The sequence below is a fragment of the Campylobacter concisus genome, from assembly GCF_003048875.2.
Taxonomy (GTDB): Bacteria; Campylobacterota; Campylobacteria; order Campylobacterales; family Campylobacteraceae; genus Campylobacter_A; species Campylobacter_A concisus_AU.
This window is the reverse complement of the sequence record NZ_CP049264.1, coordinates 802,898-860,568: the sequence shown is the minus strand read 5'-3', so window position 1 is coordinate 860,568 and position 57,671 is coordinate 802,898. Positions and strand designations below refer to the sequence as shown.

At 39.7% G+C, this 57,671-nt stretch carries 56 protein-coding genes and 2 pseudogenes (2 of these 58 running past the window's edge); 25 read left to right on the top strand and 33 right to left on the bottom strand.

What is annotated here, in order from left to right; all coding sequences use genetic code 11:
• The 6 genes from mgtE to CVT07_RS04325 form a co-directional block, all read left to right on the top strand.
• Positions 1-1,147 carry the 3' portion of a magnesium transporter gene (gene mgtE, locus CVT07_RS04350; protein ID WP_103617429.1) on the top strand. 221 nt of this gene lie to the left of the window's left edge, so the window shows 1,147 of its 1,368 coding nt (coding positions 222-1,368); its start codon lies off the left edge, out of view; the stop codon is at positions 1,145-1,147.
• A complete protein-coding gene (locus tag CVT07_RS04345; protein WP_107936773.1) occupies positions 1,132-1,716 on the top strand; it encodes an NUDIX domain-containing protein in 585 nt (194 codons plus the stop codon). Before mgtE ends, CVT07_RS04345 begins: the two co-directional genes overlap by 16 nt.
• A 163-nt stretch (positions 1,717-1,879) precedes the next feature.
• Entirely contained in the window at positions 1,880-3,997 is a 2,118-nt protein-coding gene (locus tag CVT07_RS04340) for an RNA degradosome polyphosphate kinase (RefSeq protein WP_430748113.1), read from the top strand.
• Between the two features lie 257 nt (positions 3,998-4,254).
• A complete protein-coding gene (locus CVT07_RS04335) occupies positions 4,255-4,887 on the top strand; it encodes a nucleoside recognition domain-containing protein (RefSeq protein WP_107936777.1) in 633 nt (210 codons plus the stop codon).
• A gap of 3 nt (positions 4,888-4,890) precedes the next feature.
• On the top strand, positions 4,891-5,346 hold the full coding sequence (locus CVT07_RS04330; protein ID WP_107936779.1) for a YjiG family protein: 456 nt from the start codon (positions 4,891-4,893) through the stop codon (positions 5,344-5,346).
• Between the two features lie 9 nt (positions 5,347-5,355).
• Positions 5,356-6,474 (top strand): M20/M25/M40 family metallo-hydrolase, encoded by a 1,119-nt coding sequence (locus CVT07_RS04325; protein WP_107936781.1) that lies wholly within the window; start codon positions 5,356-5,358, stop codon positions 6,472-6,474.
• A gap of 59 nt (positions 6,475-6,533) precedes the next feature.
• On the opposite strand, the pseudogene CVT07_RS10100 reads toward CVT07_RS04325, so the two are convergent.
• The 5 genes and pseudogenes from CVT07_RS10100 to CVT07_RS04300 form a co-directional block, all read right to left on the bottom strand.
• Positions 6,534-6,808, bottom strand: a pseudogene (locus CVT07_RS10100) (menaquinone biosynthesis decarboxylase); the annotation flags it as partial.
• A 350-nt stretch (positions 6,809-7,158) separates the two neighbouring features.
• The gene (locus CVT07_RS04315) at positions 7,159-7,962 is read right to left on the bottom strand and encodes a 3'-5' exonuclease (RefSeq protein WP_107936785.1); all 804 of its coding nucleotides are present in this window, start codon (positions 7,960-7,962) and stop codon (positions 7,159-7,161) included.
• Positions 7,959-8,606, bottom strand: coding sequence for a ribulose-phosphate 3-epimerase (gene rpe, locus CVT07_RS04310; protein WP_103572326.1), 648 nt, complete (start codon positions 8,604-8,606; stop codon positions 7,959-7,961). The genes CVT07_RS04315 and rpe overlap by 4 nt, the downstream gene beginning before the upstream one ends.
• A 9-nt stretch (positions 8,607-8,615) precedes the next feature.
• A complete protein-coding gene (locus CVT07_RS04305; protein WP_107936787.1) occupies positions 8,616-9,989 on the bottom strand; it encodes a prephenate dehydrogenase in 1,374 nt (457 codons plus the stop codon).
• Positions 9,986-10,732: a hypothetical protein gene (locus CVT07_RS04300; protein ID WP_103620358.1), complete on the bottom strand. Its 747-nt coding sequence runs from the start codon at positions 10,730-10,732 to the stop codon at positions 9,986-9,988. Before CVT07_RS04300 ends, CVT07_RS04305 begins: the two co-directional genes overlap by 4 nt.
• Before the next feature lie 151 nt (positions 10,733-10,883).
• Here CVT07_RS04300 and rpmB point away from each other — a divergent pair, with 151 nt between their 5' ends.
• The 3 genes from rpmB (at position 10,884) to CVT07_RS04285 (ending at position 12,552) form a co-directional block, all read left to right on the top strand.
• Entirely contained in the window at positions 10,884-11,075 is a 192-nt protein-coding gene (gene rpmB / locus CVT07_RS04295) for a 50S ribosomal protein L28 (protein WP_002942221.1), read from the top strand.
• 22 nt (positions 11,076-11,097) lie between these two features.
• Positions 11,098-12,228, top strand: coding sequence for a potassium channel family protein (locus CVT07_RS04290; RefSeq protein WP_012001697.1), 1,131 nt, complete (start codon positions 11,098-11,100; stop codon positions 12,226-12,228).
• Between the two features lie 117 nt (positions 12,229-12,345).
• Positions 12,346-12,552 carry a DUF465 domain-containing protein gene (locus CVT07_RS04285; protein ID WP_107936789.1) on the top strand — a complete coding sequence of 69 codons (207 nt, stop codon included), beginning with the start codon at positions 12,346-12,348 and terminating at the stop codon, positions 12,550-12,552.
• A gap of 105 nt (positions 12,553-12,657) precedes the next feature.
• On the opposite strand, the gene htpG is transcribed toward CVT07_RS04285, so the two are convergent.
• On the bottom strand, positions 12,658-14,514 hold the full coding sequence (gene htpG / locus CVT07_RS04280) for a molecular chaperone HtpG (RefSeq protein ID WP_107936791.1): 1,857 nt from the start codon (positions 14,512-14,514) through the stop codon (positions 12,658-12,660).
• 703 nt (positions 14,515-15,217) lie between these two features.
• Between htpG and CVT07_RS04275 the strand changes: the two genes are divergently transcribed.
• Positions 15,218-15,388 carry a hypothetical protein gene (locus tag CVT07_RS04275; RefSeq protein ID WP_230855748.1) on the top strand — a complete coding sequence of 57 codons (171 nt, stop codon included), beginning with the start codon at positions 15,218-15,220 and terminating at the stop codon, positions 15,386-15,388.
• Between the two features lie 36 nt (positions 15,389-15,424).
• Here CVT07_RS04275 and CVT07_RS04270 read toward each other — a convergent pair whose 3' ends face one another.
• The 11 genes from CVT07_RS04270 to CVT07_RS04220 form a co-directional block, all read right to left on the bottom strand.
• A complete protein-coding gene (locus CVT07_RS04270; protein ID WP_107936793.1) occupies positions 15,425-15,994 on the bottom strand; it encodes a nitrogen fixation protein NifR in 570 nt (189 codons plus the stop codon).
• Complete coding sequence (gene mog, locus CVT07_RS04265; RefSeq protein WP_009293784.1) at positions 15,995-16,534, bottom strand: molybdopterin adenylyltransferase; 540 nt, start codon at positions 16,532-16,534, stop codon at positions 15,995-15,997.
• Between the two features lie 13 nt (positions 16,535-16,547).
• Positions 16,548-18,200, bottom strand: coding sequence for an ATP-dependent metallopeptidase FtsH/Yme1/Tma family protein (locus CVT07_RS04260; RefSeq protein WP_107936813.1), 1,653 nt, complete (start codon positions 18,198-18,200; stop codon positions 16,548-16,550).
• Positions 18,187-19,425: a tRNA (N(6)-L-threonylcarbamoyladenosine(37)-C(2))-methylthiotransferase MtaB gene (gene mtaB, locus CVT07_RS04255; protein WP_107936795.1), complete on the bottom strand. Its 1,239-nt coding sequence runs from the start codon at positions 19,423-19,425 to the stop codon at positions 18,187-18,189. Before mtaB ends, CVT07_RS04260 begins: the two co-directional genes overlap by 14 nt.
• On the bottom strand, positions 19,425-21,014 hold the full coding sequence (locus CVT07_RS04250; RefSeq protein ID WP_107936797.1) for a mechanosensitive ion channel domain-containing protein: 1,590 nt from the start codon (positions 21,012-21,014) through the stop codon (positions 19,425-19,427). Before CVT07_RS04250 ends, mtaB begins: the two co-directional genes overlap by 1 nt.
• Positions 21,011-22,048 (bottom strand): 3-dehydroquinate synthase, encoded by a 1,038-nt coding sequence (gene aroB, locus CVT07_RS04245; protein ID WP_107936799.1) that lies wholly within the window; start codon positions 22,046-22,048, stop codon positions 21,011-21,013. Before aroB ends, CVT07_RS04250 begins: the two co-directional genes overlap by 4 nt.
• A 3-nt stretch (positions 22,049-22,051) precedes the next feature.
• Positions 22,052-23,470, bottom strand: coding sequence for a COG3400 family protein (locus tag CVT07_RS04240; RefSeq protein ID WP_103641618.1), 1,419 nt, complete (start codon positions 23,468-23,470; stop codon positions 22,052-22,054).
• A 103-nt stretch (positions 23,471-23,573) separates the two neighbouring features.
• Positions 23,574-24,134, bottom strand: coding sequence for an ABC-type transport auxiliary lipoprotein family protein (locus CVT07_RS04235; protein ID WP_002940902.1), 561 nt, complete (start codon positions 24,132-24,134; stop codon positions 23,574-23,576).
• On the bottom strand, positions 24,131-25,063 hold the full coding sequence (locus CVT07_RS04230; RefSeq protein ID WP_002940905.1) for an MlaD family protein: 933 nt from the start codon (positions 25,061-25,063) through the stop codon (positions 24,131-24,133). Before CVT07_RS04230 ends, CVT07_RS04235 begins: the two co-directional genes overlap by 4 nt.
• Entirely contained in the window at positions 25,064-25,804 is a 741-nt protein-coding gene (locus CVT07_RS04225) for an ABC transporter ATP-binding protein (RefSeq protein WP_021089143.1), read from the bottom strand.
• On the bottom strand, positions 25,801-26,907 hold the full coding sequence (locus CVT07_RS04220) for an MlaE family ABC transporter permease (RefSeq protein ID WP_021086221.1): 1,107 nt from the start codon (positions 26,905-26,907) through the stop codon (positions 25,801-25,803). Before CVT07_RS04220 ends, CVT07_RS04225 begins: the two co-directional genes overlap by 4 nt.
• 79 nt (positions 26,908-26,986) lie before the next feature.
• Here CVT07_RS04220 and tgt point away from each other — a divergent pair, with 79 nt between their 5' ends.
• The gene (gene tgt, locus CVT07_RS04215; RefSeq protein ID WP_103613023.1) at positions 26,987-28,117 is read left to right on the top strand and encodes a tRNA guanosine(34) transglycosylase Tgt; all 1,131 of its coding nucleotides are present in this window, start codon (positions 26,987-26,989) and stop codon (positions 28,115-28,117) included.
• Entirely contained in the window at positions 28,107-28,805 is a 699-nt protein-coding gene (locus tag CVT07_RS04210) for a CorA family divalent cation transporter (protein WP_107936801.1), read from the top strand. Before tgt ends, CVT07_RS04210 begins: the two co-directional genes overlap by 11 nt.
• Before the next feature lie 50 nt (positions 28,806-28,855).
• Here the strand turns inward: CVT07_RS04210 and CVT07_RS04205 are convergent, their stop codons facing one another.
• Positions 28,856-31,429 carry an ATP-dependent Clp protease ATP-binding subunit gene (locus CVT07_RS04205; RefSeq protein WP_087583177.1) on the bottom strand — a complete coding sequence of 858 codons (2,574 nt, stop codon included), beginning with the start codon at positions 31,427-31,429 and terminating at the stop codon, positions 28,856-28,858.
• A 309-nt stretch (positions 31,430-31,738) separates the two neighbouring features.
• On the opposite strand from CVT07_RS04205, the pseudogene CVT07_RS04200 reads away from it, so the two are divergent.
• The 6 genes and pseudogenes from CVT07_RS04200 to CVT07_RS04175 all read left to right on the top strand — a co-directional run.
• Positions 31,739-32,956 (top strand): annotated as a pseudogene (locus CVT07_RS04200) (S41 family peptidase); the annotation flags it as partial.
• Between the two features lie 16 nt (positions 32,957-32,972).
• Positions 32,973-33,683, top strand: a complete 711-nt coding sequence (gene purC, locus CVT07_RS04195) for a phosphoribosylaminoimidazolesuccinocarboxamide synthase (protein ID WP_009293856.1) — start codon at positions 32,973-32,975, stop codon at positions 33,681-33,683.
• Between the two features lie 8 nt (positions 33,684-33,691).
• Positions 33,692-33,928 (top strand): phosphoribosylformylglycinamidine synthase subunit PurS, encoded by a 237-nt coding sequence (gene purS, locus CVT07_RS04190; RefSeq protein ID WP_009293857.1) that lies wholly within the window; start codon positions 33,692-33,694, stop codon positions 33,926-33,928.
• Entirely contained in the window at positions 33,925-34,590 is a 666-nt protein-coding gene (purQ, locus tag CVT07_RS04185; protein WP_107936805.1) for a phosphoribosylformylglycinamidine synthase I, read from the top strand. Before purS ends, purQ begins: the two co-directional genes overlap by 4 nt.
• Complete coding sequence (locus CVT07_RS04180; RefSeq protein WP_107936807.1) at positions 34,584-35,891, top strand: SH3 domain-containing protein; 1,308 nt, start codon at positions 34,584-34,586, stop codon at positions 35,889-35,891. Before purQ ends, CVT07_RS04180 begins: the two co-directional genes overlap by 7 nt.
• Positions 35,878-36,546 (top strand): lysophospholipid acyltransferase family protein, encoded by a 669-nt coding sequence (locus tag CVT07_RS04175; RefSeq protein WP_107936809.1) that lies wholly within the window; start codon positions 35,878-35,880, stop codon positions 36,544-36,546. The genes CVT07_RS04180 and CVT07_RS04175 overlap by 14 nt, the downstream gene beginning before the upstream one ends.
• A 480-nt stretch (positions 36,547-37,026) precedes the next feature.
• Here the strand turns inward: CVT07_RS04175 and lpxD are convergent, their stop codons facing one another.
• The 3 genes from lpxD to CVT07_RS04160 are packed head-to-tail and all read right to left on the bottom strand — an operon-like array spanning position 37,027 to position 40,138.
• Positions 37,027-37,980 carry a UDP-3-O-(3-hydroxymyristoyl)glucosamine N-acyltransferase gene (gene lpxD / locus CVT07_RS04170; RefSeq protein ID WP_087583174.1) on the bottom strand — a complete coding sequence of 318 codons (954 nt, stop codon included), beginning with the start codon at positions 37,978-37,980 and terminating at the stop codon, positions 37,027-37,029.
• Positions 37,980-38,441 (bottom strand): acetolactate synthase small subunit, encoded by a 462-nt coding sequence (gene ilvN / locus CVT07_RS04165; RefSeq protein ID WP_223227413.1) that lies wholly within the window; start codon positions 38,439-38,441, stop codon positions 37,980-37,982. The genes lpxD and ilvN overlap by 1 nt, the downstream gene beginning before the upstream one ends.
• A 2-nt stretch (positions 38,442-38,443) precedes the next feature.
• Positions 38,444-40,138 carry an acetolactate synthase large subunit gene (locus CVT07_RS04160; RefSeq protein WP_230855747.1) on the bottom strand — a complete coding sequence of 565 codons (1,695 nt, stop codon included), beginning with the start codon at positions 40,136-40,138 and terminating at the stop codon, positions 38,444-38,446.
• Positions 40,139-40,324: 186 nt separating this feature from the next.
• Between CVT07_RS04160 and CVT07_RS04155 the strand changes: the two genes are divergently transcribed.
• Positions 40,325-40,489 carry a hypothetical protein gene (locus tag CVT07_RS04155; protein WP_196375756.1) on the top strand — a complete coding sequence of 55 codons (165 nt, stop codon included), beginning with the start codon at positions 40,325-40,327 and terminating at the stop codon, positions 40,487-40,489.
• 138 nt (positions 40,490-40,627) lie between these two features.
• On the opposite strand, the gene mnmH is transcribed toward CVT07_RS04155, so the two are convergent.
• Genes mnmH through CVT07_RS04110 form a run of 9 tightly spaced genes read right to left on the bottom strand, consistent with a single transcriptional unit; the run spans position 40,628 to position 49,772 of the window.
• Positions 40,628-41,635 carry a tRNA 2-selenouridine(34) synthase MnmH gene (gene mnmH / locus CVT07_RS04150; RefSeq protein WP_107937656.1) on the bottom strand — a complete coding sequence of 336 codons (1,008 nt, stop codon included), beginning with the start codon at positions 41,633-41,635 and terminating at the stop codon, positions 40,628-40,630.
• Entirely contained in the window at positions 41,622-42,107 is a 486-nt protein-coding gene (locus CVT07_RS04145) for an HIT family protein (RefSeq protein WP_107937690.1), read from the bottom strand. The genes mnmH and CVT07_RS04145 overlap by 14 nt, the downstream gene beginning before the upstream one ends.
• Positions 42,107-42,892: an indole-3-glycerol phosphate synthase TrpC gene (trpC, locus tag CVT07_RS04140; RefSeq protein WP_107937658.1), complete on the bottom strand. Its 786-nt coding sequence runs from the start codon at positions 42,890-42,892 to the stop codon at positions 42,107-42,109. The genes CVT07_RS04145 and trpC overlap by 1 nt, the downstream gene beginning before the upstream one ends.
• On the bottom strand, positions 42,889-44,151 hold the full coding sequence (locus tag CVT07_RS04135; protein ID WP_107937660.1) for a tetratricopeptide repeat protein: 1,263 nt from the start codon (positions 44,149-44,151) through the stop codon (positions 42,889-42,891). The genes trpC and CVT07_RS04135 overlap by 4 nt, the downstream gene beginning before the upstream one ends.
• A complete protein-coding gene (locus CVT07_RS04130; RefSeq protein ID WP_107937663.1) occupies positions 44,130-44,495 on the bottom strand; it encodes a YkgJ family cysteine cluster protein in 366 nt (121 codons plus the stop codon). Before CVT07_RS04130 ends, CVT07_RS04135 begins: the two co-directional genes overlap by 22 nt.
• Positions 44,492-45,199, bottom strand: a complete 708-nt coding sequence (locus tag CVT07_RS04125; protein WP_103643361.1) for a tRNA1(Val) (adenine(37)-N6)-methyltransferase — start codon at positions 45,197-45,199, stop codon at positions 44,492-44,494. The genes CVT07_RS04130 and CVT07_RS04125 overlap by 4 nt, the downstream gene beginning before the upstream one ends.
• On the bottom strand, positions 45,196-47,448 hold the full coding sequence (locus CVT07_RS04120) for a vesicular transport factor Uso1p (protein WP_107937665.1): 2,253 nt from the start codon (positions 47,446-47,448) through the stop codon (positions 45,196-45,198). Before CVT07_RS04120 ends, CVT07_RS04125 begins: the two co-directional genes overlap by 4 nt.
• The gene (locus CVT07_RS04115) at positions 47,445-48,407 is read right to left on the bottom strand and encodes an NAD(P)/FAD-dependent oxidoreductase (RefSeq protein ID WP_103581023.1); all 963 of its coding nucleotides are present in this window, start codon (positions 48,405-48,407) and stop codon (positions 47,445-47,447) included. Before CVT07_RS04115 ends, CVT07_RS04120 begins: the two co-directional genes overlap by 4 nt.
• Before the next feature lie 24 nt (positions 48,408-48,431).
• Positions 48,432-49,772 carry a class II 3-deoxy-7-phosphoheptulonate synthase gene (locus CVT07_RS04110; protein WP_103643363.1) on the bottom strand — a complete coding sequence of 447 codons (1,341 nt, stop codon included), beginning with the start codon at positions 49,770-49,772 and terminating at the stop codon, positions 48,432-48,434.
• A gap of 142 nt (positions 49,773-49,914) precedes the next feature.
• Between CVT07_RS04110 and rarD (CVT07_RS04105) the strand changes: the two genes are divergently transcribed.
• The 6 genes from rarD (CVT07_RS04105) to CVT07_RS04080 are packed head-to-tail and all read left to right on the top strand — an operon-like array spanning position 49,915 to position 55,473.
• Positions 49,915-50,802: an EamA family transporter RarD gene (rarD, locus tag CVT07_RS04105; protein ID WP_009293763.1), complete on the top strand. Its 888-nt coding sequence runs from the start codon at positions 49,915-49,917 to the stop codon at positions 50,800-50,802.
• The gene (rarD, locus tag CVT07_RS04100) at positions 50,786-51,673 is read left to right on the top strand and encodes an EamA family transporter RarD (RefSeq protein ID WP_107937667.1); all 888 of its coding nucleotides are present in this window, start codon (positions 50,786-50,788) and stop codon (positions 51,671-51,673) included. Before rarD (CVT07_RS04105) ends, rarD (CVT07_RS04100) begins: the two co-directional genes overlap by 17 nt.
• Entirely contained in the window at positions 51,666-52,118 is a 453-nt protein-coding gene (locus CVT07_RS04095; RefSeq protein WP_103643366.1) for an aryl-sulfate sulfotransferase, read from the top strand. The genes rarD (CVT07_RS04100) and CVT07_RS04095 overlap by 8 nt, the downstream gene beginning before the upstream one ends.
• Before the next feature lie 54 nt (positions 52,119-52,172).
• A complete protein-coding gene (locus CVT07_RS10355) occupies positions 52,173-53,468 on the top strand; it encodes a hypothetical protein (protein ID WP_107937669.1) in 1,296 nt (431 codons plus the stop codon).
• 24 nt (positions 53,469-53,492) lie between these two features.
• A complete protein-coding gene (locus tag CVT07_RS10350; RefSeq protein WP_230855739.1) occupies positions 53,493-54,311 on the top strand; it encodes an McrB family protein in 819 nt (272 codons plus the stop codon).
• Positions 54,283-55,473 carry an McrC family protein gene (locus CVT07_RS04080; RefSeq protein ID WP_107937671.1) on the top strand — a complete coding sequence of 397 codons (1,191 nt, stop codon included), beginning with the start codon at positions 54,283-54,285 and terminating at the stop codon, positions 55,471-55,473. The genes CVT07_RS10350 and CVT07_RS04080 overlap by 29 nt, the downstream gene beginning before the upstream one ends.
• Positions 55,474-55,490: 17 nt before the next feature.
• Here CVT07_RS04080 and CVT07_RS04075 read toward each other — a convergent pair whose 3' ends face one another.
• The 3 genes in view from CVT07_RS04075 to gatB are tightly spaced (at most 12 nt apart) and all read right to left on the bottom strand, a layout consistent with a single transcriptional unit that may run on beyond the window.
• Positions 55,491-56,546 carry a glycoside hydrolase family 3 N-terminal domain-containing protein gene (locus tag CVT07_RS04075; protein WP_107937673.1) on the bottom strand — a complete coding sequence of 352 codons (1,056 nt, stop codon included), beginning with the start codon at positions 56,544-56,546 and terminating at the stop codon, positions 55,491-55,493.
• Entirely contained in the window at positions 56,543-57,433 is an 891-nt protein-coding gene (locus CVT07_RS04070) for an NAD(P)H-dependent glycerol-3-phosphate dehydrogenase (RefSeq protein WP_103605387.1), read from the bottom strand. Before CVT07_RS04070 ends, CVT07_RS04075 begins: the two co-directional genes overlap by 4 nt.
• A gap of 12 nt (positions 57,434-57,445) precedes the next feature.
• Positions 57,446-57,671, bottom strand: partial view of an Asp-tRNA(Asn)/Glu-tRNA(Gln) amidotransferase subunit GatB gene (gene gatB / locus CVT07_RS04065; RefSeq protein WP_087582157.1) — the final stretch only. It continues 1,196 nt past the right edge of the window; only the last 226 of its 1,422 coding nucleotides appear in the window; the start codon falls outside the window, past its right edge; it ends in the stop codon at positions 57,446-57,448.

Sequence of the window (57,671 nt, the reverse complement as noted above, 5' to 3'; positions counted from 1 at the left end):
CACGCTCCCAGCTGAAAAGATCGTAGAAGCGCTTGAAGAGCTAGAGAGTGACGATGCGACAGACCTACTTCAATACATCGAAGATATCGACGAAGACAAGGCTAGAGAGCTTTTTAACGAGCTAGACAAAGAAAATCAAAACGAAATTTTAAGACTTAGAAGCTACGACGAAGATAGAGCTGGTGCGCACATGCAAACAGAGCTATTTTCAGCTCATCTTGAAGAGAAGCTTGGCAGCGCAGTTGCAAGACTAAGACAAGAGAAGCAAGAAGGCAAACTAGAAAATGTCTCACAGCTTTTCATCATCGATAAAAATAGCGTCTTGCAATACGCCATCCCGCTTGAAGATCTCATCCTTTTTGACTTTACAAAGACGCTAAAACAAAATATCGAATCAACCCAGATCGACCACTACAAGCCTCACATGGCAAACGATATGGATCTCATGCAAGATGTCGCCGATATGTTTCAAGAGTACGATCTAAACGTTATCGCAGTTACAAGTAGCACTGGAATTTTGCTAGGTCGTATCACATATGATGATATCCACGACTACATCCAAGAGAGCGCAACAGAGCAAATTTATAACTTAGCTGGTGTTGATGACGAGTCAGAAGAGGATGATACGCTATTTAAAGCGGGTCGTGGCCGTGCGGTTTGGCTTGGTGTAAATTTACTAACAGCACTTTTTAGCTCATCTATCATCGGACTTTTTGATGAGACGATCGCAGCTTACGTCGCACTTGCCGTGCTTATGCCAATAGTTGCTTCAATGGGTGGCAACACTGGCACGCAAGCACTTGCCGTTACGGTTCGTCGTTTGGCACTTGGCGAGATAGAATTTAAAGATGCAAAGAGCGTTTTAAAGCGTGAGGTGACGATCTCACTCGTAAATGGCCTCATCTTTGGCGCTATCATGGGCGTCATCGCCGCTGTTTGGTTTGATAAGGGCATGCTTGGCGTGGTTATTGGCCTTAGTATGGTTACAAATTTATTCTTTGCTGGCTTTTTTGGCACGATCATACCTTTGACACTAAGGCGCTTTAACATCGATCCTGCCGTTGGCTCAGCGGTCATTCTTACTACATTTACCGATGCGATAGGATTTTTTAGCTTTTTAGGACTTGCAAAATGGATACTACTATAACAAATTTAGAAATTTTACCTCTTGGTGAGTCAAAATACCTAAAGCCATTTAAGATGAAATTTAAACAAAATGGCCTGCAAAGGGACTGGGACTGCGTCAAAGTGATGAATAGCGTCAGTATATTTTTATATCACGAGCAAAAAGATGCATTTTTGTTTGTCAAGCAGTTTCGCCCAGCTGTTTGGTACTCGCAAGAAAAAGAAGGCATCAAAACAAGCGAGCAAGGCTTTACTTATGAGCTTTGCGCAGGGCTTATGGATAAGGGGCTAAGCGAAGAGCAAACCGCTAGAGAAGAGGCAGTCGAAGAGGTCGGATACGAACTAAAAGAGATGGAGCGCATAACGATGACGTATGGCGCTTTTGGCTTTGGCGGCAACATGCAAACGATGTTTTACGCAAAGATCGATGAGAGCATGAAGGTAAATGCAGGCGGCGGCGTCGATGGCGAGGATATAGAGCTAGTTTTTATAAAACGAGAAGATATGATGAAATTTACCTTTGACGAGAGCAAGGTCAAGGGCTTTGGGCTCATCTTTGCCTACTTGTGGTGGGAGAAATTTAAAGGCTAAAATGAGACCTTTTTGATAAGCGCAAAGACAACAACCGCTACAACAAAAATGCCAACTAATATAATATAATCCGACATAAGAAACCTTTACGTTTAAAATTTGCACTATTGTAACTAAATTTTTAACAAAATAAGAACTTTATAACCGCACATATCGTAAAATAATCAAAAATTATAAGGAGAAAATGATGAGCGAAAATGAAACTCTTTTTATCAACCGCGAATTAAGCTGGCTACGCTTTAACTCAAGGGTGCTCGCTCAGTGTGAAAAGGATATACCTTTACTTGAAAAGCTAAAATTTATAGCCATTTATATGACAAACCTTGATGAATTTTATATGATAAGAGTGGCTGGTCTAAAGCAGCTTTTTGCAGCTGGAGTGACGACAAGCAGCAGCGATGGCATGAGTCCGCTTGATCAGCTAAGAGAGATCAGAAAGTATCTTCAAGATGAGCAAAATTTAGTCGAAGCTCACTACAAAAGCACCGTTGATGCACTTAGTAAAGAGGGTCTTTTTATCAAAAACTATGACGAGCTTGACGATAGTTTAAAGCAAAAATGCGACGAATACTTTTTCTCAAACATCCTGCCAGTCATCGTGCCAATCGCTGTTGATGCGACCCATCCATTTCCGCACCTAAACAACCTTAGCTTCTCGCTCGCCGTTAAGCTTGCTGATATCGAGCATCCTGAAATTTTAAAATACGGCATGATAAGAATTTCAAGGGTATTGCCAAGATTTACCCAGCCAAGTAGCAACGTTTTTGTGCCGATTGAAACGATCGTGCACCGCCATGCAGAAGAAATTTTCCCAGGGTATAAGCTTATTAGCTCGGCTGCCTTTAGAGTGACAAGAAACGCTGATATCGTCATCGAAGAAGAAGAGGCGGATGACTTTATGATGATACTTGAGCAAGGGCTAAAACTTCGTAGAAAAGGGGCTTTTGTGCGTATGCAGATAGACAAAGACGCAGACGCTGATATCTTAGAGTTTTTAAATTTTCACATGAAAATTTTTCATAAAGATATCTACTTTTCAAGCATCCCGCTCACACTTAGCTCTCTTTGGGAGATAGCTGGGAGCAAGAACTTCAGCCACCTAGCAAACCCGCCCTACGCCCCAAAAACCCTGCCTCCATTTGGCAACGGCATCTCAGTTTTTGACGCCATAGATAAAGAGGACGTGCTGCTAGTTCATCCATTTGAGAGCTTTGATCCAGTCGTTAGCTTTATAAGAGAAGCTAGCAAAGATCCAAAGGTGATCTCGATACGCATGACGCTTTACAGGGTCGATAAAAACTCGCCGATCATTCAAAGCCTGATAGACGCTGCAAGCGACGGCAAGCAAGTAACTGTGATGGTCGAACTAAAAGCGAGGTTTGATGAAGAAAATAACCTCCACTGGGCAAAGGCGCTTGAAGATGCTGGCGCACACGTGATATATGGCATCACAGGCTTTAAAGTCCATGCAAAAGTTAGCCAAGTGATCCGCCAGATCGGCGACAAACTCAAATTTTACATGCACTTTGGCACTGGCAACTACAACGGCAGCTCGGCAAAAATCTACACCGACGTGAGTCTATTTACGAGCAAAGAGGAATTTAGCCAAGACACGACCTCATTTTTTCACATCCTATCAGGATATAACAAAAACCGCCGTCTAAACGCCCTTAGCATGTCGCCCTTTCAGATAAAAGAGCGCATCATCGAAAAGATAAGAGTGGAGGCTAGCAAAGGCAGCGAGGGCAGGATCATCGCTAAGATGAACGCGCTAATAGACGAAGACGTGATAAACGAGCTTAGCCGCGCCTCAAACGCAGGCGTAAAGATCGACTTAATCGTCCGAGGTGTTTGCGGGCTAAGGCCTGGCGTAAAAGGCAAAAGCGAAAACATAAGAGTTCGCTCGATCATCGGTAAATACTTAGAGCACGCTAGAATTTTATATTTCAAACACGCCAATCCAAAAATTTACATCTCAAGCGCTGACTGGATGCCACGAAATTTAGAGCGCCGCTTGGAGCTTATGACGCCTATCTTTGAGCCAAGACTCCAAGAGAGACTGCTTGAAATTTTAGAGCTTCAGCTAAGCGATAACGACCTAGCATTTGAGCTACAAAATAACGGCGAATACACAAAAGTAGCTAGACGCGAGGGCGAAAAAGTGATCTCTTGCCACGAAGTTTTAGAAAACTACATCTCTAAAATTTACAAATCCGTCAAAAAAGACACCGACAAAGCAAAAGCAGATATGCTTGCAAGCAAGCTTTTAAAAGAGAGCTAAAAGATAAATGGCTTTTAAATTTAAGTTTAGAAGCCATTTTTACCATAAATCCTAAATCTTAAATCCAAATTTCTAAATTTTCATATACTTTAAATTTACATTGTAAGCCTCTATAATGCTAACTTTTATCGCATAATAATTTTTATATATAAATTACTCATAAAATTTTATAATTAATTATCAAATTTTATATTTTAAATATTACATAAGCATAGGCGTTATAATATTTAAACAAATCCCAAATCAAAGGAGGCTTTATGAAAGAGAGTAGTGATACTAAAAAACTCGTCATCGGTACGATCACTCTTGCAATTGCGATCGTTTTCTTTGGAGGTTTTTTACAAAACACCTATGGTGGCATCTTTGACTTTAGCAAACTAGCAGGTCAATTTCCAGAATGGTTTAAAACAGGAAGTGGCACTAGCGCAAAAGGTGGCTTTTTATTTGCCCTTAGCCTTGCCCCTGCCGTTATGCTCGCACTTGGTTTTGTCGCTATTTTTGAGAAATACCATGCACTTTACGCAGCTTCAAGACTGCTAACGCCTGTTTTAAAGCCACTTATTGGCATACCAGGATGTTGCTCTATCTCTTTGATAGCAAGCACACAAAGCACCGACGCAGGTAGCTCAACGGCTAAATTTTTGCGTCAAGATGGTCTCATCTCACACAAAGAGCTTCTTATCTTTGCAGCGTTTCAGTTTAGCGCAGGTGCGATGATCACAAATTTCTTATCTTCATTTGCGCCTGTTTTATTAGTGACCGACAAAGCTGGCAACACAGCCACTGCTACCATAGCCATGGTGCTTGGCATAGTCTTTGTCTTTAAAATTATTGGAGCAAATTTGATGAGACTTTATGTCAAAAAATTTGTCAAAGATGATGAGGAGTAAGAGATGACTGAAAATAAACTAATAACCGACGTATTTGTAGAGGGCGCTAGAAAAGGCTGGGACATCGCCGTAAAAAACACTATCCCAAACGTGCTTATGGCCTTTGTCATCATCCACATCTTAAAAGTATCTGGCGCGCTTAGCGTGATAGGCAAATTTCTGGGATTTATCATGCTTCCACTTGGTCTTCCAGGTGAATCGATAGCCGTTTTCATGGCTGCATTTTTGAGCTGGGGCGGCTCGGCAGGTGTGCTAGTCGCACTTGTGGGAGATGGCACGCTAAATGCAAACGATATCGCTGTCTTGCTTCCTGGCATGGCGCTAGTTGGCTCGACTGTGCAGTACATGGGGCGAGTTTTAGGCGTGCTTGAAGTACCAGGCAGACACTATCTCGTGCTTTTTGGGATTTGCATCATAAATGCCTATTTAGCGATGTTTGTGATGAGCTTGCTCGTATAAGGATAAAAGATGAAAGATAGTGAAATAGACAAATATTTGGCTGATTTAAAGGAGATAACCGACATCGAAAGCCCAACTTCAAGTATCGACGGCGTAAACGAAGTTGCGGCTTGGTTTAAAAAAAGAGCCGAAATTTTAGGCTTAAAAAGCAGGAGCATAGAGCTTGGCACCGACAAGGTCGCTCCTTGCCTTTTCATCTCAAACGATCTTGAGGCAAAAAGTTACGACTTTTTATTTATAGGTCACATGGACACCGTTTTTCCTGTGGGTACAAAGGCTGATGTGCCATTTAGCAAGATAGATGAGCGCATAAACGCACTTGGCGCGATCGACGATAAGGGTGGCAGCCTGCTATCGCTTTACGTCATCAAAGAGCTTGATCTTAGCAAGCTAAAGATCGGCCTCTTTTTAAACTCTCACGAGGAGACTGGCTCAAATTTCGCCAAAGACGCCATAAGAGAGCTAGCCAAGAAGTCTCGCTATGCCCTAGTCGTCGAGCCTGCAAGAGAAGATGGCTCGATGGTAGCCACTAGAAAAGGCGTGATCTCTTATGTGCTAAATTTCCGTGGTGTTAGCGCGCACGCTGGCAACCACCCAGAACGCGGCCGTTCAGCTGTCGTGGAGGCTGCAAATTTCATCGTTGAGCTCTCAAAACTCACTGATTTTAAGGCAGGCCATACATTTAATAGCATAATGACAAAAGGTGGCGACGCCCAAAACGTCGTGCCAGACTTTGCCAGCGTGACATTTGAGATGAGATATCGCCACGCTAGCTCGGTGGAGTTTTTACATAAGAAGATGGACGAAATTTTATCTCATCCGATAGTGCCAGAAGTGAGCTGTGAGCGCATCCTCATAAACGAAGAAGGGCCGATGATAGACGAGGTAGATTTACCAAATATCAAAAAAGTCTTTGATGAGGCTGCGAAGGCCACTGACACAAAGGTCACTTGGGTCGATGCTGGCGGACTAAGTGATGGCAATATCAGCGCATCGGCTGGTTGCCCTACGATAGACGGACTTGGTCCAACTGGTGGCAACATGCACACAAAAAACGAGTATCTAGAGATAAACTCAGTCGTCAAAAAGTGCAACCTCATAGTTGAAGCTATCAAAAAACTTTTGTAGTTTAGGCAAGCTATATGCTTGCCTAATTTTTAAATTTATAACATTACAGCGATCAAAACCTACCCAAATATCTCAAATTTATGAAACAGCTCTGGCTCATCTTTTACTACGCCACGCCTAATAAGCTTAGCCACCACTTCGCGCTTGCAGTCAGTTTGCATAGGCCAGCCACGCGTGTAGCCCTCCAGCTCGTCCTTGCTCGTCGCATCCACGCAGAAATTTTTGATTTTACCACGCAAATAGGCGTTTTGCTCTGCTTTTTAAACTGCCTAAGCTCCTTGACATTTGACGCAATGCTTTGAAATTTAGCCAAAAGCTCGTCATCGCTTAAAAGGCTAAATTTAACTCCGAATTTAGTCTGCACTTTTAGCAAAAGTAAATTTTCACATTGGTACAAGCTCTAAATTTGCTACAAAAGCAACCCACCTAGCAAACTGCGTCATCAGTAGCGACGGCTTGGCTATTTTACGCATACAAAAAACAGTAATTCACGAGAAATTTATCACAACGGCAACGTTGTTTTATGGATTTTGCAAAGATCGGCGCTTGCAGGGCGATAGATCGTGACGCTATTGAAAACACAATGATCGCAAACCGCAAAAAGATAGGCGATCTCGTTTAAATAGGTCATAGCTAAATCAAATTTCTAAATTCCCAGCCAAGTGGCTTAAATTTATACGAGCCCTACTCCAAAGCTTTTAAAACTGGTTCTGGTTTTAGCTTTACGCTTGGGGCATTTTTGCTAAAGCTTATAAGATCCTCTGTAGTTTGGATGCTAAAAGGCAGGCGTGTGAGGCAGACTTTAAAGATTTCAGCTGCTGCTATCGCGTCATTTAGGGCTCTGTGGTGGGTGTTGTTTATACCAAGAAGTTCTTTTAGCGAGCCAAGGCCGTATTTTTGCGAAGCGATCGTGCGGCGGCTAAGATCGATAGTGCAAAGCTTTCTGTTTAGCAGTATGCCAAGGCCGATCTCATTTAGGCTATGAGAGATAAATCCGTAGTCAAAATTTACGTTGTGCGCGATAAAGACGCTAGTCCCCAGAAAAATTTTAAACCGCTCCAGCACGTTTAGCAAATTTGGCGCACCGACTAGATCGCTCGCTCTTATACCAGTTAGCTCAGTGATATTTTCAGGCACCACACTAGCTGCCACAAAGCTTTCAAAGCGCTCTATTTCAGTGCCATTTTTCATTTTTATGGCGCCTATTTCGATGATCTGACCATTTGTCGTGCCACCAGTCGTTTCGATATCAACCACGCAAAATTCCTGCTCGCTTATATCTCTAAATCTCGTGCCAAGCTCGATCTCGTTGCTTTCATTTCTAGTGATGTCAAGCCCGAGAGTTCGCCACATATCAAGGTCGCGCACGTCAATGAGCGATGAAATTTCCTCGATATCGCTAAATTTCAAGATAAACTCGTGATAGCCCAAATTTTGCCTAGCTAAAATTTCAATGCTGTTTTCTAAACGCTGTTTTTTTGGTTTCAAAACTCAAGCTTTATGGCGCGAATGGCTTGTTCGTAAGAATTTGATGAAAAGATATAGCTGCCAGCCACCAAGATATCAGCTCCAGCCTCTTCAAGATCAGGCGCATTTAGTCCGTTTACGCCACCATCTACTTCGATGAGACACTTGGCGTTTTTGCGCTCTATTAGCTCCCTTAGCGCCCTTGTTTTCTCAAGCACGACTGGCATAAATTTCTGACCGCCAAAGCCGGGATTTACGCTCATTAAAAGCACCATATCGACTTCATCTATGATATGCTCGATCGCGCTAACTGGCGTGTGCGGATTTAGCACGATGCCAGGACTTACGCCGTTTTTTCTGATGTGATCGATGAGCCTCATTGGATGCTTCTCTTCTTCTATGTGAAAGGTTAGAAATTTTGGTTTTAGTGGCAAGAAAAGGTCAGCAAAAAATGAGTTATTTTCAACCATTAAATGAATATCAAGTGGCTTTGTAGCAGCCTTTGCAACGGCACTTACCACGACTGGCCCGATGGTTAAATTTGGCACAAAATGCCCATCCATAACATCAACATGCACCAGATCGCACCCAGCCTCACAAATGGCTCTTATCTCAGCTGCTAAATTTCCGAAATCAGCCGACAAAATACTAGGTGCAACGTACATTTTAAATCCTTATTTACTTATAAAAATCACGCCAGTTTGGCTCTCTTTTGCATTTAATGTGGCAAAAATTCCACTGCTTGCTCTGTCGAAAAACATCTCATTTTCGAAAAATTTAAAGTTGCTAAGTTTTACCTTTAAATTTCTCTCGATGAAAATGTCTAAAATTTTGCTTGCAATGATACTAAAAATTTGAGAAAATCCGCTTAAACAGCCACACTCCAGATCGCCATTATCTGAAAAAATAGAGCAAATTTTACCAAGCTTGTCCTTTTTAACACCAAGCAAAATTCTCATCTGTACGTCGCCATAAAAGAGCACGCAAGCCCGCAAATAGTCATTTTCGCCCTCTACATTAAAGTTGCTGATCTTCGCATCAAGGCATAAAATTTCACTCTCTATCAAAGGCGAGAGCACGTCTGTGACACTTGAGATCACAAGTGGCAAAAACTCAACCAAGTTTTTATTCATCTTTGTGGGCTCAACGTCGATAAGGCGCTTTTTAAAATAAAGCGTCGAGTCATCTTTGAAAAAGTCATCCATCTTTTTATATAAAAGTATCTTTGCCGCTTTTAAATTTGACGCAAGTGTCTCTGAGATGTTGCCCTCATTTAAGCCACAAATTGCCACTATAGCGCCACTTTTTTGGCTCAGCTCAGATAGCTTTATCAAAAAGCTAGCACCTATGGTATTTAAAGCGCCAACCGAATCAGACCAAAAAACAAAAAATTTAAAGCCTACCTTTTGCAACCTTTCGTGAAATTTATAGTCAAATTTCTGCACAAAAGAGCTATCTATAAGACCTGCTGCCTTGTAAATGACAACGTCGCCTCTTACAAAGGTGCTAAACTCTTTTTTGCCTAAAACGATGTGATTTAGGGTGCTAATGGTGTATTTGTAAGCTTGTTTGGCGGCGTTAAATTCTTCTACGCTTTTTACAAATTTACACTTGTAACACTTTTGCTCCAAAAGCGAGTTGATGTAGTCTTTATACTGCTCGTTTTTGTTATAAATCACGATGGCTTCGCTGCTATCTGCTAAAGTATCATTTAAAAATAGCGTCGCAACTTTTTCATTTTCAAAGAGTGAAAATCTCAAAATATTTTTTGAAGTCTTTGCGACAAGCTCGTAAAAAGTATCATCATAGTCGCAGACTGCAAACTCAGCACCTATCTGCTTAGCGATACTTGAGAGGTGCTCGCATGTGCTATTTAGCCAAAGTGGGCTAAAAAATGTGACATTTTTTAATGAAAGCAAAATGGCGCTTATCTGCCTTGCGCAAATTTGCTCTACTTCGGCCTTTTTGATGCTTGAAGGGGTGATATTAACCTCTAAAAATCCAAATGGCCTAACAATGGCTAAAGAGCCCTCAAAAGTTACTTTCATTTTCTAAGAGCCTTTTTTAAATTTATAACCATATCAGCCGAAGCATGGACGCTAACATCGGTGATCCTATCTATGCCAAAGTCAAAAAATTTAGCAGTGCTTGCCTCATAAGAGAGCAAAATTTTAAAGTATTTTAAAACTAAAACCTCTTCTCTATTGAGCCTGTCGCTATCCCATCCTGCAAGCTTTAAAAGTACTCCAAATAGCGAAATATCAAACCTTCGCTGCAAGATCCTATCAAAGCTCATATCAGAAAAGCCAACGATATGTTTAAGCGAGTGTGGATACTTCAAAAAGATAAGCTCGCAAAATATAAGCAAAATTAGCGCGTAGGCAGCTAGAAACAAATTTTTTTGATTTTTTAGCCCAAGATAGTTTAGAAGTTTGCTCCAGTCAGATAGAAATTTGGCATTAAACTCCATCATCGAGTGTAAATTTACACCAAAATTTTTATATCTTTTTGGAGATTTGATAAAAACAAAATAAGAGCAAATTATCATTTTTAGGTTGTCTATGCCTAGCGGATAAGCCATCGCATAGATATCTCTAGTGTGGTTTTGAACGCCAAAATCGCCTAAATTTACTATCGTAGCAAAGTACGCTTTAAAAGTCTCACTACCCCTAAAAAGCTCCATAGCAGCAGTGATGTCGCCCTCATCCAAGTGCTTTTGGCACTCATAAAAAGCATCGGGCATTTTATAGATAAAATTTGAAATTTCATCTATTTGATTTTTAGTTAGCATTTTTGTTTTACCGATTTTTTATTTTGGGGCTATTTTAGCCTTAATTAAATAAAAAATCAACAAAACTTATAAATATAAATCTTCATTTTAAGCAATACTTTGGTTTTGTTTAGATAAAATCAGCAGAAATTTTTGTTTATAAGGAAAAAAAATGTCAAAAAGATGTGCGATAACTGGCAAAGGACCAATGGTAGGCAACAACGTGAGCCACGCCAACAATAAAACTAAAAGAAGATTTTTACCAAATCTTAGAACTATCCGTGTTACTCTAGAAGACGGCACAACAAGAAGAATAAAAGTTGCTGCTTCTACTCTAAGAACTATGAAAAAGCAGTCAAACTAAGAGATAAAATGAAGAGGAATTTATGTCTTTTCTCTCAAGACTTTTAAAATTCCTCAACTGGTCAAACTCTGCAAAACCAGAAATAAGCCTAGATACTGAGCTTTACGAACAACTAAAACCTTTTAGATTTCCACTAATTTCAGTGGTACTACTGTTACTTTTTGGAACACTAGGTTATATCTTTATAGATAACTTCTCTCTCATAGATGCCTTTTACCAAGCAGGTATGACCTTCACGACGGTCGGTTTTACCGAAGTTGCGCCCATAACTCCAAAGGGGCGAATTTTTACTATAACATTTATCCTTGTTGGCTTCATCATTTTTACGCTATCGATCGGTATCGTTGTAGAAGTTCTAAAAAGAGGCACATTAATTAGCATTTTAAAGGAAAGGCGCATGCTTTACAAGATCGCAAGACTAAAAAATCACTTCGTTATTTGTTATCACAACCTCTACACGATCGAGCTTAGCGCTCAGTTTCGTGAAAATCACATACCATTTGTAGTGGTTGATGATAGAGAAGATATCGCAGAAATAGCTCAAATTTACAAGTATCCATACTTCATAAAAGCTCAGCCTCACACTCAAATCGCCTTTTTAAAAACCCATCTATCAAGCGCAAAAGGACTAATCACTCTTAGCCCAAATATTGCTGATAATATCGCACTTATCGCATCTGTTAGACTTTATGAAAAAGAGATAGGCCGCAAAAAACCTTACCATATCATCACAAACTCCGACAGTGAAGATGACACACAAAGGCTTAAAAAACTTGGTGCTGATAACGTAGTCAGCCCATCTCGCCTAGTCGCACAGCGTCTAAGTGCCATGAGCGTAAGACCTGATATGGAAAATTTACTCGAGCAATTTTTATACACAAAAAGCTCGCCTATCGACATAGAAGAAATTCTTGTGCCTGACTACTCTTGGATCAGGTTTAAAAGACTAAAAGAGACGCACCTAAGAAATATCACAAATGCTGACGTGGTAGGCATTAGAGACATAAATAACAAATTTATCCCGATGCCAAATGGTGACACTCTAATTGGCACAGGCACAAAGCTTTTAGTCATCGGCACAGTTGATGGCATACGACTAACCAAACGCCTAGTAAAGAGCAAGCATAAGCCAGAAGAGCTAAAATACGTTTAGTTTTTGCATTTTGTGATAAATTTGGCTTAAACACTAAGCTTTTATAGATCTAAATTTAGATAGCCAAACATTTACAAAGCCTTGTTAAAATTTATAAATTTTTTACAGGAGCTACGTATGTTACACGAATACACTGATCTCATAAATGAGTTGAAAAAAGCTGATGTTCATTTTGCCGCACTTTGCAAAAAGCATGACGAGCTAAATGAAAAGATAGATAGCAAAGCAGCGCAAGCCTCTGAGCTTGATGCCTTGAAAAAAGAAAAATTAAAACTAAAAGATGAAATTTACGCTCAAATTTTAAAATACAAAGAGCAAAAATAAGAAAAAGCCAAACTAACAATGGAGCCAAATTTAATTTAGCTCGTATTTTAGGCTTTTACTAGACTACAAATTTAAAAAGCCCAAATTTCTTTGGGCTTACAAATTTTATATAGCTTTTATCATCACTTTTGTTAGAAGCTCTGAAAATTTAGCTGGATTTTCTAGGCTCATGCCCTCATTTAGCCTTGCCATATCAAGAAGCAAAGGCGCTATGTCATAAACCATCGCCTCATTTTTCTCAAGTTTTGCAAAAATTTCATGATCAGCATTTATCTCCAAGATCGGCTTAACTTTTGGAGCATTTGCGCCTTGTCCCATCTGTTTTAGCATCTCTTGCATAGCGTAATCAGGGTCGTTTTTATCATATATTAGCACCGCAGCCGAGCTTGAGAGCCTTGAGCTTAGTCTAACATCTTTTACCTCGTCTTTTAAGATCTCTTTCATCTTAACAAGCGTGTTTGCAACCTTGCTCTCATCGACCTTCTCATCGTTTTTGATCTCGTCGTTTATATCAGCGTGTGAGACTGATTTTAGAGGTATTTTGTCAAATTCATTTACCATTGGCATGACGATCGTGTCGATCTCTTCATCCATTATTAACACTTCGATGTCGTTTTTCTTAAAGCTCTCAAGAAGCGGCGAATTTCTTAGCATATTTTCGTTGTTGCCGCTGATGTAGTAGATCGACTTTTGATCCTCTTTCATCGCCTCTTTGTACTCTTTTAGGCTGATAAGTCCGTCTCTTTTTGAACTTTTAAATAGGCAAAGATCCAAAATTTGCTCTTTTTCAGCGTTAAAACCGTAAAGTCCCTCTTTTAAAACCTTGCCAAATAGTTTGTAAAATTTTATGTATTTTTCGCGGTCATTATCTTTTACTTTTGCAAGTTCGCTTAAAATTTTCTTCACGCTCTGCTCTTTAACGGTTCGCATGATCGCATTTTCTTGTAAAATTTCGCGGCTAACGTTTAGCGGCAGATCCTCAACGTCGATCACACCTTTGATAAATCTTAAATATGGCGGCAAAAGCTCTTTTGCATCATCAGTTATAAAAACCCTCTTCACATAGAGCTTCACGCCACTTTGATAATCAACCCTAAAGAGATCAAACGGCTCAGTGCTTGGCACATAAAATAGTGTCGAGTACTCGATCTTACCCTCAGCCTTTGTGTGGATATAAAGTAGCGGATCGCTGCTGTCGTGTGAAATTTGCTTATAAAAGTCGTTGTAGTCTTGATCTTTTAAGCTGGCTTTATTTAGCCTCCAAAGTGCATTTGCCTTGTTTATCTGCTCGTTTTTAGTCTCATAAGTGCCCTCTTTTTCGCCTTCTTTTGGTGCGACATAGCTCTCTTTATCCATAAATATAGGATAAGGGATGTGGTTTGAGTATTTTTTGACTATCTCTTCGATGCGCCAAGAATTTGCAAATTCATCGTCGTTTAAATGCAGGATAATATCCGTACCAAAGCCATCTTTTTTAGCATCTTCGATCTCGTAGCTTTTTGCATCAGATGTCCATTTATAGGCCTTCTCACTTAGTGCTCGTTTGCTTATGACTTCGATCTTGCTTGCCACCATAAATGCTGAGTAAAAGCCCACGCCAAACTGGCCGATCAGCGAGCTATCTTTTTTGGCATCGCCACTTAAGCTTTGCATAAAGCCTTTTGTGCCACTTCTTGCTATCGTGCCTAAATTTGCGATGAGCTCGTCTTTATCCATGCCGATACCGTTGTCGCTGATAGTTAAAGTTTTAGCTTTTTCATCTACTTTGATGTCGATCCTTGGAGTGTAGCTTAAGCTTTTATACTTTTCATCGGTCAAGCATAGGTAGTTTAGCTTGTCAAGCGCGTCGTTTGAGTTTGATATGAGCTCTCTTAAAAATATCTCTTTGTTTGAGTAAAGAGAGTGGATCATCAAATTTAAAAGGTCATTGACCTCGGTTTGAAATTCAAATTTATCTGCCATTTTCTTTTCCTTGTTTTAAAATTTTTGGCAGATTATAGCACAAAGTGATAAAAATATACTTAACCTTGATAGCATTACTATCAAGTTTTTTAACAAATTTTTAGGCATATATGGTAATTTATAAATAAAATAAAAATGTATATTTAATTTTTATTATTTAAAATGCTATTTTGTATAGTATTTATTTAAAATAATGCAAATTTAGCTATAAATCTTTTACAAAATGTTGCTAGTCTGTCTTTCAAAATAAGAAACAAATACCAATATAAATAGATAACAAAAATCAAAAACCAATAAATTTAAACGCTTGGCTTGAAGTTTTAAACGTTTTATCTATCTTTTAACGCTGCATGAGGTGGCAAATTTGAGTTTGAAAACTAAAAAAGTTCTGTGATGTTTGACTTGAAAGGCATGCAAATAATAGCCGCTTTAAAAAATTTAATTTACCAATAATCACTATGCAAGCAATCTTTGATACCATGCTTTGCAAATTTTCGCCACTCTGACTTAATAACATAAACGCTGTGTATTTCATCAAATTTAGCAACAGTAAAAAACCTAAAAACTAGTCAAAAAAGATACATACGAAAGCAAACATCAAAATAGCAGCTAAAAAGCATCAAATTTAAAGAGGTAGCAGTGGATAAAATAAAAATTTGCCACCTCTTGCAAGGCTGATTTAGAGCCAAAAGGGCTAAATTTTATAAGCGAGCTAAAAAGTTTAGACAAAGAAATTTACGCACTTGGCGGACTAGACAGCGGGAACTACAAAGAAACCATAAAAGCTGGCGCAAACGGAGTTTGTTTTATGAGTTTAGCAATGAACGGCGATATAGAGCTTATAAAAAAGATAGTAGAGAGCAAAAACGGCTAAATTTAGCATAAATTACATAAAATAATACGTAAAATTTTACTCATTTTTGCTAGCGATATATGTTTTTATATCAAATATAAGTAGCGTAACAAGCGATGGCAGCATATAGGAGTTTAGCACTAAAAGCAGCGACTTTGTCAAATTTGACTTTATTAAAGTCTCTATGTCAAAGCTGCTGTTGTAGTTAAAAAAATATAGCAAGGCAAACTCGCTAACAAGAACTATGCGAGTGATCTTTAGCAAGATGTCATTTCCCAGTCTTGCAAATTTATCAACGACCATAAGCGACAAAGTGATCCAGCCAAGCAACCAAACTGCGCAGGATAAAGCATAAACAGTAATGCTTTCATCAAATTTTTCAAGTAGTAAAAATACCAAAGGTTGCAAAAATACAAGGCTAGCGATAAACCAAAGAAATGAGCTAAAGGCTAGCAGGCAAACACAGCCAAAGATAGAAATGGCAGAGATAAAGCCAAAAACCTCTAACCCAAGATAGTAGGCCAGCGCATAGGATAAAAAAGAAAAAACAAGCCAAATTTTAATAACAAGTCGCCACCTATTTGCAAAGGCAGCGGCTTTTAAATTTAGGCTATCTGTCAAACCCATTTACGAGATTTTCTTTTGTTTTGGGCGGAAAACTTTCATCACGTTTTCATCAGTCTCGATAAATGCACCCTCTATAAGATCAATGCAGTATGGCACCGCTGGAAATACCGGTTCCAAGCACTCTTTTATTGCCTTTGGCTGTCCTGGTAAATTTATGATTAGCGCATGGCCTCTTATGCCTGCTGTTTGGCGTGATAGGATCGCTGTTGGGACGTATTTTAAGCTTGCAGCTCTCATTAGCTCGCCAAAGCCTGGCATCATCTTCTCGCAAACTGCTTCAGTAGCCTCTGGAGTGACGTCTCTTACTGCTGGTCCAGTGCCACCAGTCGTTAGCACAAGGTCGCATCCTAGCACGTCTATCATGTGCACGAGCCTCTCTTTTATGAGATCAAGCTCATCTGGGATCACCTCGTAAAAATACTCTCTTTCGCTTACTATCCAGCCATCAAGCACCTCTTTGATCGCTGGGCCTGATTTGTCCTCGTATGTGCCCTCACTTGCGCGATCGGACATAGTTAGAATTCCTATTTTTGCTTTCATTTTTTCTCCTTTATTAGTAGTTTTCGTTTAAAATTTTAGCAAGCGTCTCTTTATCTACGCTCTCATAAGCAAGCAGATATGAGCTTATCCTTGCGATCTGCTCATTTGTGCCCTTTAAAAAGGACATTATCTCATCTTTTGCTTGTTTTAAAATTTCTTCCACATCGTTTGGATTTGGCACGAAAGAATTTCCCATGCCATACTCATAAACCATCTTTGAGGCGATCTCTTTTGCTAAATTTAGATCGTTGCTTGAGTTTGAAAAGATGTCGTTCTCATCTATCTCGAGCTTGCACATGCCAGCGATTAAAACCTTTATGCGTGAGAGCATCTGCGACTTTGACTCGATCTCTTGCTCAGTCGCCATAAAGCGGTCTTCAATGAGCGAAATTTTTTCAAATTTCACATCAAACCAGTAAGCACTTAGCGCCTTTGCACCTTGATAGATGGCTTGAATTTTCTTCTCGCTCTCGCTGTAACTTAGCACCTTTTTCTTGCCGAGCAAGACCTTGTTTAAAACAGCCTCAAAGTCCCTCATCCTAAGCACGCTTTCGCCGTTTCTTAGGGCATTTATCGCTGCTTCATTTACAAGCGTGCTAAGTGCCGCACCAGAAAAGCCAACGCTCATTCTAGCGATATCCTCGGCTGACACTTCGCAGTTTTTATCTCTTAGATATGTGTTTAGGATCGCCACCCTGTCGTTATAATCAGGCATTGATAAAAATATACGCCTATCAAAGCGCCCTGATCTAAGTAGCGCCTCGTCGATCATCTCGATCCTGTTTGTTGCAGCTATGACGATGACGCCGGAGTTGTCCTCAAAGCCATCCATCTCGGTTAGTAGCTGATTTAGCGTGGCTTCTCGCTCGTCGTTTCTAGTGCCACCCCTGCTCTTGCCAACGGCGTCTATCTCGTCGATAAAGATGATTGATGGTGCGTAAGACTTTGCCCTACTAAAGAGCTCTCTAACTCTTTTAGCTCCCATACCGACGTAAATTTGCACGAAGCTTGCACCATTTTGGTAAAAAAACGGCACATTTGCCTCGCCAGCGACTGCCTTTGCCACAAGAGTCTTGCCAACGCCTGGAGGGCCGATCATCAGCACACCTTTTGGCATTTTGATACCAAAATTTCTATATTTTTGCGGATTTTTAAGAAAATCAACTATCTCGCTAAGCTCGCTTTTGACCTCGCTAATGCCCGCCACATCACTAAATCTCACGTTTGAGATGACTGGCATCGCATTTTGATTCAGCACGCTTTCTATCTCAAAAGCGCCGTCTTTTTTGCTTAAAAGGCTCTCCTCTTTTTTCTTGATAGCCCTAAAAATATATGAATACCAAAGCACAAGGCAAACAAAGATGATGCTTCCCCAGACCATGCCTGGCGTGATATACTGCACGCTTCGCTCGACTGGGACCTTTTTGATGAGCTCTTTTATATCTATACCCTCTTTTATGATGGCAAAGCGGTTGTTTTGCGCATAGAGGATGACCTCGTCTTCGTCGATGACAGCTTTATCGATGAAATTTCCATCCATTAGTTGCATATATTGCGAGTAGGTGATGTTTCGTGGCTCTTTGCTCACAGCAAAAAGTAGCGCTATTATTAGAGCCATAGCGGCTATTATCAGGATATTTTTCTTGTTAAATTTAAATTTTTGCATAATTGGCATCTGGCTTAATTTCATATTCGCTTACCTCCAACCACTCTTTTGTTATGTCTTTTTGACTAGAAATTTTAGCTTTGTTGTAAAACTGATCAAAGCCCTCGTAAAAGTCGCCATTTTTTTGCTCGACTAAAATTTTTAAAGCCCCGTTATGTTTTTTTCTAAAATTTTCATTGTTTTTAAAAGCAATGCCTTGTAAAACTTTCAGCCTTGCCTTTGCCACGTCGCCGCTTACGTCGCTCTTTAGCGTCGCTGAGTGCGTATCACGCCTAGGCGAATAGACAAAAGCGTGCAGATGTGTGATAGGAAATTTCTTGAAATTTTCCACCGCTTCTGCCCAAATTTCCTCACTTTCCCCTGGATGACCCACGATATAGTCAGTCCCCAAAGCAAAGCCAAGTGAGCTTAGTTCATTAAAAAGCTCTAAGTCACTAAATGCGTTGTTTCGCCTGCGCATGATCTTTAGCATCGCCTCGCTCGTGTGCTGAAGTGCGATGTGAAGATGACGCTCCAGCCACTCCTCTTTTAAAATTTCCCTAAAGCTCTCATCTATCTGGCTTGGCTCGATACTACCAAGTCTTATGCGTCTGATGCCTGAAATTTTACCTAAATTTGCTAGCAGTTTGCCAAGAGAGCTATTTGTATCCTTGCCGTAACTGCCTATATTTGTGCCAGTTAGTACGAGCTCATTATAGCCATTTTGAGCTAAAATTCTAGCTTCTTTTAAGATCATCGCCTCGTCCATGCTCCTAGCTCTACCGCGCACTGATGGGATGATGCAGTAGCTACAGTTAAAGTTGCAGCCCTCTTGAATTTTTATAAATGCCTTTGTGTGATTTTCGTAGTTTGTGACGATGTTTTTATCGACTGAGTTTAAATTTCCAAGCTCAAAAAATGGCTTTTCTTGTTTTAAAAGCTCGTTTAGATCACTCTTTTTGCTAGCTCCCAGCACTCCGTAAATTCCGCTTGCAAACAGCTCCTTGCCCTTGCTAACTGCGCCACATCCTGTTAGTATGACCTTTGCGCCTCGCCTTTTTACGCCGTTTATATAGTTTCTAACGCCACTATCAGCCGAGTTTGTCACGGTGCATGAGTTTATCACGACGATATCAGCGACCTCTTCGTCGTTTGTGATCTCGTAGTCTTTGATGTAGCTCTTTAAAAGCTCGGTATCATAGATGTTTGTGCGGCATCCAAATGTCTTAAAAAATATCTTTTGCATTAGATATTTTCGCCCTCTTGCTCAGCGTGAGCTACATGATCGCTTGGCGTTTCTTTCTTGCCTATAAACATAGTTTGCGTTGGGTAAGCTATCTTTATATCATCGTGAGCCAAAAATGCCTCTATGATCTCAGCACTTATTGTGCTTCTTAGAGCAAGCGTGGCGTATGAGTTGGACATATACCAGCATGAGATATTTATGCCATATGGCTCAAAAAATGTATAAATTCTTGGCTCTACATTTGGATTTTTGATGCTGTACTGGCTTCTTAGCTTGTTCATCTGACGTTTTGCGATGTCAGTGTAGCCTTTTGAATATTTTTTTACTATATTTTTTGCTAGATAGGCGGCCTTTTTGTGATTACTATCAAAGCTTATCACGACATCTATGCCGTCCCAAACGGTCTTCATGCCGTAGTGCGAGTAGTTTGCGATGAGGTCTGTAAAGATGTAGTTATTTGGCACAAAGATGATCCTACCTGCACGGCGGTTTGTCTTATAAGTTGAGTAGCTAACGTCTTCAAAGACGGTTAGGCGAAGCAGCGAAATATCTATCACATCGCCCACAAATTCGCTACCGTCATGATAGACCCTGACGCGGTCGCCCACGTGGATCGTGCCACCAAACATGATAACCATCCAGCCAAGCATACTCATAAACATATCCTTCATCGCGATGGCGATACCAGCTGAGGCAAAACCTAGCACGGTTACTAGATATGTGACGTTTTCGATGTATGAAAAGAGCAGGATTATGATGATAACGGTGATGTTTAGCACGTTTAGAAATTTATTGACCGTGTAAAATCTCTCGTTATCCGTGATCGTTCTTTTAACGATAAATTTAGCGATAAATGTTAGTCCGATCGTTAAAAGGATGACGATGGCTGTGTAGCCCATGCTTAAAAACTGAGCCTTGATGTCAGAGGTCGTCATATTTACCGCTTCATCTGCCCTTTTTTCATAGACGCTATAAGTGGTATCAGCGATCTGTTTTGCCGCTTTGAAGTCGCCTATCTCTTGTTTTGCAAGGTTTAGACTTGCTCTATTTTGCTCGCTGTCATCTATCAAATTTAGCCTATTTAACAAATTCTCTTTTGCTTCAAGCTTCTCAAGCAAGGAGTCAAGCTCTTTGATGTGCCTTTGGTACTCGATCTTGTCGCTTCTTATCTTTTTGATATATGAAAAGCCAGACACCAGCGCCACTGGGCTATTTATCCTAGGTGGTGTCTCCATTTCTGGGGCTGCTAGCATATTTGAAAATGGCGTTTTCTCATACTCTTTTAGCAAATTTATCTGCTCTTTTAGAGTTTGACTTCTCTTAATGAGATCGCCACCTCTTTTTGAGCCTTTATCAAGCTTTTTAAGCTCATTTTCATTTTGCTCTAACTCATCAAGAAGCTTTTGATAGGTGTTGTAGTTGGCGTATCTTGTGATCCAGATGTTGTTTTTTAGGGAGTTGTCTAGGTTTGAAATTTCTTTTATAAGCTCGCTATTTTGTAAATTTTGTGAGACATTTTGCTCAAGTGTAGCGTTTTCTTCAGCGTAAAGCGCAAAGCAAAAAACTAAAAAAACTATGATCTTTTTCATTTAAATTCTCTCAAAGTTTCTAAAACGTCCTCTTTTTTGACGTCATTTTTGATGAACGCACTACCGATTTTATCTGCGATGATGAAATTTATCTTATCACCTTTTGTCTTTTTATCCATAAAAAACGCCTCGTAAAATGCATATTCATTTTCTATTTTATAGCTTACAGGTAGATCAAATTTCACTAATACCTGCTTGATCTCCTCTGCCTGCGCCTCGCTCATGAGACCCAGTCTAACGCTTAGGCGATTTGCCATATTCATACCTATCGCCACCGCTTCGCCGTGCAAAAATTCTTTGTAGTTTGTCTCGTTTTCGATGACGTGAGCGAATGTATGACCGTAGTTTAGGATGGCTCTTAGCCCTTTTTCTTTTTCATCTTGCTCGACCACCCTAGCCTTTAAATTTATCGACTTCTCAACTAGCTTAGCCAAGTTTTCATCATCTAAATTTACGCTCTTTAGCCAGTCAAACATCTCTTTATCAAAGGTTATCGCCATCTTTAAAGCCTCTGCCACACCAGCTGCAAATTCTCTCTTTGGCAATGTTTTTAAGAAATTTATCTCGCAAAAAACTGCCTTTGGCTGATAAAATGAGCCTATTAAGTTTTTACCAAATTTGTTATTTACCCCAGTTTTTCCGCCCACACTAGCATCAACCTGCGCCAAAAGCGTGGTTGGGATATTAATAAAGCTTATCCCTCTTTCATATATGCTTGCCGCAAAGCCAGTCATATCGCTGATGACGCCACCGCCAAGAGCTATGAGCGTAGATGAGCGGTCAAATTTACTAACAAAAAGCTGCTCTAAAATTTGCTCTATCGTCTCAAGATTTTTATACTCCTCGCCGTCTGGTATGCTTATGATAAATTTCTCATCGCACTTTAAAACGCTAAGTAGCTTTTCAAGGTGAAGCCCAGCCACTTTGGCATTTGTGACGATGCCAACCTTGCCCTTTAGTTCTAATCTCTCAAGCTCGTTTATATAAATTTTATAGCTTGACGCCTTTTCCTTAAGGTTTAAATTTATCTGCATTTTCTACTCACTTACTGGCACAAAAAGCTGTGCGTTTTGGCTTAGTTTTTTATAAAGTCTATTTAAATTTGTCGATAAAAAGGCAAAAGCGCTGCCATTTGCCACGTTTTTAGTAAACATCACAAAATGAAGCAGATCATTTGTGCCTTTTAGCTTTACAAGCGGGTTTTTGAGGCTGTGATTTTCTATCTTTATGCGCTTTGAAAAGAGCGTGCTAATGCTCTCAAAGTGCTCTTTTAGTGCCTCATCGTCGCTATGCTTGTTATCAAAATAGTAAAATCTCATCTCCAAATCAAGCTGCGCGCAGCAGTCTGTAATGACAGCTGATTGATTTTCTACCTCTTGGCTTTGATCGCCCAGTATCACGCCCTCTTTTATATTTGAGAGCAAAATTTTACCTGTTTTTAGCACTGGAATTTTAAGCTCATAAAATAGCTTTTGAAATTTAAAAAAGTATCTATCGTCGCTTATGATTAGTCCGATATCGTGTTTTAAAACGTCATCTTTTATCGATTTATTGTCGCTATTAAAATAATCCATCAAAACAAGGATATTTTTCTCTTTTATCGCCTTTAGCGTCTCTAAATTTTCGCCTAAAGTCGGATTTATCACTCTAAAAATAAGGCGTTTGTTATTTAGCTTTGAATGCACATATAAGCTATCTTTTATGAGCTTGCTAACGCGCTCTTTGCTCATTGATCTCATATCGATTAGCGTGTAGATGTTGCTGCCAAATGGACTTGGAAACTGCCCACTTTCGCGTTTTATCGAGCGATAAACGTTTTGAAGCACGTTTGGATCGCCAACGATTAGCAAGATATCGCTTGGCTGGATCATTGTATTTGGCTTTGGCAAGATGATCTCAGCGCCCCTGTAAATAAGCGCTATCCGCCATCTTTTTTGAGCGATCGAGCTTACATGACGATACATATATGAGCTACCAATAGGCACCTTAACCTCCATGATCTCGCCCTCGCTAAAGCCGATATTATCAGCATACACAGGCATATCTGGCAGATAGTCCATGAGCCTTGAAGCTGCGATATCTCTTATATCAACCACGCTTAGGTGCTTATCGCTTGCAAAAGTCTCCTTGCACTTTTCGTCTAGCTCCCACGAGTTCATAAAAATGGTCTCAGTCTTTGTGCTGATCTGTCTTAAATTTTCATAAACTGCAACCGCTTCATTTTTGTTCTCACTTACGATACAAAACTGGCTAAAATAGCCATCACTTATGCTCTTTAGCTTTGAAAGGCTCGTTGGGTCAAACTGATAAAATGTGAAATTTTCGTAATTTGCCTTTTGGCTGTGATCTTCGTTTGAAACAACGATGTAGTGGTGTAAATTTGACTTTGCTCCAAGAAGTCTATCTAAAAAATTTCTTGCAAAAGCTCCACCAGCGATTATTAAAATTTTCTTCATTAATTCTCCGTATTTTAAAGCCGCATTATAACAAAAGGTCTTTAAAATAAGCTATTTTTGGCTGTAAATTTAAGCTTTCACAGCCAAAAAATTTAAGAAAATTTTAGTAGATTATTTCAGAGATCAAAGTATCGATAGCTGAATTTGCAGCCTTGTTTATCGTCTCAAAAATGGTGCTTGAGCTTGGATCTGGGCAGAAAATTTCTTTTGTTATCATGCCTGATTTTAGCGAGGTATTTGCGTTAAATAGCTCATACGCTAGCGAAACTTCGGCCTTATCGCCTCTTATTTGAAGTGAGATGATGCTAACTTTTAGCCTAAGATCTTTTGCATTTGGCGAAAATATCGGCTTTGCAGCGCAGTTTGAGTAAAGCCCTTTTACAAGCGACTTATAGATCATCTCGCTTGGTTCAGAGACAAATTTAGCGTCTGTCAAATATCTTATCTTGTTGTTTTCAGCGACGATTAAAATTTTTCTGGTATCGACCATATCAAGGGCGCTTACGTTTTCTATGAAGACATTTTTTAGCTCTTTTTGCTTGTTTTCAGCTGAGCACTCTTTGTTTGAGTAGTGAATTTCATACATAGTTGCCATTGGCACGTCAGTCTTTAGCGAGCAGCCAAAAAATAAAAATGCAGCCGCTAGAAAGATTAAATTTCTCATTTTTTATCTCCTTTGTCATTTGGCACTGGATTTGTGAAGAAAAACTCGTAAGGATTGTCCTCAAGCCTTTGAAGCGCACCTCTAAACTCACGTAGCGTCTTGTCAAATCCATTTAAAAACTCGCTAGCTTCTCTAAGAAGCGGAGAGACCGTGTTTCTAAGGTCATACTCGCCGTTTTTTACCTTTTGAGTGATGATATCTTGAAGCGAGCTATATCCAGTGACAGCCGAATTTGCTGATTTGAAAACTGAATTTGCACTTGCGATTAGCGTGTTTAAATTTTTAGCAAGCTCTTTTGTGTCGGTTTTATTTAGGCTATCAGTGAAATTTTTTACATTTTTAACGATGCTATCAACCTCGCTTAAGCCATTTTCATCGGTTAAAACCTGAGTAAATTTATCGATATTTCTTAGGATTGATTCGATATGAGAGATATTTTCAGCCGAGAAAAAGCCATCAACTTTATCAAGGGTTTGATTTATCTTTAAAGTGATGTTCTCAGCGTTGTTTCCAAGCTTTGAAAGAAGGCTCTCTTCAAGCTTTAAAATAGGCTTATCGCCTGGTTTAAAATCCTTCGTGCCTCGGCTTATATTTATACTAGCCACACCGCTAATAGCCTGAACTTCGATGCTAGCCACACTATCAGCCTTGATAGGCAGGTCCTCTCTTATCTTCATCGTGATGTTTATAAGAGCGTTTTTGTCATCGACAAAATTTATATCGCTAACGCTTCCAGCTGGCACGCCGATAAATTTAACCGTAGAATCAACCTTCAGTCCGCTTGGCAGCTCGCTTGTGTGGATGTAATACTCTTTAAAATCAACCTTTGTGTTATTTTTGCTAGTCATCCACCAGATAAATATGGCAAATGCTGTAAGGCAGGCTATGAAAAACATGCCAACAATGGTATAAGAATTTCTATTTTCCATCTACTTTTTCCTCATTTTAAATAGCTCTTCAAGCGGGTTGTTTTCAAGATGCTCAAGCTCTTTTATATCTCCCTCAAAGGCTATCTTTTTGTTATCTATTATCAAAAATCTATCCAAAATATCAAAAATACTATCCGCATCATGCGTCACCATGACGACAGTTACGCCGATGCTATCACGAAGCTCTTTTATGAGCGCGTCCATCTGCCGCGAGCTAACTGGATCAAGACCGCTATTTGGCTCGTCCAAAAATAGCACTCTTGGACTTAGCACCAAGGCTCTTGCAAGCGCGGCTCTTTTTTTCATACCGCCACTTAGCTCGCTTGGATAGAGCATTGAAACCTCTTTTTTAAGCCCCACCTTTTGTATCCAAAACATCGCTATCTCATCGATCTGGCGCTTGTTAAATTTAGAGTATTCATGAAGCAAAACGCCCACGTTATCAAGGATAGTCATCGAGCTATAAAGCGCTCCAAACTGAAACATCGTCCCACTTTTTAGCTTTATCTCTTGCTGCTCTGCTTGACTACTTTTCCACATATTGACGCCATCAAAAAATATATCGCCCTTACTTGGCTTTTTTAGATATATCATCGTCTTCATAAGCGTCGTTTTACCAGCGCCACTGCCGCCTAAAAAGCCGTAAATTTCAGCCTCTTTGACGCTCCAGCTCACATTATCGTGCATTATCTTATCGCCATAACTTGTCGTTATGTTTTTTCCAACTATTATCTCGTTCATATCTTTAGCCACATAAAAATTATCGCGAAAAATGCATCAAGCGCAATGACCCAAAATATCGCATTTACAACGCTAACTGTTGTCATCGCTCCAAGGCTTTGGGCGTTTTGACTAACGCCAAATCCCCTCATGCAGCCAATGATCGCTATCACCGCGCCAAAAAACGGAGCCTTTATCATACCAACAGCAAAGTGCCTAAGCTCGACCATCTCGCGAAATCTATTAAGATAGTCGCTAAAGCTGATATCAAGAATAGTTTGGCAAATGATCATCTGCCCTAAAATGCTTATGCTATCAGCTATAAAGATGATGACAGGCACGCAAAGCACCATGGCGATGATGCGAGGCAAGACCAAGAAGTTAAATGGCTCAAAGCCCATCGTCTTCATCGCGTCTATCTCCTCAGTTAGCTTCATAGCGCCAATTTGCGCGGTAAAGCTAGAGGCCGACCTGCCTGCCACGACGATAGCAGCGATTAGTGGGGCCACCTCTCTAAGCGTTAGCATACCCATGATCTCAACTATAAATATACTTGCCCCAAAGCTTGCAAGCATCGCACTGCCAAGATAAGCAAGCACGACGCCTATCAAAAAAGCGGTGAGCGATACGATGAAAACAGCATTTACGCCACCATCTTTTATGTAGTTGCTAAATTCTCTAAATCTTAAATTTGCAGGATTAAATAAAATCCTCACACTCTTTATCAAAAACTCGCCCAAAAACGAGCCAAACTCAAGCAAATTTACAAATCCCTCGCAAATTTTCTCACCAAGGCGCGAGAAAAAATTTAGGCTATTGTGCGGTGGCATATAGTTAAAGTCGATCTTCTCGTCATTTAAAAGATCACTCATCGCCTTTATCTTCTCATCATTTGTGATGATCTCAAATTTCTTGCCATTTAGCGTGTTTTTTAAAAGGATCAAAACAGCGTAATCAATGCTCTTTAGCTCGCTAAAGTCAAATTTAACATTGCCTTTAAGCTTTTGGATTTTTTTAAAAATGCTTTGTAAATTTTTTGCGTCTTTGTAGCTAAACTCACCTGCAAATTTTATGGTCGCAGTGCCGTTTGCTTCGGTAAAAACGATATCATTTCTCTTTTGCAAAAAGTTCCTTTGCCTTAAAATTTCTGGATTATATTATAAATTTTGTTAAAATAAAAAATCAAAAATTTTAAGGACTTAGATGAAATTTGAAGTTATAAAAAAAGATGGCAACGCAAGGCGCGGCGTCCTAACAACCGCTCACAGCGTGATACAAACGCCAGTTTTCATGCCAGTTGGCACGGTTGGCGCAGTTAAAAGCTTAGATGCCTTTGATATGAGTGAAATTTTAGACGCAAAGATAATTTTAGCAAACACCTACCACATGTATCTGCGCCCTGGCAGCAAGGTCGTGCGTGAGTTTGGCGGACTTCATGGATTTTCTAAATTTGATCGCTCATTTTTGACTGATAGCGGCGGATTTCAGGCATTTTCGCTTAGGTCAAACACCAAAAACGACGATGGCGGGATAAAATTTAAAAGCCACATCGACGGCAGCACGCACTACTTCACGCCAAGATCCGTCCTTGACACACAGTATGACCTAGGCAGCGACATCATGATGATACTTGATGATCTGGTCGCCTTGCCTGCTGAGCCAAAAAGGATAGATCTAAGCATAAAACGAACGATAAAATGGGCAAAAGAGGCGATTGATTATCACAAATTTATGCAAAGCAAGGGCGTTGGCTTAGAGCAAAATATCTTTGGTATCGTTCAAGGTGGCACCGACTATGAGGCACGTAAATTTTGCGCTGAAGCCTTAAATCAGATGCCATTTGACGGCCTTGCCATAGGAGGTCTAAGCGTTGGCGAGAGCAACGAGGCGATGTATGACACCGTTGAGGCGGTTATGCCATTTATGGATGAGCTAAGGCCTCGCTATCTAATGGGCGTTGGCACACCAGAAGATTTGGTCGAAAACGTCGAGCGAGGGGTTGATATGTTTGACTGCGTTATGCCAACAAGAAACGCAAGAAACGGCACGCTTTTTACTAGCTTTGGCAAGATAAATATAAAATCAGCCCGCTTCATAAACGACCACTCACCGATCGACAAAGAGTGCCAGTGCTACACCTGCAAGCGCTACTCCAGAGGCTATCTAAACCACCTTTTTAAGGCTAGAGAGCTCACATTTTTTAGACTAGCAAGCCTTCACAACCTGCACTACTATCTAAATTTAATGAAAGAGATGAGAGAGGCGATAGAGGCTGGCGAATTTGCCAAATTTAAGCGAAATTTCTACGCAAAAAGGAGCGCAGATGAGCTATAAAAACGTGGTTTGTGGATATTTTTATGGAGAAGAGTTTGACTACATCACGCTCATCTCGCCATCGCAAAAGCAAGTTTTTAAATTTTTATTTAAGGACGGCAAAATTTATAAAGAAGACTTTGATCATGAGTGTGATAAAGATATGTTTGAAGCTGCTCTTAAGGGACTTTGCAATGAATTTGCAAATAAAATTTTAGAGCACCAAGACGAGCTAAATGAGTATGAGAAAATTTATGCTAGCCAGAAAAATTTTGAGAAATTTATAAAAAGGCACCACTTTTTAAAGTATGAGATCAGAAAATTTCAAAATAGCATTTCACACTTTTACGAAGCTCTTGCGATCTGCCAAAGTGAGCAGCAAGGGCTAAAAAAAGAGCTTAAAAACAGCATCCACGAAGCAAGTGTCTTTAAAACCATAGCCAACGAATACGCCTATAGAGTTGAGGATATCTATACATTTATACAAAGCGCTAAAAACGACAAGATAAATAAAAACATCTACCTCTTAACGCTCATTTCGGCTCTATTTTTGCCGTTAAATTTCATCACTGGCTTTTTTGGCATGAATACAAACGGCATGTTTTTAAGCTCATTTAAAGACGGTACATTGATAGTTTTTGCCTTTGTAGCGATGCTTTGCGTGCTATTTTTTATATTTTATTACAGATCAAATAAGGATATTAGTTAAATTTATAGTAGGCTTGGCAAGTTCGTCCAACCTGCCAAGTAAATTTGAAGTTATTTTTTCTTAATGATGATCTTCTCGCCGTTACTATCAATGGTGATCTCATCGCCACTTTCAAGCTCATCTTTCAAGATCATATCAGCGATCTTATCTTCAACTAGCTCATAAAGTGCTCTTCTAAGAGGTCTTGCTCCATAGACTATGTCAAAGCCAGCTTTTGCGATAAATTTCTTAGCTTCTTCGCTTAAAACTGCCTTGATACCGCGGTTGTGAAGAGTTTTTTCAAGCTCTTTAAACATGATCTCAACGATAGATATTAAGCCTTGCTCGTTTAGAGGATTAAAGATGATAGTATCATCAAGCCTATTTAAAAACTCAGGTTTAAAGTAGTTTTTAAGCTCGTTTTTAACAGCCACGTCACGGTCTTCGCCCTTTAGCTCCATTATGAAATTTGAAGCGATGTTTGAGGTTAAAATGATGATCGTGTTTTTAAAATCAACCGTTACGCCCTTATTATCAGTCGCGCGTCCGTCATCAAGTATGCCAAGAAGTATGTTAAATACATCCTTGTGAGCCTTTTCAACCTCGTCAAAAAGTATGACTGAGTAAGGTCTTCTGCGAACCGCCTCTGTTAGCTGACCGCCCTCATCGTAGCCTACATATCCTGGAGGCGCACCAAGAAGCCTGCTCACGCTATGTTTTTCCATATATTCGCTCATATCAAAGCGGATAAGTGCCTTCTCATCGTCAAATAAGAACTTAGCCAAAGCCTTAGCTGACTGAGTTTTACCAACGCCTGTTGGTCCAAGAAATAAAAATGAACCAATCGGCCTTTGACCCTCATTTAGACCAGCTTTGTTTCTCTTAACAGCACGTGCAAGTGCGTGTAGTGCGTCATCTTGACCGACAACGCTCTCTCTTAGATGCTCTTCGATGCGCAGATATTTCTCTTTTTCGCTTGTTAGCATCTTTTTAACTGAAATTCCAGTCCATTTGCTCAAAATTTCAGCTACAAGCTCTTCATCGACTTGATTTTTAAGAAGCACGCCCTCTTTTTTCATGTGCTCCCATTTTTCTTCAAGCTCGTGTTTGTGCTTTTTAGCGTCTGCTATTTTGCCGTATTCTATCTCGGCAGCTTTTTGAAGATCGCCATTTCTTTTTGCTATCTCAGCTTGTGATTTTAAGCTATCGATCTCTTTTGTTGCTTTTGAAATTCCGCCAAAAACAGCCTTTTCGTTTTCAAATTTAGTATCAAGCGCTAGCTTTTTCTCATTTAGGTCAGCTATCTCTTTTTCGATCTCGCCAAGTCTCTCTTTGTTTTTATCCGCATCCTCCATCTTTAGCGCTTCTTTTTCTACTTGAAGCGTTACGATCTCGCGTTTTATCTTTGAAAGCTCGTATGGCTCGCTCTCTATTTGCATCTTAAGCTCAGCTGCAGCCTCATCTATAAGGTCTATCGCCTTATCTGGCAAGAAGCGATTTGCGATGTAGCGGTCACTTAGCCTTGCTGCGGCAACTAGCGCGCTATCTGTTATCGTGATGCCGTGGTGAACTTCTAGGCGCTCTTTTATACCACGTAAAATTTGAAGCGCCTCATTTACGCTTGGCTCTTTGACGTCTATCGGCTGAAAACGTCTTTGAAGTGCTGCATCTTTTTCAAAGTATTTTCTATACTCTTTTAATGTTGTCGCACCAACAGCGTGAAGCTCACCACGCGCAAGAGCTGGTTTTAGGATATTTGCTGCATCCATTCCGCCCTCGCTCGCGCCAGCTCCAACTATGGTGTGAATTTCATCTATAAAAAGTATGATATTGCCAGCTTTTTTAACCTCGTCAATGACAGCTTTTAGCCTATCTTCAAACTCGCCTCTATACTTTGCACCAGCTACAACTGCACTCATATCAAGCGCGATGACACGCTTGTTTGCAAGGCTTGTTGGCACATCGCGAGCAACTATCTTTTGAGCTAACCCCTCAACGATAGCTGTTTTACCAACACCTGGCTCACCAAGCAAGATAGGGTTATTTTTGCTCTTTCTTATTAAAATTTGCATCATCCTAGTGATCTCTTCATCACGGCCGATGACTGGATCAAGCTCTTTATTTAGCGCTTTTTGCGTTAGGTCGATACCAAATTTCTCTAAGCTATCAAGGGTATCATCGCCAGTTTGGCTATCTATCTTTTTACCGCCTCTTATGCTTTCAAGGTTCTTTTTGATCTCTAAAATATCGCAAAATTTGCTTAAAATTTGTTTGATCTCACTAAGCTCAAGAGCCGAGATGATCCATGTATCAACAGCTATGTAGCTATCGCCCATACTTACCATTAAAGCTTTTGCATTTTCAAGCGAATTTATAAGCTCTCTTGAAACTGAAACGTTATCTTTTGTGACGTTTGAGCTGCTTGGGAGTGACGAGATCTTACTTTTTATCTCAAGCTCGACTGCGTCTTTGCTTATGTTCATCTTATTAAATACTTGATTTAAAATAGAATTACTATCAGCGAGCAAAGCCCAAAAGACGTGAAGTGGCACAACTTGTGGATTTTTAGAAAAGATCGCTAAGCTAACGCCTTTTTCAAGTGTCTCTTGCATCTGCGCTGTTAAATTTTCTGTTATGTCAGCCATTAAAGCTCCTTAAGTTATTTTATAATGGCGGCATTATATAACTTTAGTCTTATATTGTCAAGTATTTTTATAACATTTGTCACTCTTTTTATTTAATTGCTAAAATTTGCTGTTATAAATTTGTGTTAAAAATAGACAAAAGCTAAAAATATAAGGCTAAATTTATGCTTTTTTTAGCCAAATGTTAATAAAATTGAGCCAAAAAATATAGGAGATATTTTGAATAAATTTAATAGATCTTTTGCGCTAAAAATAACAGGCGCCCTACTCATCTCAAGCGTAGCAGTAAATGCACTTTTTGCTAAAACTGAAGATGAGGCAAGTGCGAAACTTGAAGCACTTTCAAAACTTACAAAAACCATCTCAACTGTTGAAAAATACTACGTTGATGACATTAAATTTAAAGAGATAATCGACAAAGCCATCGCTGGTTTAATGCAAAATTTGGACGCTCACTCGAGCTTTTTAAATGAAAAAGCATATAAAGATATGCAGGTGCAAACAAGCGGCGAATTTGGCGGACTTGGCATAACAGTTGGTATGAAAGATAGCGCACTAACCGTTATCTCGCCTATCGAGGACACTCCAGCTGATAAAGCAGGCATAAAGGCAGGCGATATCATTTTAAGGATCGATGGCAACTCAACTATCGGCACAACGATAGATGAAGCCGTAAATAAGATGCGCGGTAAGCCAAAAACTCCGATAACAATTACGATTTTGCGAAAAGGCGAGCAAAAGCCATTTGACGTAAAAATCATAAGAGATCTTATAAAGGTTGAGTCTGTCTATGCAAAAATGATAGAAAATGAAAACATCCTTTATATACGTGTCACAAATTTTGACAAAAACGTCGTTACAAAGGTAAAAGATGCTATCAAAGAGCATCCAAAAGCAAATGGCATCATACTTGATCTTAGAAACAACCCTGGCGGTCTTTTAAATCAAGCTGTTGATCTAGTGGATCTTTTCGTAGATAACGGCATCATCGTATCTCAAAAAGGTCGTGATGCATCTGAAAATGTAGAGTATAAAGCAAGCGCTAGCAAAACCTTATCAAAACTCCCACTTGTAGTGCTGGTAAATGGCGGAAGTGCAAGTGCTAGCGAGATCGTAAGCGGTTCATTGCAAGATCATAAGCGTGCGGTGATAATCGGCGAAAACACATTTGGTAAAGGTAGCGTTCAGGTGATCTTACCAATAGACGATACAGAAGCGCTAAGACTAACCATCGCAAGATACTACTTACCAAGTGGCAGAACTATCCAAGCTGTTGGCGTAACGCCTGATGTAGTCGTGCATCCTGGCAAAGTGCCACAAAGCGATGATAGTGCATTTAGCATCAAAGAGAGCGAACTAAAAGCGCACCTAAAAAGCGAGCTAAACAAGATAAATCCAACAAGTGAAGGCAATAAAACTGAAGCAAAAGATGATAAAAATATAATCACACAGAAAAAAGTTGATGAAGACATTCAGTTAAAAACGGCGATTGATACGATCAAAATTTTAAAGATAAAACAACAATAATCTAAAGGAGAACAACATGCAAAAAAGAGAGCTTATCTACGAGGGAAAAGGCAAGAAAATGTACGCCACAGACGATCCAAATCTACTTGTGGCTGAATTTAAAGACGATCTAACAGCATTTGATGCCCAAAAAAGAGGCAACGAAGCTGGCAAAGGCGCACTAAACAACAAAATCTCTACTCAGCTTTTTAAACTGCTAGAGAGCAAAGGTATCGTCACTGACCTTGTTGAGACCATCAGCGACACTGAGCAAGTGGTCAAAAAATGTGAGATCATACCTCTTGAAGTTGTTGTGAGAAATATCGCGACTGGCTCACTTAGCAAAAGACTTGGCATAAAAGAAGGCACAGTTCTACCTTTTACACTTGTTGAGTTCTACTACAAAAACGACGATTTGCACGATCCTTTGGTGACTGACGAGCACTGCATCATCATGGGTCTAGTAAAGAGCGAAAAAGACCTTCAAACACTAAGACACACAGCAAGAGAGATCAACTCTATCTTATTTAAATTCTTTGCAGAGAGAAATTTAAAACTAGTTGATTTTAAAGTCGAATTTGGTATCGACAAAGATGGCAACATCATCTTAGCTGACGAGATAAGCCCTGATAGCTGCAGATTTTGGGATGCGACAACAAACGAAAAACTTGACAAAGATAGATTTAGACAAGACCTTGGTAGCGTAAAAGTAGCTTACGAAGAAGTTTTAAGAAGAATTCTTTCTTAAGGACAAAGATGAAAGCTGTCGTAAATATAGCATTAAGAAGTGGGGTCCTTGACCCTGCTGGTAAGGCGGTGGAGCATGCGCTAAATTCACTTGGGTTTAGCGGTGTTTCAAATGTCAGGATAGGCAAACAAATCGTTTTAGATATCGACGAGAGCGATAAAAATAAAGCAAAAGAGCAGCTAAAAGTGATGTGTGAAGAGCTTCTAGCAAACACCGTCATCGAAGACTACGAGATCGTGCTATGAAAGTAGCCATCATACTTTTTCCTGGCACAAACTGCGAAGAAGACACAGCTCACGCTTTTAAGCTACTTGGCTGCCAAACGCAGATCATCTGGCACAAAGAAGATAAGATCGATGCTGATCTAGTCGTTTTACCCGGTGGTTTTAGCTATGGCGACTATCTAAGGACGGCTGCGATAGCTAAATTTAGCCCAGCTATGCAGGCTGTAAAAGAGCATGCGAAAAAAGGTGGCTACATATTGGGAATTTGCAATGGCTTTCAGATGCTTCTTGAACTTGGACTTTTAAAAGGTGCGATGAGAAGAAATGAAAATTTAAATTTCGTCTCAAAATACCACCACCTAAAAGTGATCTCAAATAACAATAAATTCCTAGCAAATTTAGCCAAAGACGAGGTGGTAAATATACCTATCGCTCACGGCGAGGGCAACTACTATACAGACGAAGATACACTAAAAAGCCTATATGATAACGAGCAAGTTCTACTAAAATACTGTGACATCAACGGCAATGAGATAAATCCAAATGGCTCAGTTGATAGCATAGCTGGGATTTGCGATGAGAGCAAAAAGATCTTTGGTCTTATGCCTCACCCTGAACGCGCTTGCGAGAAAATTTTAGGCACAGATGATGGCATGAAGATGTTAAAAGGGCTAGTTTGGTAAAACGAACACTTTTTATCGCCATACTCGCGCTAAATTTATTTGCTGCAAACACTGACGAAGTCAGCGTTTTTGACATGATGGATGAGGCAAGAGAGGATAAATTTGTAAATAGCCCAAGCTCAAAGCCACAAACAAAGACTCCAAGCGAAGAAGAAATATCAAGAAAGCTCGTATCTCCACGCTCTATCGCCCCACAGCCAGAGCGTATCACTCCAGAGCAGATGCGAAATATCGTGCCGACAAACGAACCAGACATCAGTGTTCCTGATAATCAAGTCTATGACAAGATAAAAATAAAAGAGCTCCTTTTAAAAGCGACAAATATCCCTAAAAATGTCGTCGTAGGAGAAATTTTTAGCGTTGAGATCGTAGCTGATACGCAAAGTGACCTTGAGTTTGAGTTTGAGACACAGCTTGATGAGACAAATATCAAATGGCTAAATAAGAAGAATTTTCAATGGGTAAAAGGCGAAGAAAACAAATACATCGGCACTTTCTACCTTGAAGCAACAAGCATTGATGCAAAGACTTTACGAGTTAGCTTGGATCTAAAAAGAAATGGCGAGAACTATCAAAACTCAAACATAAATATCTTTTTACCAAAGCTAAAAGAGCTTAGAAGTGACGAGAACTACAACCACATCGTCGCTGACAACCTTGAGGTAAAGAAATTTAAAACGACTAAATTTGATGATATAAACAACATCATGGTCGTTGAAATTTACGGCAATAATGTCGATCTAAGCGCATTTAATATCGAAAATAAAACTATCCTAAAGCAAGGCGTAGATACGATAAACGGCGACTTTAACTCACAAAGTGCATATTATTTTGCAGTGTTTAAGCCAAACAAAAAGACACTTGACTTTAACTACTACAACCTAAAAAAAGCTAAATTTGAGAGCTTTTCGCTGCCGGTGAGCGTCGAAGAAGACGAGGTTAGCACGCAAATCGGTCTAAATCCAAAGCAAAGCGAATTTAGCACTTACAAAGATATCACGATCTACTCTTTGGTCGCTATCTTTATCTTGCTAGCGATCTGGCGAAGAAAGCTAAGCTACTTCTTTGTGGCAGCTGTTTTTATCGCACTAGGGATTTACACTTACAATCCTTTTGGCAAAGCAGTGCTTAAGCCTGATGTTAGCGTCACTATCTTGCCGACTAAAAATTCAACCGTTTTTTATACATCTCGTAAAAACGAAAATGTTGAAATTTTAGACACAAAAGATGACTACTCAAAAATTTTATTTGCGGACGGCAAAATCGGCTGGGTAAGAAAGGGTGATCTTGTCAAAAATTAGAGCTTTTTTCTTTTCTATTGAATTTGTGATAAGCGTCGTTATTGTCGTATTTTTTATGTGGCTCTTTAACTCTAAAAATAGAGCCATAAGAAAATTTTGGGGCAGATCGCAGAGATTTTTTGGTGGATATAAGCTAGAAGTTATCGGTAAATTTAGCGACGAAGCAAATATCTTGCTAATAAATCACCAAAGCATGCTTGACATCATCGTACTTGAAGAGATCCATCCTAAAAATATCTGCTGGATCGCAAAGGCACAGATAGGCAAGATCCCGATCATCGGTAAAATTTTGAGCCTTCCAAAGATGATAGCGGTCGAGCGAGAAAATAAGCACTCTCTAATAAAGCTTTTAAGCGAAGCAAAAGACAGAGTAGAAAATGGCCGTGTTTTAGCGATATTTCCAGAAGGCACAAGGTCTCAAACTAAAGAATTATTACCATTTAAGGGTGGCGCAAAGCTGCTAGTTGAAAAGCTAAATTTAAAGGTTCAGCCTATCGTAATCGTCGGAAGCGATGCGATGAAAGTGAAAGAATTTAGCTTTAAAAAAGCTGACATCAAGCTCTTTTGTCTTGATCTAGTCGATACCTCAAAAGAAAACTGGCTAGAGGCGACTAGGGAGAGCATGCAAAAAGTCTTAGACGAAAATAGAAAATAAATTTAGCTTTGTAAATTTCTTTTCTAGAATTCACATTTTATGTAACCACTATAAAGAGTTAAAATTAATAAGCAATAAAGTAAATGTTGGTGTGATATTACCTTATAAATTTAGGCAAATCACCTTAGTAAAAGGAATTTTATCCACCAGCGTTTTGCTAATATCTTTTAGAAGTTTTTATATATCAAAGTACGTATCCAAATTTGCTTTTTACCATATGAGCAAACAACCTGTAGTAAATGGGCTACTCTCTACATCATTAAGCACAAAAATGACTACATCTTACAACACTTTGCTCATACTAGTTCAGCCATTTTATTATGAGCGTTAAATTTTATTTAAATCTAATGCTTAAACTAGATCTCTTGCTGGCTATTTTTATTAGCCATAAACATAGTTTGGGATTGCGGTGAAATAAAATAATAGAAAAATTTAAATTACAGAGATATGACAACTATTTGGCGGAGAACTCCGCCAAATTTAGTTTTTCTTAAAAAATCTCAATATCTTTGCTTGTAGTTTAAACTGCTCTGAAAGCTCCATTATTGGATAGGCTCCAGCGTATTTTTTGCCACCAGGCAGGTCTTTACTAACGCCTCCGCGTGCTGCGATCTGCGCAAAGTCGCCCACTTTTACGTGTCCAGCCGAGCCACTTTGTCCGCCCATGACAACGTTTCTGCCTAGCACTGTAGAGCCAGCAAGTCCAGTTTGTGAGACGATGAGGCAGCCATTCCCAAGCTCGCAGTTGTGGCCTATTTGAACGAGATTGTCTATCTTTGTGTAGTTTGCGATCATCGTGCTTTCAAAAACGCCACGATCTATCGTCGTGCAAGCGCCGATCTCGACAAAATCGCCTAAAACAACGTTGCCATTGTGATAAATTTTCACATGCTCGCCAGTTTTTGTATGCGCATAGCCAAAGCCGTCGCTGCCTATAACGCAGTTTGCTAGCAGGTGGCACTCATTGCCGATGACGCAGTCATTATAGATGACGACGTTAGGGTGGATGATGCAGTTTTTACCGATAGTTACGTTATCGCCCAAAAATGCCCCAGCCATCACTATCGTATTTTCGCCAACGCTCACGTTTGAGCCGATATAGACATTTGGCATTATAGTGGCGCTCTGGGCGATGTTTGATGGTTTTGGCTCGCAAAAAAGCGGCTTAGCGTAAATTTTACTAAGGATAGCAAATGCAAGGTGCGGGTTGTCGCACACAAGCGCTACCATGCCAGCTGGCACTAGGTCCAAAAGCGATTTTGTCACCAAGATAGCTCCAGCGTTTGAAGTGCTTATAAATTTAGCATTTTTCTCGCCATCGCAGTATGTTAGCTCAGCTTTATTTGCATTTTTTAAAGAATTCAGAGCAAAAATTTCAAGATCTTCTCCGCTAAAAGTAGCATCTACTTTTAAGGCTATTTCGCTTAGTTTCATCATATATCCATTATCACAGATCCGCCGCGCACGACATCAACTGGGTTAAATTTCTTTATCGATTTTAAAAAGCTCTCTACCCTGCTCGCATCGTCAGCCACCATAACGACGATGTAGTTTTCATTTGTATTTGTGACGATGCCATTGTATGTCTTTAGTATCGCCTCAAGGCCGGCAAAATTTTCACCAAGCGGGATTTTCACAAGAGCCATCTCTTTTTCGACAAATTCGCCACTTTCTATGACTTTGTATGTTGGGATGAGCTTGTGAAGCTGTTTTACGATCTGCTCTAAAACCCTCTCATCGCCGCTTGTGACGATGCTTAGCCTTGAGAAGTTACTCTCAGGTATCGGAGCGACCGTGAGCGTGTCGATGTTGTAGCCCCTGCCCGCAAAAAGCCCAGAAATCCTAGCCAAAACGCCATGTTCATTTAAAACTATAACAGAAATCGTTCTTCTGATACTCATTTTTCTTCCTTGCTCTTTAATATCATATTATAAATCGCAGCCCCTGCTGGAACCATAGGAAGCACGTCCTCAAAGCGGTCGATCCTCACGTCGATAAGAGCTGATTTTTTACTCTTGATCGCCTCTTTTAAAGCCTTTTTAAACTCATCTTTGCTCTTGCAAACAAAGCCAACGCCGCCAAATCCCTCAGCGATCTTGACAAAATCAGGCTGCAAGCTAAGATCAGTCGATGAGTAGCGCTTTTCATAGAAAAATGTCTGCCACTGGCGCACCATGCCTAAGAAGTTGTTGTTTAAGATGATGTTTATGACAGGGACATTTGTCTCATAAGCAGTCATTAGCTCTTGGATATTCATAAGTATCGAGCCATCGCCTGTGAAATTTACAACCAAATGCTCAGGCATCGCACACTTTGCGCCGATCGCTGCTGGCAGGCCATATCCCATCGTGCCAAGGCCGCCACTTGTGACAAGCTGTCTTGCGCGGTTAAATGGATAAAACTGCGCCACCCACATCTGGTGCTGACCGACGTCAGTTGCGATGATAGTCTCAGGGCCAACTATCTTTGCGGTCTCTTCAACTACCCATTGAGGCTTTAAGACCTTGTCGCTATCTGTGTAGCCAAGTGGATTTAACTTTTGATATCTATCTAAAATTTCTCTCCAAGGCGCATAGTTTTTAGGCTCACCTTTCACCTCTTCATAAAGCTCGCTTAGCACGTTTGTAAGATCGCCAACTATCGGATAGTGAGCGTTTATGATCTTTGAGATAGAGCTTGGATCGATGTCGATGTGGATGATCTTAGCATGTTTGGCAAACTCGTCAGTTCTGCCTGTGACCCTATCGCAAAATCTAGCGCCAAGCGATATGAGAAGGTCACACTCGCTAAGAGCCATATTTGAAGCGTAGCTGCCGTGCATGCCTGCCATGCCTAAATTTAGCTTATCTTTTGCATCAAGCACGCCAAGAGCCATAAGCGTCTCGACCGCTGGGATGCCAGTTTTTTTCATAAATTTACGTATGATCTCGCTTGCATTTGATGCGACCGCACCACCACCGATGTAAAGAAGTGGTCTTTTTGCTTCATTTATCGCAGCTGCGGCTTTTTTGATCTGCTTAGAGTTGCCTTTATATGTCGGCTTGTAGCTTGGGATAGAAATTTCTTTTGGATAGACAAAGTCACCAAGCCTTGAAGTGACGTTTTTTGGGATATCGATATGAACTGGTCCTGGGCGGCCTGATCTTGCGATGTAAAACGCCTCTTTTATGATGCGAGGTAGCTCCTCGACGCTATTTACTAAAAAGTTGTGTTTGACACAGGGGCGTGAAATGCCGACTGCATCGATCTCTTGAAAGGCATCTGTGCCAATCATAAAGGTTGGTACTTGACCGCTTATAAGCACAACTGGGATGCTGTCGCTGTAAGCTGTGGCAAGACCAGTGACCGCGTTTGTAAAGCCAGGACCGCTTGTCACAAATGCCACGCCAACTTTGCCGCTAACCCTAGCGTATCCGTCTGCTGCGTGAACGGCAGCTTGCTCGTGGCGAACCAAGACGTGTTTAAAATAAGTTTGTTTATATGTCTCGTCGTAGATATTTAAAGCTGCACCGCCAGGATAGCCAAAAACTATCTCAACGCCCTCTTCGTGCAAGGCTTCGCTTATCATCTGTGAACCAGAAAATTGTTTTATCATCACTTTAGCCTTTTGATAAATTTATCGCAAATTATATCCCAAAGCATTTTAAATCCATTTTAACTTTTTAGCGAAATTTGGGCGTTATCTTAAATTTTTTGAAAAAAATTTGAGTAAAAAAAGCGAAAAATACAAAATATTTTACATATATTTATACATATTATTTTTAGTATTTTGATAAATTTGGCAAATTTAGAGCAAAATTTAGAAAAAAGCGGAGGGGCGATAGCCAATCCAGCCAATCCAGCCAATCCAGCCAATCCAGCCAATCCAGCCAATCCAGCCAATCCAGCCAATCCAGCCAATCCAGAAAAACAGATAAATCTAACTAGAAATTTTATGCTGTGATTAAAAATGGCCTTAAACTAAGCCATTTTTAAGTGCAAAAACGATCTATCTTAAATTTAAAAGTAAATTTGACCAAGCCAAAGAGAGTAAATTTAAATTTAGAGATGAAATTTAGCCCAAACAAAGCGCCAAAAGGATTTAAAATTTAGCCTCATCTCTTATCAAATTTAGCTTTTTTACAGCCTCATCAAAGTCATCAGAGCTTACAAAAATGCTAATGTTTTCATTTTTCTTATAGACCTTGTCGTAGTATTTTGTGAGTAAAATTTCAGCCACTTTGGCGATGTCGTTTTCGTTAAATTTAGCCACAGCCTCATCTCTGGCCTCTTTGTCGATAAAGGGCGAAATTTTCTTTATGCACTCATCAAAAAAAGCCTTATCCACGCTTTTATAGTCGCTTGTGATACAAGAAATTCTATTCTCCAAGCTCGCGCTAATCTCAACACAAACGCCGCTTCGCATCGCCTCGTAAAGGCTTTTTGGAAGTGTTAGCGAGCCGATCCTTCTGCTCTCGCCCTCGATAAAGCAAATTTGATCTTTTAGCGTGATGAGCTTTTCAAAGAGCGCGTCTTCAAAGCTTTTTTGACTAGGCTGCGCGCCGTTTATCGCGCCAAAAACAGAGCCTAGGTGATTTGCCATCGCTTCAAGGTCTATTGACGGCGAAAGTGCCCTTATTAGCTTACTTTTATAGCAGCCAGTGTTGCCAAAAAGAGTGATAAATTTCGTGCTTAAAGGACGCTCTAGAAATTCTAAAACATGATTTCTATAAGCCTTATAGCCGCCATTTAGTCTATAAATTCTATATCCGATCATGCTTAGCACAAAGCCAACCGAGCTTGATCTAAGCCCGCCCTTTGCACAGTAGATGCCAATAGCTGAGCCGACCTTGGCCCTTTTATAGACCTCGTCGATGATATTTTGCAAATTTTTGCAGATGTATTTTGCACCAAGGCTCTTAGCTAGGGCTCTGTCGCTTTTGTAGATCGTGCCTACCTCTTTGTGCTCAGCATCATCAAGTGCGTATAAATTTAGAGCATCTTTTATGTGTGAGTAGGCATACTCATGCGGTGATCTAGCATCTATTAGGACTTCAAACTCGCCTCTTTTTTCAAGCCACTGCTCTATATCAAGCTCAAATAACGCCACTAAAAGCCTTTTTTAGCTTTTGATAAAGCGGATGAAACGGCGTGCCATTTACTCTCACATCAGCGATCGTTGTGATGAAATTTGTATCCCCGCTCCACCTTGGCACAAGGTGATAATGCACGTGCTCAGCTATACCAGCGCCTGCTGCCTTACCTAAATTCATACCGATATTTACGCCCTGAGCGTGAAGCTCACGCTTTAAAATTTCAACCCCAAGCCTTACAAATTTACTCATCTCAAACCACGTCTGCTCGTCAAGCTCCTCGATATTGTCGGTGTGGTGGTTTGGTATGATCATAAAGTGTCCAGGCGAATACGGATATAAATTCATGATCCCAAAGCAGTGCTTAGCACGAAAAAGCACGCCATTTTTCTCGTCGTCTTCTTTTGAACTTATGACCTCGCAAAAGACGCAACTATCTTTTTTTGCGCTGAAATACTCGCTTCTCCAAGGGGCACAAAGGTGCTGCATCACTCGCCCTCCTTTATCTTTTTAACGGCATTTTTTATATCATCTTGCCTCATAAAATGCTCTCCGATCAAGAAGGCATCGACTCCGATCTTGCTTAGCTCGCGAAGCTGCTCATGCTCGTAAAGTCCGCTTTCGGCGACTATTATCTTGCCATTTGGCAAAAGCGGCACGAGCTTCTCGCAAAGGCTCATATCCATAGTAAAATCATCTAAATTTCTATGATTTATCCCTATTATATTTGCTCCTGCAAAGATCGCCTTTTTCACATCGCTCGCGTCATGGGTCTCTACTAAGACCTCAAGCCCCAAGTGGTGCGCGTACTCAAGTAGCTCTTTTAGCTCGCTTTGAGTTAGCGCCTTGGCGATGAGCAGGATAAAGTCCGCTCCATAAACAAGTGCTTCTAAAATTTGATATTTATCAACGATAAAGTCTTTTCGCAGGATCGGCCTTGAGGCGTAGCGGCGAACTTGCGTGATGTACTCAATGTCACCCTTAAACCAGTGAGGCTCGGTTAGGATGCTAAAAGCATTTGCGTGCTGCTCGTACTCCTGAGCGATCTTGATCGGCTCGAAGTCCTCTCTTATCACGCCCTTGCTTGGACTTGCTTTTTTTATCTCGGCTATTATATTTATAGGCTCATCTTTGCTTGATCTAAGTGCGCCCAAAACGTCTCTTGGCACGTATGGGTTGTATGCGAGCGAGCGTCCTAGCCACTCCATAGGAAAGTCTGCCTTGCGTTTTTCTAGATCCTCTTTTGTCTTTTTTATGATCTCATCAAGTATCATTTTTTAAGCCTTTTGTTTAAATTTATTATGCAGCGCTCGATGAGGTGCAAGTGCTCTTTTGCCTCTTTTGAAGCCTTAAAATCAACATCTTTCATCGCGTGAATCATTATGCCCTTTGCCTTTTTGCACTCACCAAGCTTAAAATATCCCCACGCTAGTGAGTCCTCGTAGTAAGGCGAGTCTGGCGAGATCTCAAGCGCTTTTTGCACCATCTCTACGCCCTTTCTTGGGTCTATCTCATGATCAATTAGCAAATAGCCGTAGTAGTTAAAAAACATATCGTTATTAAGCTTTGGCACGCTAGCTTCAAATTTATCTAAAATATCAGCGATCTTTTTTTCATCCAGACTATCTTTGTTCATCTCATACTCGTAAATGGCGGCCTTTGCTAAGAAATTTAGATCCCTGCTATCGTTATAAATTTTAACCGCCAAAACGTATGCATCGCCAAAATTGCCAGTCGCTGCGTAAAGATCCATAAGCGTGGCGTCGTTGTAGCCATATTTTTTCAAAATTTCAATAGCTGCTTTGTAATTTTTATCATAGATAAAATACTGCACGATCTTATCAAGATAAGTGGTATCGTGAGTGATATCATAGATCTCTTCAAAAAGCTCGATCACCTTTGGGAAATTTCTTTGCTGAGAGTAAATTTCAGCCAAAAGCTCGCATGTCTTTTGAGTGCAACCCTGCTCCTCGCGAAATTTCTCAAGATATTTTGTCGCATCTTTTACATTATCCATGCGGTTTAAAAGGATATCAACGATGCGGAGTAAATTCTCCTCTTCAGGCTTTAGCGAGTATGCCTCTTCAAAGTATTTTAGCGCCGTTACCGTATCATTTTGCATCATACAAATAGTACCAAGCATGAGCAAATTTTGAGCGTTTGGCTCTTTTGTGGCGAGCTCTTGCATCAGCTCTTTTGCCTCGTTTAGCTTAGAGAGATTGACCAAATTTGCAACCTTGATCCTGATAAAGTCGCTATCATCTTTTAAACTCTTCTCGCCCTCACTCATGAGGCTATCTAAATTTTCATTTTTTGTAGCAAAAGCTAGCTTGATCGCCTCTTTTAGATAGGTTTTTTGATTTGTCTCTTTAAAAAGCCCTAGATAGGTCTGGATACTAGCATTTACATCGCCACTATCTTGCGAGATGAGAGCTTGCATTAGGCGTAAATTTACACTTTTGTTATCATCTGCAAGTAGATGCGTGCTAAAAAATACGCTTATAAAAATTATTAAAATTTTACGCCAACGCATTCTGCTCTTAGCTCCTTTAAGTTTTTTTTAAAATAATCCCAAAACGGAAATGTCCTGCACTGCTTAGGTCTTAGCTCATAAACCGAGCAGTTTTTGTTTTTCTCGTCAAAAAATATGCAAGCAAAACCATCATCATAAGGCCTTTCTTTGATACTTCGCCTAAGCCCAACACGTATTAAAAATTTGCTCTCAAACTCATCTTTTGAGATACCAAAAGCGGCGCAAAATTTTAAAATTTCACCCTCATCTATCCAGATATAGCCACTCTCGCCAGTGCAACATTTGCCTCCACAACTCTCGCAAAAGCTAGGATCAAACTCATAGCTAAAACCCTCAGCCCTCACGCTATCTCCTTGTAAGAGACGCTGTTTGTATCTGCTTTTTTAAAGATCTCGCTTGCCTCTTTCGTATGCGAGCCATCCTCGCTCATCACAAGAGGCGGCAGGACTTTTATCTTTGAGTTTGAGTTGTTTCGCACTTCAAGCAAAGCCAAATTTGCTGGCTTATCCTTTTTAGTATGGATAAATTTTAAGCTCACCAAATTTAGCTTATGCTCTTTTAAGCATGCCGCTATCTCGCTAAGATCGTCTGGCGCATAGCAAAAAAATGCCCTTTTATGTGGCTTTAAATTTACGCTTATGCCTCTTATAAAATCCTTTAAATTTAGCGAGCTTGCATATCTGCTAACTTTTATGTGCTCATTTTGGCTTTTTGTAACACCGTCATGATAAAAGGGCGGATTTGAGATGATTAGATCAAATTTCTCACTATCTTTAAAATTTGCAAAATCAGCCGTTATAGCTCTAGCCTCTAAGCAGTTGCTCTTTGCGTTAAAGCTTGAAATTTCGCTATTTAGCTCCAAAAGATCAAGCATGCTTAGATCTATCTTTTGAAAGTCACGCTTAAGCAAAAGTCCAAGTATCCCGCACCCTGCTCCAACGTCCAAAACCCTACCAGAAATTTCGCCAAAGCTCGCGCAAATAAAATCATAAAGAACGAGCGTATCGCTGTTGTAGCGATAGCCATTTTCAAGCTGGGCTAAGATCATCTATAAACCTTGATGATAAAGCCGCGCGTCACATCTTTTACGATCACTTCGGAGCTAAAGCTGATCCTTGCAAAGTCGCCAAATTCCTCTTTTATAAGCTCAGCCGCAGCCTTTGCACGCTCTTTGCCAACGCCGTAATTTACGTAGTTATTTAGCTTGCCGAGGTCATCTTTTTTGATATTTTGAGCGACATTTGATGGGATGACAAAATTTTTCTTATCCACGATCGGGATGATCTCATACATATAGTTTGAGTTAAATCTCTGCAAAAACTCGCTCACTCTGTTTTTGCACATTATGCTGACCTTATCTTTTGCGTCCATGTCGTCACACTCAATGCTAGAGATGAGGACGAGCTTTGTTGGGGTTTCAGGCTTTGTCGTAGCTTGCAAGATATTTTTTAAATTTACATTTTCATTTTCAAGCTCGTCTTGTCTGTTTAAATTTTGCTCGATATCTTTTTGAAGCTCGATGATCTGGGCATTTACGGCTCCACCTTTATGACCGCTCGAGCTTAGCTCACTTATCTTTGAATTTAGCCGCTCGATCGTCTTGTTGCTCTCGTTTAGCTTTTGCTTTGCATTTTCTAGTTCATTTTGCAAGCTTAGTAAATTTTTGCCGCCACTTTTGTTGTTGTCGGTTAAAAAGGTTGAGGTATCGACTATCTTTTTTTGTAGCATATTTATCTGCTGGCGCAAAATTTCATAGTTTTGCATATCGATCTTTAGCGTTCTTTTTTGAGTTTCTAGCTCGTTTTGCTTGGCGATTAGCATCTGGCTTGTCTTTGTGACATTTTCTTCAAGCTCTTTTATCTTCGCATCTTTTAGATCAAGCTTTGCGCTTAAATTCTTTAGCTCGCCCTCGTTTGAGCCAAGTTTTTGCGACTGCAAAGAGATAGTTTGGTTTTGATCAAATAGCGTTTTTATAAATTTAGTTGTCTTTGTATCAAGCGCTTTTAGCTCCTCTTGGCTCTTTTTAAAGCTCTCTTCACTTAAACTTAGCTTTTTGCTTAGCTCATTTAGAGTTGAGTTTGCGTCTAAATTTTGCCTTTCAAGCTTTTTATTTAGAGCATTTGCCCTCTCAAGCTCTTTTTTAAGCGAGCTTATATTTTCATTTGCAAGTTTGTTCTCTTGCTCGCTTTTTAAACTCTTTTGTTTTAGATCATCAAAGCTCTTATGAAGTGCCGCAAGCGAGGCATTTAGCTCTAAATTTTTGCCATTATAGCTTTGTGCCATTAGATCCTTTGAATTTAGATTTTTCTTGATCTCTTCAAGCTCGTAAATTCTATCTTTTAGTGCGGTCTTGTTTGATTCAAGAGCCTCCTGCAGGTCAATTATCTTATTTGCCTTTTTAGAAAGCTCATCCTCCATAACGCTCTTTTGCGTCTCAAAGCCATCATTTAGCGCATTTATCTCTTTTTCGTAGCTAAATTTTTGAGTGTTAGCGTCATTTTTAACTCGCTCGATCTCCTCTTTTAAAAGCAAAATTTCTTTTTTCTCGCCTCTATCTTTTTCACTTTGAGCTTTTTCATACTCTTTTATAAGAGCTTCTTTTTGCGCAAGCGTCGCGTTTAGCTCGTTATTTTGCTCTTTTAAAGCGGTGTAGTTTGCCTCAAAACTCTCTTTAAATTTATTAAAGCTGGCCTTGGCATCTTTTAGTTTGCTCTCATCGCCATTTCTAGCGTCATTTATCGCATTTTCAAGGTCGATTATCTTTTTCTCATAGGCCTTTGAGCTCTCTATCATATCAGCTTGTGCTTCATTTAGGCGCTTTGTCAAAGCTTGGATATTTTCAAAGTGTTGCGCCTCAAGCTCGCCAAGTGCCTTTTGATTTCTCTCGATGATCTCATTTTTTTCATCTTCGTTATTTTTTCTCATCTCGGCGATCTTACTTATGAAGTCTAAATTTTTCTCGCCAAAGTCCGCATTGTCAGCGGCTAAAATTTCATTTTTCTTGCTTAGCTCGCGCACTTGCTCTTGAAGCTCATTTACATTGTTTGATAAATTTAGATCCTTATCATCAACAAAATTTTGCATGTAGCTCTTTGGCGTGATGTAGCCGCCATACTCGTAAAGATCGTCTTTGCTTACATATCTTTGTTTCTCTTCTTCGGGGAGATCATCAAAATTTATAGAGTAAATCGTTTGGTTAGTATCTTTTGGCGTCTCGTCCTCTTTTTGAAATTTCAAAAAAAAGAGACAAAAGCCAGCTATCAGACAAACAATAGCTAGTGCGATTTTATTTATCAAGCTTGTGCCTTGCCTTTTAAGATATCTTTGATAACGCTATGAGCGTGATTTAGTCCGACCACGATAGAGCCACCATTTTTTAAAACGATGTCGCCTCCCACATATAGTCCTGGCACGCTACTTTGGTAATTGCTATCAACTATCGGAGTGCCTTTCTCATCAGTTTTTATCTGACATTTTTGTAAAAAATCAACCGGACTTGAGCCACCGATCGCATAAACAACCCTATCATAGACACGGATCTTGCCATTTTCATAATGCACTCTTACCTTGCCTGATTCATTATCGATCTCGGTTATATCGTGATTTAGTCTTACTTTTATTTTATTATGCTTCTCAAGCTCCCAAAGAGCGCTTAAATTTGTCTCATTTACACGGCTAAATTTATCTTTTCTGTAAGCTATCGTCGTTTTATTGTACTGACAAAGCTCGATAGCATACTCAACCGCAGAGTTGCCACCGCCCACAACTAGCACTTTTTCGCCGTTTGTGCAGTTATCAAGGTTAAAATTTACAACTGAATTTAGTGATGGCGGGATCTTATAGTCAGGTTTGTTTGGTCGTCCCATTTTGCCGATAGAGACCATAACATTTTTGGCTTCATAGACAGCTTTTGAGGTAGTTACTTTAAAAATTTCTCCATCTTTTTTCACGCTTTCAACCTCAGAGTTAAAAAAAGCCTCGATATTCTCAGAGTCAAGTAGCTTGTCAAAATAATCAAGCGTGCTCTCTTTTGTACCATCTTCAAACGAAACTAGCCCATGTATCGTGCTATCTTGCCCTTTATACTCTTTATCTACGCGTTTATTGTCTTTATAAAATTTTCTGATCGTTTGGCTGTGGTTGTCGCCTTTTTCAAGGAGCAAAACATTACTTAAGCCATTTCTTTTAGCCTCTACTACGCTAGCTATGCCACAAGGTCCGCCGCCAACTACTATTAGATCATAAATATTTGCCATATTTTTCTCCAAATTTTATAAATTTTAAGCTTTTTTAACTAGATCAGCCATCAAAAATGCAAGCTCTAAAGCCTGATCAGCATTTAGTCTTGGATCGCACTGCGTCTCATATCTCTCTTTTAGCGAGCTTTCAGTGATGTTTAGCGCGCCACCAGTGCACTCTGTCACATCTTTGCCAGTCATCTCAAGATGCACACCACCTGCTCTTGTACCCTCGGCTTTATGAATTTCAAAAAAGCTTCTAACCTCGCTTAAAATTTTACTAAATTCACGAGTTTTGTAGTTGTTTGAGGTCTTAACGGTGTTGCCATGCATCGGATCGATGCTATAAACGATATTTAGCCCCTCACGCTTTAGCTCTCTTAAAATTTTTGGTAAATTTTCGCCGATCTTATCAGCGCCCATTCTGATTATCACATTTAGCCTGCCAGCTTCATTTTCTGGATTTAGCTTATTTGCAAGCGCGACGACATCTTCTGCCATTGCGCTTGGTCCGATCTTTACACCGATAGGATTTTTCACACCACTTAAAAAATGCACGTGAGCATCGTTTATGCCGCGCGTCCTCTCGCCTATCCAAAGCATGTGAGCCGAGCAGTCATACCACTCGCCACTAAGGCTATCAACCCTAGTTAGTGCCTCTTCATAAGGTAGAAGCAGTGCCTCGTGAGATGTATAGACTGCGGTTTGATTTATCGCTGGGGTGTTTGCTGAAGTGATGCCACAAGCTGCCATAAAAGATAGAGTTTTTGTTAGATCATCGGCTAGTTTTGCGTATTTCTCACCGATCTCTGGCTTTTTAACAAAGCCTAAATTCCACTTATGCACCTGATGAAGATCAGCCAAACCTCCTCTTGAAAAGGCTCTTAAGAGGTTCATCGTAGAAGCACTTTGATAGTAAGCCTCGATCATGCGTTTTGGGTCAGGAACTCTTGCTTGCTCGTCAAATTCAAAACCATTTATGATGTCGCCTCTATAGCTTGGCAGCTTAACGCCATTTACCTCTTCGTAGTCACTACTTCTAGGCTTTGCAAACTGCCCTGCCACGCGGCCTACTTTGACCACTGGGCAGCCGCCTGCAAATGTTAAAACTATCGCCATTTGAAGCAGGACCTTAAACATATCTCTGATGTTGTTTGCGTTAAAATTTGTAAAACTCTCAGCGCAATCGCCACCTTGAAGCAAAAATGCCTCGCCGTTACAAACTTTTGCAAGCTCATCTTTAAGGCTTCTAGCCTCTCCGGCAAATACCAAAGGTGGAAGTGTTTTTAGCTTTTCTTCGGTCTCTTTTAGCTCTTTTAAATTTGGATAAGTTGGTTGTTGCAAGATGTTAAATTCTCTCCAGCTATCTCTGTTCCAAGTCATAAATTTTCCTATCTTTTACCTTAATTTAGCGCTGATTATATCACGCAAAACTTAAAAAATAAAAGCCATTAATGGGTTATTAAAGATATTTTACATACAATCGCTACTTTAAATTTACCCAGAAAAAGAGAAGATTTTTTTCATGATAAAAGGCATTTTTTATTCGCTTTTGGCATCAGTTTTATTTAACTGCATTTACTACATGTCAGTGCTCATGAACCCCATCAGCACACAAGCTCTTATTGGATACCGCATGATCTTTGCCATGCCTTTTGTCATCGCCGCCATTTTTTTGTTAAAACAGCAGCGAAATTTCAAATTTTTACTTCTAAAAATAAAGCTAAAACCTAAAATTTTACTAGTTTTGCTTGCTACCTCGCTCATCGTCTCATTTCAGATGTGGCTCTATCTCTGGGCTCCAAGTAACGGCGCAGCGCTAAAAGTCTCGATAGGCTACCTCATCATGCCAATAGTCATGGTCCTTTTTGGACGGATATTTTTCAAAGAGCACCTCTCAAAAACAAAGTTAGCATCGATATTTTTCGCTGCTATTGGCGTCTTTAGCACAGCAGTCATAAGCGGTGGCATCTCGTGGGAGAGCGCTGTAGTTTTTTGCCTTTATCCAGTCTATTTTACCATTAGAAAGTACTACAACCTTGCAAATTTTTCAAGCTTTGTTATCGAGATAATTTTTATGTTTTTATTCTCATTTTATTTTGCGCTCACAGCCGATATGGACTACGTAATGAGCCAAAATCCAAACATCTACTATCTGCTCATCTTGCTTGGTGCTATCAGCGGCATAGCCCTCATCGCCCAGATCCTCTCAAGCACGCTCGTGCCGATAAATGTACTAGGTTTGCTTACATATTTTGAGCCTATAATGATGCTCTTTGTCTCATTTGCCATCGGCGAGAGACTGGAGAAAAGCTCATACTTTTTGATGATCTGCCTAGCCATCTCTGTCACGCTTTTGATGATAGATAGTATAAATTCTATAAAAGGCGACAAAAATACCAAGACTAAATGAGAGCCAAAAAGGCGTTATTCTCGCGCTTAGCGCCTTTTTTATGTGGGGGTTTTTGGCGGTTTATTTCAACCTATTTAGCAAAGATGTCGATGCTTATGAAATTTTAGCCCACAGGATCATCTGGTCATTTTTCTTGATGGCAGCAGTGCTTTGCATTAATGGCAAAATGGGCGAAATTTTTGCGCTTCTTAAAGATATCCACTCGCTAAAAGCTCTATTTTTAAGCGGTATTTTTATCACCATAAACTGGGGCGTTTATGTCTATGCGGTGGGTAGCGGCAAAATTTTAGACACGAGTTTGGGATATTTTATAAATCCCTTGATAAGCATGCTCCTTGGCGTCATCATCTTTAAAGAGCGACTGAGCAAAGCTGGCGCCATAGCCGTTTGCATCGTCATCGCAGCTGTCTGCGTGCAAATTTATGCCAAAGGCGGTCTGCCACTTGTCTCTATCATCTTGCCACTTTCGTTTGGATTTTACGCGATGGTTAGAAAGATGGCGAAGATTAGCGCATTTAATGGGCTTTTTATCGAAACATTTTTTATGTTTCCATTTGCGCTTGGATATGTTTTATGGCTGGTTTTTCACTCGCAAAGCCACTTTGGACTAAACAAGGACTCACTTTTAATGATCGCTTCAAGCATCGTCACCATCGTGCCGCTTGTCGCATTTAACGCAGCTGCTACAAGGATAAATTTAACGACGATTGGCTACTTGCAATACATCTCGCCAACCATCGCGATCCTTTGCGCGGTCTTTATTTACGGCGAAATTTTAGACGGATACAAAGTCATCTCATTTTGTATGATCTGGCTGGCTTTAGCGATAATTAGCGTGGATAAATTTAGAAAAAGGAGTAAAAATGAATAGCGTAACGATTTATTTGCTGCTTGCGTTTTTTGCGGCGCTTATTTTATATTTTCAGATACAAAAACTAACCAAAAAGCTTGACGATGAGGGGGCGGTACCTGCCTATCAAAAGGCTGCGCAAGAGGTTTTAGAAAATTTAAGCAACGCAGAGAAATACCCTAAATTTTGCAATGTCATCTTAAAAAAGATAAATGCTCTAAGGCAAGACATTCTATTTGAAGATGCGCTAAATGAGGCTAGCAACAAGGACAAAGCTCTTGATCAGCTCGAGCAGACAAGAGATAAGCTAGAAGCGCTTTTGAAACAAGAAAATGCAAACTGGGAGAGCGAACTTGTTGAAATTCTAGACGAGATCGATGGCTTTGTAAAGGCAAATTTCAAAAACGGCGAAGATAGAGCCGAAGAGCTAAGGGACGAACTAAAAAAAGAATTTGATGGGTTGTGAAAATATATTTAAAAGGTCTAAAGCTATAAAATAACAAAAACTAAGGATAGAAGCATGATAAGCGATAGTTTAAAAAATGAAATTTTGGATGGATTTGATTTTTACAAAAATAGATACGCCGAAAATACAAAATACAGCTCAGACGACAAAATAACGTATGACAAGTTAAGTAAATTTCGTAAAAATTTAATAACTTTTTCTAAAGATATATTTAGTGGATTTGAGACTGTAGATTATGGGATGTGGCAAAATAGCGGAAACATTTCAAAATATATATGGAATAGATATAAGCCCCGTGGAATAGAAAATAAAACAAATTTAATTATTTGTTTTGCCGTCTTGGCTGAGCCAGCTAGTTTTTATATATCTATAGACCTAATCAAAGATAATATAAACAATGAAGAAAAAAGGCAAAAAGATAAAATATATGAGTTTTTAGAAACCGAATGTAAAAAAATACATGTAGAAGGATTTAAACTTGGTAAATTTTCATGGGAAAGAAATATATTTTTTGCTATAGAAAATATAGACAATTTTACATCTCTTGATTATGCAAACTTACTTAATGCACTAACAAACGTATATCATCTAACATGTGAAAAATTTTATAAAAATACAGAAAATAATCAACAAAACAATAGTGATAATGAAGGATATAAAATGACCGACAATGACAAGAAATTAACTTATCCACTTAATCAAATTTTATACGGGCCTCCAGGAACAGGAAAAACATATAGCGTTGTTCGTAAAGCACTAGAAATTATAGAAGGCAATGCTTCCGATGATATATCTAAATTTAAAGAGTATGTAGAAAAGGGACAAATAAAATTTATCACATTTCATCAAAGCTATGGATATGAGGAATTTATTGAGGGCATAAAGCCTATTTTAAATAATGATGAAGCAGATAGCGACAAAGAGATAAAATACGATGTTGAAGATGGGATTTTTAAAAAACTTTGCAAGATGGCAAAAAGCATTGAAGGCAAAGCAAATAAGACATTAGAATTTAATGAAGATGTAAATTTTTGGAAGATGTCTTTGGGAAATTCTCAAAATCCGGATGAAGACTTTGTTTTTGAGTATTGCATAAAAAACAACGTTGTTTTACTTGGTTTTGGTAATTGGATTGATTTTAGCGATTGCGAAAATATCAAGCAAATTTTAGAAAAAATGAAAAAAGAAACGGTAGATTTTCCAGTCACAGCCATAAATAGACTAAAAAACGAGATAAAAAATGGAGATATAATCTTAGTTTCACTAGGAAACAAAAAGCTAAGAGCAGTGGCTAGGGTAACCGGTGAGTATGAGTTTTTAGATCAAGATGATCTTAACAGTTTTGTTTAAGCCAGAAGCGTTGAGTGGATTTTTGTGCCAGATGAGCCGATTGATTATGATAAATTTTTATACAAACAATTCTCGCAAATGAGTATTTATAACATAAAATATAATCTAAAAATAGACGAGTTTAAACAAATTTTTACAAAAGATAGTCAAAAAATTGAAAAAAATTACATCCTAATCATCGACGAGATCAATCGCGGAAATATATCTAAAATTTTTGGTGACCTCATAACTCTTATAGAACCGTCAAAAAGGCTCGGGGCAGATGATGAGATAATGGTCGAGCTGCTATACTCAAAAGAGAAATTTGGAGTGCCGTCAAATTTATACGTAATAGGCACGATGAATACAGCGGATCGCAGCATAGCTCTTATGGATACGGCTCTTAGAAGAAGGTTTGAGTTTGTGGAGATGATGCCAGAATATGACAACCTAAACAAAATAAATATCGAAGGCATAAATATAGGCGAAATGCTAAAAACGATAAACGATCGTATAGAGTATCTTTACGACAGAGATCACACGATAGGACATGCTTATTTTATGGGCGTGACAGACATCAAAACGCTTGCAAATGTCTTTAAAAATAAAATTTTACCGCTACTGCAAGAGTATTTTTACGACGACTGGGAGAAGATTAGGCTGGTTCTAGGCGATAGTCAAAAAGATGAAAATTTACAGCTTGTTAAAATCAAGAGAAATATGGCAGCAGAAAGACTATTTAGAGGAAAAATCGACTATATAGACGATAAGATTTTATACGAGATAAATAGTGAAGCCTTTAACAATCCGCAAAGCTACATAGAAATTTATAAAAATGCAACAAAGTCAGATAACGATAACTGAGTTTGAGCGCATATATCAGCACGATATATGCAAAAAAGACTTTGGCGATATAGAAAATTTTATCCTTAAAAATAGCGATGAAAATGCACCTTTTTTAAGGATAGCAAGCGGGGTTGGCGGGAAATTTATACAAGCTAGAAACTATGTCGGCGTCTTGCAGACAAAAAGTGGTCTAACGATAGAAATTTTGCCAAAAATAGCAGACAAAAACGACTCCGAAAGATCGAAAGCGGTTTTTATAAAGATGCTAAAGACGCTAAAAAAATTCCCATTTAAAAGCTCAAATTTAGCCAGTTTAAAAACACAAAATTTACCGCTTTTGGAAATTTTCATCTCTATGTTTTTATGCGAGCTTGAAGCTCTTGTAAAAAAGGGGATAAAAAGCGACTATGTGGCGCTAGAGGAGAACCTGAATTTCCTAAAAGGAAAGCTAAACATAAACGAGCAGATAAAAAGAAATAGCATCCACAAAGAGCGGTTTTACGTAGGATACAGCGAATTTTTAAGCGATATAAAGATAAATAGGATCATAAAAACAACACTTAAATTTCTATACAAAAAGTCAAATTCTAGTAAAAATCAGCAAAAAATACGCGAGCTTTTATTTATATTTGATGAGGTTTTGGAGTGTGAGGATTATAAAAATTTCTTTGCAAAGCTTGTCATAAACCGCCAAGTAAAGCACTACGAACAAACTCTTTTATGGTGCAAGATATTTTTGTTTGGCAACACTTTTACACCGCACAAAGGCGATGATCTAGGCTTTGCCTTGCTATTTGATATGAATGCACTCTTTGAAAGCTATGTTGGAAATTTTATAAAGAAAAGCTTTTCAGGCACTATATTACAACACTCAGAAAAACACCTCGTTGAAGATCCAAAGAGTTTTAAACTAAGACCTGATATATTTTTAAAAAATAAATTTATAGCCGACACAAAATGGAAGATCATAAAGTTAAAAGACGATATCTCACAAGCCGACCTATATCAACTATATGCTTACGGCAAAAAACACGAGTGTGACAAGCTATACCTCATCTATCCAAAGATAGAGGGCATAAAACAAGAGTTTATGAAGTTTGGATACGACGATGAAATGTGGCTTGAAATTTTATATTTTGATCTTGAAAAAGACGAAAATAACGCAAATTTACTAGCGTAACTTTCTAAAAGCCAAATTTAAAGTTTCGCTTTTAGAGCCATTATCCTCTTGTATGATGCGTCGATTCGCTCTTTGCTAATCCTTTTCTCATTTACAGCATCAATTATGATCTGAGTGATAAGATCAGCCGTTCTTTGGTTATTTATCTTAAACTCGCTAAAGAGCAAGATGTCGCCACCAGCGTTTATAAATTTCACCACTTTTTGCGCTAAAGCTTCGTCGCCAACGCCTTTCATTAGCATATCATCGCTGATGACTACGCCATTAAATTTAAGCTCATTTCGCAAGAGGTCGGTTATTATTTTTTTAGAAAGTGTGGCTGGATTGTCCTCGTCGATGCCCTTTACAAAAAGATGTCCGACCATGATGATCTGCGCTCTACCTGTGCTTATAGCGTCTTTGTATGGCAGTAACGCGTCTTTGCTTAGCGTGACCTCGCTCTTATTTTTATGTGAGTCCTCTTTTGAGCTGCCATGTCCTGGGAAGTGCTTAAGTGTCGTTAGGATGCCCTGCTCTTTAAATGCGTCCATAAAAGCATCAGCGTAGATCACCACCTTGCTCGCATACTCGCTAAACGCCCTTTGCTTAGCGGCGATGATCGGCGAGTTTTCGTCGTGCAGATCAACCACTGGGGCGAAATTTAAATTTATGCCACACTCTTTTAAATTTATAGCCATTTTTGAGTAGAGATCGTATGCGCTTTTGATATCAAGCGTGCTTGCGACCTCGTGTGCACTAGGATATGGGCCATCAAAGCTCTTATCCTTCATGCGGCTTACATTGCCGCCCTCTTCATCTATAGCGATAAAAATTTTAGGACTTTTCTCTTTGATAGCCTTTATGCTAGCTTTTAGCTGGGCTTTGCTAGTGACATTTCTGCCAAGTAGCATCACACCGCCAAATCTCTCGTACCCAGCGTCGCTTAGCATAGCGCGAAACGCAGCGTCTTTTGTGCTAGCTCCGTTAAAGCCAACCATTATCATCTGCGAGACCTTGGCTCTTAGGCTCACCTCAGCGCCGTTTAGCCCCAAAGCAAAAATAGTCACAAAAAGTATAAATTTAAAAGCTCTCATCTTCTTCCTAAAAGCGATTTTACGCTCTCAAAAACATCTTTGCCATTTAGCATGTTTTCAACCTCACTAGCAATAGGCACATATATGCCCTTTTCTTTAGCGATCTTGCTAATGGCCCTTGCAGTATCCACACCCTCTGCCACCTCGCCAAGCTCATTTAAAATTTTCTCTAATCTCTCGTGCCTTGCGATGCCAAGACCTACACGGTAGTTGCGTGAAAGTATCGATGAAGCAGTCAAGAAAAGATCGCCCGCACCGCTTAGCCCCATAAATGTCTCGTCTTTTGCGCCAAAAAATTTGCCAAATCTAGCCATCTCGACAAGCCCACGAGAAATGAGGCTCGCCCTTGCGTTGTTACCAAGACCAAGACCGTCGCAGATGCCACCAGCTATGGCGATCACGTTTTTATAGGCTCCGCACACCTCAGCACCGATCACGTCATCAGATGTGTAGGCCTTCATATAGCTTGGGAAAAATGAAGCAAATTTTAAAGATAAATTTTGGTTTTTAGAATTTACCACCAAGGCGCAAGGTAGCTTTTGCATGATCTCTTTTGCAAAGGTCGGCCCAGAAAGAAAGGCCAAATTTTCTCTATCAACAAAGTCTTCATAAATTTCATTTAGAAATTTAAGATTTGCCGTGTCTATGCCCTTGCTGGCGACTAGGATCTTTTGACCTTTGTTTTTGTAGTTTTGCTTTAACCATAAATTTGTAGCTTGCGTTGGGATCGTGCAGACTAGGTATTCGCACTCCAAAGCTTCATCTAAGCTTACAAAATTTGGCATCTCTCTTGGCGTTCTTGAGCTGATGACGCACTCGTTATTTTCACTAAATGCGTGAAAAAGCGCACTGCCCCACTTGCCAGCTCCGATGACTGCTATGCTCATTTTAGCCCTTTTTTAGCCTATTTTGGCCTTTAAAAGCTCATTGACCTTGCCTGGGTTAAACGCACCCTTGCCCTCTTTCATCACCTGACCGACAAAAAATCCAAACATCTTATCTTTGCCGTTTTTATACTCTTCGACTTTGTCGGCGTTTGCAGCTAAAATTTGATCTATGATCGCGATGATCGCTGAGTCGTCGCTCACTTGTTTTAAGCCAAGCTTTTCGATGACGCTATCGACG

Bases quoted from the DNA above. Each gene is read 5' to 3' on its own strand.
- rpe (WP_103572326.1), bottom strand. From the start codon at position 8,606: ATGTACGTTGCACCTAGTATTTTGTCGGCTGATTTCGGAAATTTAGCA.
- purC (WP_009293856.1), top strand. From the start codon at position 32,973: ATGCAAAAAAGAGAGCTTATCTACGAGGGAAAAGGCAAGAAAATGTAC.
- mog (WP_009293784.1), bottom strand. From the start codon at position 16,534: ATGAAAGCAAAAATAGGAATTCTAACTATGTCCGATCGCGCAAGTGAG.
- mtaB (WP_107936795.1), bottom strand. From the start codon at position 19,425: ATGCAAAAGATATTTTTTAAGACATTTGGATGCCGCACAAACATCTAT.
- CVT07_RS04335 (WP_107936777.1), top strand. From the start codon at position 4,255: ATGAAAGAGAGTAGTGATACTAAAAAACTCGTCATCGGTACGATCACT.
- aroB (WP_107936799.1), bottom strand. From the start codon at position 22,048: ATGCAGATAAATTTAAACCTTAAGGAAAAGGCGTCAAGCTATAAAATT.
- CVT07_RS04240 (WP_103641618.1), bottom strand. From the start codon at position 23,470: ATGAAGAAAATTTTAATAATCGCTGGTGGAGCTTTTGCAAGAAATTTT.
- htpG (WP_107936791.1), bottom strand. From the start codon at position 14,514: ATGGCAGATAAATTTGAATTTCAAACCGAGGTCAATGACCTTTTAAAT.
- CVT07_RS04080 (WP_107937671.1), top strand. From the start codon at position 54,283: ATGCAACAAAGTCAGATAACGATAACTGAGTTTGAGCGCATATATCAG.
- CVT07_RS04345 (WP_107936773.1), top strand. From the start codon at position 1,132: ATGGATACTACTATAACAAATTTAGAAATTTTACCTCTTGGTGAGTCA.
- CVT07_RS04285 (WP_107936789.1), top strand. From the start codon at position 12,346: ATGTTACACGAATACACTGATCTCATAAATGAGTTGAAAAAAGCTGAT.
- CVT07_RS04205 (WP_087583177.1), bottom strand. From the start codon at position 31,429: ATGGCTGACATAACAGAAAATTTAACAGCGCAGATGCAAGAGACACTT.
- CVT07_RS04305 (WP_107936787.1), bottom strand. From the start codon at position 9,989: ATGAAAGTAACTTTTGAGGGCTCTTTAGCCATTGTTAGGCCATTTGGA.
- purS (WP_009293857.1), top strand. From the start codon at position 33,692: ATGAAAGCTGTCGTAAATATAGCATTAAGAAGTGGGGTCCTTGACCCT.
- CVT07_RS04235 (WP_002940902.1), bottom strand. From the start codon at position 24,134: ATGAGAAATTTAATCTTTCTAGCGGCTGCATTTTTATTTTTTGGCTGC.
- CVT07_RS04135 (WP_107937660.1), bottom strand. From the start codon at position 44,151: ATGCGTTGGCGTAAAATTTTAATAATTTTTATAAGCGTATTTTTTAGC.
- CVT07_RS04125 (WP_103643361.1), bottom strand. From the start codon at position 45,199: ATGATCTTAGCCCAGCTTGAAAATGGCTATCGCTACAACAGCGATACG.
- purQ (WP_107936805.1), top strand. From the start codon at position 33,925: ATGAAAGTAGCCATCATACTTTTTCCTGGCACAAACTGCGAAGAAGAC.
- CVT07_RS04290 (WP_012001697.1), top strand. From the start codon at position 11,098: ATGTCTTTTCTCTCAAGACTTTTAAAATTCCTCAACTGGTCAAACTCT.
- CVT07_RS04145 (WP_107937690.1), bottom strand. From the start codon at position 42,107: ATGCAGCACCTTTGTGCCCCTTGGAGAAGCGAGTATTTCAGCGCAAAA.
- rarD (WP_009293763.1), top strand. From the start codon at position 49,915: ATGATAAAAGGCATTTTTTATTCGCTTTTGGCATCAGTTTTATTTAAC.
- CVT07_RS04260 (WP_107936813.1), bottom strand. From the start codon at position 18,200: ATGCAAAAATTTAAATTTAACAAGAAAAATATCCTGATAATAGCCGCT.
- tgt (WP_103613023.1), top strand. From the start codon at position 26,987: ATGAAATTTGAAGTTATAAAAAAAGATGGCAACGCAAGGCGCGGCGTC.
- CVT07_RS04270 (WP_107936793.1), bottom strand. From the start codon at position 15,994: ATGGGTTTGACAGATAGCCTAAATTTAAAAGCCGCTGCCTTTGCAAAT.
- CVT07_RS04210 (WP_107936801.1), top strand. From the start codon at position 28,107: ATGAGCTATAAAAACGTGGTTTGTGGATATTTTTATGGAGAAGAGTTT.
- CVT07_RS04330 (WP_107936779.1), top strand. From the start codon at position 4,891: ATGACTGAAAATAAACTAATAACCGACGTATTTGTAGAGGGCGCTAGA.
- CVT07_RS04115 (WP_103581023.1), bottom strand. From the start codon at position 48,407: ATGGCAAATATTTATGATCTAATAGTAGTTGGCGGCGGACCTTGTGGC.
- CVT07_RS04095 (WP_103643366.1), top strand. From the start codon at position 51,666: ATGAATAGCGTAACGATTTATTTGCTGCTTGCGTTTTTTGCGGCGCTT.
- rpmB (WP_002942221.1), top strand. From the start codon at position 10,884: ATGTCAAAAAGATGTGCGATAACTGGCAAAGGACCAATGGTAGGCAAC.
- lpxD (WP_087583174.1), bottom strand. From the start codon at position 37,980: ATGAAACTAAGCGAAATAGCCTTAAAAGTAGATGCTACTTTTAGCGGA.
- CVT07_RS04225 (WP_021089143.1), bottom strand. From the start codon at position 25,804: ATGAACGAGATAATAGTTGGAAAAAACATAACGACAAGTTATGGCGAT.
- CVT07_RS10355 (WP_107937669.1), top strand. From the start codon at position 52,173: ATGATAAGCGATAGTTTAAAAAATGAAATTTTGGATGGATTTGATTTT.
- trpC (WP_107937658.1), bottom strand. From the start codon at position 42,892: ATGATACTTGATGAGATCATAAAAAAGACAAAAGAGGATCTAGAAAAA.
- CVT07_RS04250 (WP_107936797.1), bottom strand. From the start codon at position 21,014: ATGAAAAAGATCATAGTTTTTTTAGTTTTTTGCTTTGCGCTTTACGCT.
- CVT07_RS04300 (WP_103620358.1), bottom strand. From the start codon at position 10,732: ATGCTAACTAAAAATCAAATAGATGAAATTTCAAATTTTATCTATAAA.
- CVT07_RS04070 (WP_103605387.1), bottom strand. From the start codon at position 57,433: ATGAGCATAGCAGTCATCGGAGCTGGCAAGTGGGGCAGTGCGCTTTTT.
- CVT07_RS04325 (WP_107936781.1), top strand. From the start codon at position 5,356: ATGAAAGATAGTGAAATAGACAAATATTTGGCTGATTTAAAGGAGATA.
- CVT07_RS04075 (WP_107937673.1), bottom strand. From the start codon at position 56,546: ATGAGAGCTTTTAAATTTATACTTTTTGTGACTATTTTTGCTTTGGGG.
- CVT07_RS04110 (WP_103643363.1), bottom strand. From the start codon at position 49,772: ATGACTTGGAACAGAGATAGCTGGAGAGAATTTAACATCTTGCAACAA.
- CVT07_RS04230 (WP_002940905.1), bottom strand. From the start codon at position 25,063: ATGGAAAATAGAAATTCTTATACCATTGTTGGCATGTTTTTCATAGCC.